Origin of the sequence: Citrobacter sp. Cpo089, assembly GCF_030332695.1 — a bacterium.
GTDB lineage: Bacteria > Pseudomonadota > Gammaproteobacteria > Enterobacterales > Enterobacteriaceae > Citrobacter > Citrobacter portucalensis.
Genome location: NZ_JAOWHJ010000067.1, coordinates 230,078 through 287,748, shown reverse-complemented (window position 1 = coordinate 287,748; position 57,671 = coordinate 230,078). Strand labels below are relative to the sequence as shown.

General features: G+C 51.7%; 52 protein-coding genes and 3 pseudogenes (2 of these 55 running past the window's edge). 17 read left to right on the top strand and 38 right to left on the bottom strand.

Annotated features, from left to right (window positions below; all coding sequences use genetic code 11):
* Positions 1-560 carry the final stretch of a long-chain-fatty-acid--CoA ligase FadD gene (gene fadD / locus OGX92_RS17135; RefSeq protein WP_286586867.1) on the top strand. The gene continues 1,126 nt to the left of window position 1, outside the view, so only the last 560 of its 1,686 coding nucleotides appear in the window; the start codon falls outside the window, past its left edge; the stop codon is at positions 558-560.
* 84 nt (positions 561-644) lie between these two features.
* On the top strand, positions 645-1,760 hold the full coding sequence (gene rnd / locus OGX92_RS17130; protein ID WP_003833751.1) for a ribonuclease D: 1,116 nt from the start codon (positions 645-647) through the stop codon (positions 1,758-1,760).
* 49 nt (positions 1,761-1,809) lie between these two features.
* Here the strand turns inward: rnd and OGX92_RS17125 are convergent.
* The 4 genes and pseudogenes from OGX92_RS17125 to OGX92_RS17110 all read right to left on the bottom strand — a co-directional run bounded on the left by OGX92_RS17125 (position 1,810) and on the right by OGX92_RS17110 (position 6,950).
* Positions 1,810-2,774: pseudogene (locus OGX92_RS17125) on the bottom strand (PDR/VanB family oxidoreductase).
* 71 nt (positions 2,775-2,845) lie between these two features.
* A complete protein-coding gene (gene yeaW / locus OGX92_RS17120; RefSeq protein WP_003833746.1) occupies positions 2,846-3,970 on the bottom strand; it encodes a carnitine monooxygenase, oxygenase subunit YeaW in 1,125 nt (374 codons plus the stop codon).
* A gap of 44 nt (positions 3,971-4,014) precedes the next feature.
* Positions 4,015-5,616: a BCCT family transporter gene (locus OGX92_RS17115; protein ID WP_003833745.1), complete on the bottom strand. Its 1,602-nt coding sequence runs from the start codon at positions 5,614-5,616 to the stop codon at positions 4,015-4,017.
* Between the two features lie 251 nt (positions 5,617-5,867).
* Positions 5,868-6,950, bottom strand: coding sequence for a tartrate dehydrogenase (locus OGX92_RS17110; RefSeq protein ID WP_286586865.1), 1,083 nt, complete (start codon positions 6,948-6,950; stop codon positions 5,868-5,870).
* Positions 6,951-7,053: 103 nt separating this feature from the next.
* Here OGX92_RS17110 and OGX92_RS17105 point away from each other — a divergent pair, with 103 nt between their 5' ends.
* Positions 7,054-7,971 carry a LysR family transcriptional regulator gene (locus OGX92_RS17105; protein WP_003833741.1) on the top strand — a complete coding sequence of 306 codons (918 nt, stop codon included), beginning with the start codon at positions 7,054-7,056 and terminating at the stop codon, positions 7,969-7,971.
* A gap of 86 nt (positions 7,972-8,057) precedes the next feature.
* On the opposite strand, the gene minE is transcribed toward OGX92_RS17105, so the two are convergent.
* The 3 genes from minE to minC are packed head-to-tail and all read right to left on the bottom strand — an operon-like array spanning position 8,058 to position 9,871.
* Positions 8,058-8,324 (bottom strand): cell division topological specificity factor MinE, encoded by a 267-nt coding sequence (gene minE, locus OGX92_RS17100; protein ID WP_003833739.1) that lies wholly within the window; start codon positions 8,322-8,324, stop codon positions 8,058-8,060.
* Between the two features lie 3 nt (positions 8,325-8,327).
* Positions 8,328-9,140, bottom strand: a complete 813-nt coding sequence (minD, locus tag OGX92_RS17095) for a septum site-determining protein MinD (protein WP_003020956.1) — start codon at positions 9,138-9,140, stop codon at positions 8,328-8,330.
* 23 nt (positions 9,141-9,163) lie between these two features.
* Entirely contained in the window at positions 9,164-9,871 is a 708-nt protein-coding gene (gene minC / locus OGX92_RS17090) for a septum site-determining protein MinC (RefSeq protein WP_003833736.1), read from the bottom strand.
* Between the two features lie 126 nt (positions 9,872-9,997).
* On the opposite strand from minC, the gene OGX92_RS17085 reads away from it, so the two are divergent.
* From OGX92_RS17085 to ycgN, 3 genes are all read left to right on the top strand, one after another.
* The gene (locus tag OGX92_RS17085) at positions 9,998-10,291 is read left to right on the top strand and encodes a YcgL domain-containing protein (RefSeq protein ID WP_003833735.1); all 294 of its coding nucleotides are present in this window, start codon (positions 9,998-10,000) and stop codon (positions 10,289-10,291) included.
* A gap of 69 nt (positions 10,292-10,360) precedes the next feature.
* Positions 10,361-11,020 carry a fumarylacetoacetate hydrolase family protein gene (locus tag OGX92_RS17080; protein WP_003833734.1) on the top strand — a complete coding sequence of 220 codons (660 nt, stop codon included), beginning with the start codon at positions 10,361-10,363 and terminating at the stop codon, positions 11,018-11,020.
* A 92-nt stretch (positions 11,021-11,112) separates the two neighbouring features.
* Positions 11,113-11,559, top strand: a complete 447-nt coding sequence (gene ycgN, locus OGX92_RS17075; protein ID WP_003020944.1) for a cysteine cluster protein YcgN — start codon at positions 11,113-11,115, stop codon at positions 11,557-11,559.
* A 29-nt stretch (positions 11,560-11,588) separates the two neighbouring features.
* On the opposite strand, the gene OGX92_RS17070 is transcribed toward ycgN, so the two are convergent.
* From OGX92_RS17070 to nhaB, 3 genes are all read right to left on the bottom strand, one after another.
* Positions 11,589-11,930 carry a TehB family protein gene (locus OGX92_RS17070; protein ID WP_003020940.1) on the bottom strand — a complete coding sequence of 114 codons (342 nt, stop codon included), beginning with the start codon at positions 11,928-11,930 and terminating at the stop codon, positions 11,589-11,591.
* A gap of 110 nt (positions 11,931-12,040) precedes the next feature.
* A complete protein-coding gene (gene dsbB, locus OGX92_RS17065; protein ID WP_003844060.1) occupies positions 12,041-12,571 on the bottom strand; it encodes a disulfide bond formation protein DsbB in 531 nt (176 codons plus the stop codon).
* A 141-nt stretch (positions 12,572-12,712) separates the two neighbouring features.
* Positions 12,713-14,257 (bottom strand): Na(+)/H(+) antiporter NhaB, encoded by a 1,545-nt coding sequence (nhaB, locus tag OGX92_RS17060; RefSeq protein ID WP_003833561.1) that lies wholly within the window; start codon positions 14,255-14,257, stop codon positions 12,713-12,715.
* Positions 14,258-14,493: 236 nt separating this feature from the next.
* On the opposite strand from nhaB, the gene fadR reads away from it, so the two are divergent.
* Positions 14,494-15,213 (top strand): fatty acid metabolism transcriptional regulator FadR, encoded by a 720-nt coding sequence (gene fadR / locus OGX92_RS17055; protein ID WP_003833559.1) that lies wholly within the window; start codon positions 14,494-14,496, stop codon positions 15,211-15,213.
* Positions 15,214-15,315: 102 nt separating this feature from the next.
* Here fadR and OGX92_RS17050 read toward each other — a convergent pair whose 3' ends face one another.
* A complete protein-coding gene (locus OGX92_RS17050) occupies positions 15,316-16,848 on the bottom strand; it encodes a SpoVR family protein (RefSeq protein ID WP_126957293.1) in 1,533 nt (510 codons plus the stop codon).
* 322 nt (positions 16,849-17,170) lie between these two features.
* Between OGX92_RS17050 and OGX92_RS17045 the strand changes: the two genes are divergently transcribed.
* The 3 genes and pseudogenes from OGX92_RS17045 to OGX92_RS23615 form a co-directional block, all read left to right on the top strand.
* The gene (locus OGX92_RS17045; protein ID WP_003833553.1) at positions 17,171-18,469 is read left to right on the top strand and encodes a D-amino acid dehydrogenase; all 1,299 of its coding nucleotides are present in this window, start codon (positions 17,171-17,173) and stop codon (positions 18,467-18,469) included.
* 12 nt (positions 18,470-18,481) lie between these two features.
* The gene (gene dadX / locus OGX92_RS17040; RefSeq protein WP_240389410.1) at positions 18,482-19,552 is read left to right on the top strand and encodes a catabolic alanine racemase DadX; all 1,071 of its coding nucleotides are present in this window, start codon (positions 18,482-18,484) and stop codon (positions 19,550-19,552) included.
* Between the two features lie 9 nt (positions 19,553-19,561).
* Positions 19,562-19,675 (top strand): annotated as a pseudogene (locus OGX92_RS23615) (hypothetical protein); the annotation flags it as partial.
* On the opposite strand, the pseudogene OGX92_RS17035 reads toward OGX92_RS23615, so the two are convergent.
* Together OGX92_RS17035 and ldcA are read right to left on the bottom strand one after the other, a co-directional pair.
* Positions 19,634-21,349, bottom strand: a pseudogene (locus OGX92_RS17035) (potassium/proton antiporter); the annotation flags it as partial. The pseudogenes OGX92_RS23615 and OGX92_RS17035 overlap by 42 nt on opposite strands.
* 97 nt (positions 21,350-21,446) lie before the next feature.
* Positions 21,447-22,361, bottom strand: coding sequence for a muramoyltetrapeptide carboxypeptidase (ldcA, locus tag OGX92_RS17030; protein WP_240389411.1), 915 nt, complete (start codon positions 22,359-22,361; stop codon positions 21,447-21,449).
* Positions 22,362-22,459: 98 nt separating this feature from the next.
* Between ldcA and emtA the strand changes: the two genes are divergently transcribed.
* A complete protein-coding gene (gene emtA / locus OGX92_RS17025; protein WP_003020914.1) occupies positions 22,460-23,071 on the top strand; it encodes a membrane-bound lytic murein transglycosylase EmtA in 612 nt (203 codons plus the stop codon).
* Positions 23,072-23,082: 11 nt separating this feature from the next.
* Here emtA and ycgR read toward each other — a convergent pair whose 3' ends face one another.
* Complete coding sequence (gene ycgR / locus OGX92_RS17020; protein WP_286586862.1) at positions 23,083-23,817, bottom strand: flagellar brake protein YcgR; 735 nt, start codon at positions 23,815-23,817, stop codon at positions 23,083-23,085.
* 201 nt (positions 23,818-24,018) lie between these two features.
* Here ycgR and OGX92_RS17015 point away from each other — a divergent pair, with 201 nt between their 5' ends.
* Entirely contained in the window at positions 24,019-24,273 is a 255-nt protein-coding gene (locus OGX92_RS17015; protein ID WP_003020908.1) for a GlsB/YeaQ/YmgE family stress response membrane protein, read from the top strand.
* Positions 24,274-24,314: 41 nt separating this feature from the next.
* On the opposite strand, the gene OGX92_RS17010 is transcribed toward OGX92_RS17015, so the two are convergent.
* The 19 genes from OGX92_RS17010 to OGX92_RS16920 form a co-directional block, all read right to left on the bottom strand.
* Positions 24,315-26,285, bottom strand: a complete 1,971-nt coding sequence (locus OGX92_RS17010; protein ID WP_286586860.1) for a TonB-dependent receptor plug domain-containing protein — start codon at positions 26,283-26,285, stop codon at positions 24,315-24,317.
* A 23-nt stretch (positions 26,286-26,308) separates the two neighbouring features.
* The gene (gene modD, locus OGX92_RS17005; RefSeq protein ID WP_149335206.1) at positions 26,309-27,166 is read right to left on the bottom strand and encodes a ModD protein; all 858 of its coding nucleotides are present in this window, start codon (positions 27,164-27,166) and stop codon (positions 26,309-26,311) included.
* Complete coding sequence (locus OGX92_RS17000) at positions 27,163-27,975, bottom strand: class I SAM-dependent methyltransferase (protein WP_164562680.1); 813 nt, start codon at positions 27,973-27,975, stop codon at positions 27,163-27,165. Before OGX92_RS17000 ends, modD begins: the two co-directional genes overlap by 4 nt.
* A 9-nt stretch (positions 27,976-27,984) precedes the next feature.
* Positions 27,985-28,746 (bottom strand): ABC transporter ATP-binding protein, encoded by a 762-nt coding sequence (locus tag OGX92_RS16995; protein WP_003833537.1) that lies wholly within the window; start codon positions 28,744-28,746, stop codon positions 27,985-27,987.
* Positions 28,743-29,702 (bottom strand): FecCD family ABC transporter permease, encoded by a 960-nt coding sequence (locus tag OGX92_RS16990; RefSeq protein ID WP_373370766.1) that lies wholly within the window; start codon positions 29,700-29,702, stop codon positions 28,743-28,745. Before OGX92_RS16990 ends, OGX92_RS16995 begins: the two co-directional genes overlap by 4 nt.
* Positions 29,703-29,728: 26 nt before the next feature.
* Positions 29,729-30,751 (bottom strand): ABC transporter substrate-binding protein, encoded by a 1,023-nt coding sequence (locus OGX92_RS16985; RefSeq protein ID WP_200921514.1) that lies wholly within the window; start codon positions 30,749-30,751, stop codon positions 29,729-29,731.
* 207 nt (positions 30,752-30,958) lie between these two features.
* Positions 30,959-32,671 carry an alpha,alpha-trehalase gene (locus tag OGX92_RS16980; protein ID WP_200921515.1) on the bottom strand — a complete coding sequence of 571 codons (1,713 nt, stop codon included), beginning with the start codon at positions 32,669-32,671 and terminating at the stop codon, positions 30,959-30,961.
* A gap of 170 nt (positions 32,672-32,841) precedes the next feature.
* The gene (gene dhaM / locus OGX92_RS16975) at positions 32,842-34,272 is read right to left on the bottom strand and encodes a dihydroxyacetone kinase phosphoryl donor subunit DhaM (RefSeq protein ID WP_003833528.1); all 1,431 of its coding nucleotides are present in this window, start codon (positions 34,270-34,272) and stop codon (positions 32,842-32,844) included.
* A gap of 10 nt (positions 34,273-34,282) precedes the next feature.
* The gene (gene dhaL, locus OGX92_RS16970; protein WP_020996617.1) at positions 34,283-34,915 is read right to left on the bottom strand and encodes a dihydroxyacetone kinase subunit DhaL; all 633 of its coding nucleotides are present in this window, start codon (positions 34,913-34,915) and stop codon (positions 34,283-34,285) included.
* An 11-nt stretch (positions 34,916-34,926) separates the two neighbouring features.
* Positions 34,927-35,997: a dihydroxyacetone kinase subunit DhaK gene (gene dhaK, locus OGX92_RS16965; RefSeq protein ID WP_149335210.1), complete on the bottom strand. Its 1,071-nt coding sequence runs from the start codon at positions 35,995-35,997 to the stop codon at positions 34,927-34,929.
* Positions 35,998-36,272: 275 nt separating this feature from the next.
* Positions 36,273-38,384, bottom strand: coding sequence for a hypothetical protein (locus OGX92_RS16960; RefSeq protein ID WP_063940849.1), 2,112 nt, complete (start codon positions 38,382-38,384; stop codon positions 36,273-36,275).
* 38 nt (positions 38,385-38,422) lie between these two features.
* Positions 38,423-40,282, bottom strand: coding sequence for an STY4199 family HEPN domain-containing protein (locus OGX92_RS16955; RefSeq protein WP_126317872.1), 1,860 nt, complete (start codon positions 40,280-40,282; stop codon positions 38,423-38,425).
* Between the two features lie 395 nt (positions 40,283-40,677).
* Positions 40,678-41,952 (bottom strand): Glu/Leu/Phe/Val family dehydrogenase, encoded by a 1,275-nt coding sequence (locus OGX92_RS16950; protein WP_003833513.1) that lies wholly within the window; start codon positions 41,950-41,952, stop codon positions 40,678-40,680.
* Between the two features lie 323 nt (positions 41,953-42,275).
* Positions 42,276-43,244: a Csu type fimbrial protein gene (locus OGX92_RS16945; protein WP_191222518.1), complete on the bottom strand. Its 969-nt coding sequence runs from the start codon at positions 43,242-43,244 to the stop codon at positions 42,276-42,278.
* A 13-nt stretch (positions 43,245-43,257) separates the two neighbouring features.
* Positions 43,258-45,543, bottom strand: coding sequence for a fimbria/pilus outer membrane usher protein (locus tag OGX92_RS16940; protein ID WP_286586858.1), 2,286 nt, complete (start codon positions 45,541-45,543; stop codon positions 43,258-43,260).
* A 55-nt stretch (positions 45,544-45,598) separates the two neighbouring features.
* A complete protein-coding gene (locus tag OGX92_RS16935) occupies positions 45,599-46,321 on the bottom strand; it encodes a fimbrial biogenesis chaperone (RefSeq protein WP_003833508.1) in 723 nt (240 codons plus the stop codon).
* Positions 46,322-46,335: 14 nt separating this feature from the next.
* Positions 46,336-46,866 (bottom strand): Csu type fimbrial protein, encoded by a 531-nt coding sequence (locus OGX92_RS16930; protein ID WP_126957271.1) that lies wholly within the window; start codon positions 46,864-46,866, stop codon positions 46,336-46,338.
* A 309-nt stretch (positions 46,867-47,175) separates the two neighbouring features.
* Positions 47,176-47,907, bottom strand: coding sequence for a MerR family transcriptional regulator (locus OGX92_RS16925; RefSeq protein ID WP_008784993.1), 732 nt, complete (start codon positions 47,905-47,907; stop codon positions 47,176-47,178).
* Positions 47,908-48,110: 203 nt separating this feature from the next.
* The gene (locus tag OGX92_RS16920; protein ID WP_048224091.1) at positions 48,111-49,340 is read right to left on the bottom strand and encodes a diguanylate phosphodiesterase; all 1,230 of its coding nucleotides are present in this window, start codon (positions 49,338-49,340) and stop codon (positions 48,111-48,113) included.
* A 318-nt stretch (positions 49,341-49,658) separates the two neighbouring features.
* Here OGX92_RS16920 and ycgZ point away from each other — a divergent pair, with 318 nt between their 5' ends.
* The 4 genes from ycgZ to OGX92_RS16900 all read left to right on the top strand — a co-directional run bounded on the left by ycgZ (position 49,659) and on the right by OGX92_RS16900 (position 51,193).
* Complete coding sequence (gene ycgZ, locus OGX92_RS16915; protein WP_003833500.1) at positions 49,659-49,895, top strand: regulatory protein YcgZ; 237 nt, start codon at positions 49,659-49,661, stop codon at positions 49,893-49,895.
* Between the two features lie 40 nt (positions 49,896-49,935).
* Positions 49,936-50,208, top strand: a complete 273-nt coding sequence (locus tag OGX92_RS16910) for a hypothetical protein (protein WP_003833498.1) — start codon at positions 49,936-49,938, stop codon at positions 50,206-50,208.
* Between the two features lie 34 nt (positions 50,209-50,242).
* Entirely contained in the window at positions 50,243-50,509 is a 267-nt protein-coding gene (locus OGX92_RS16905; RefSeq protein ID WP_003833495.1) for a biofilm/acid-resistance regulator YmgB/AriR, read from the top strand.
* A gap of 132 nt (positions 50,510-50,641) precedes the next feature.
* Positions 50,642-51,193, top strand: a complete 552-nt coding sequence (locus OGX92_RS16900) for a LuxR C-terminal-related transcriptional regulator (RefSeq protein WP_003833493.1) — start codon at positions 50,642-50,644, stop codon at positions 51,191-51,193.
* 76 nt (positions 51,194-51,269) lie between these two features.
* Here the strand turns inward: OGX92_RS16900 and OGX92_RS16895 are convergent, their stop codons facing one another.
* From OGX92_RS16895 to OGX92_RS16885, 3 genes are all read right to left on the bottom strand, one after another.
* Entirely contained in the window at positions 51,270-52,529 is a 1,260-nt protein-coding gene (locus OGX92_RS16895) for an MFS transporter (protein WP_286586857.1), read from the bottom strand.
* Positions 52,530-52,594: 65 nt separating this feature from the next.
* Complete coding sequence (locus OGX92_RS16890; RefSeq protein WP_197385819.1) at positions 52,595-53,542, bottom strand: PfkB family carbohydrate kinase; 948 nt, start codon at positions 53,540-53,542, stop codon at positions 52,595-52,597.
* Positions 53,543-53,572: 30 nt separating this feature from the next.
* Positions 53,573-55,009, bottom strand: a complete 1,437-nt coding sequence (locus tag OGX92_RS16885) for a glycoside hydrolase family 32 protein (RefSeq protein ID WP_286586855.1) — start codon at positions 55,007-55,009, stop codon at positions 53,573-53,575.
* A 174-nt stretch (positions 55,010-55,183) separates the two neighbouring features.
* On the opposite strand from OGX92_RS16885, the gene OGX92_RS16880 reads away from it, so the two are divergent.
* On the top strand, positions 55,184-56,179 hold the full coding sequence (locus tag OGX92_RS16880) for a LacI family DNA-binding transcriptional regulator (RefSeq protein ID WP_126957265.1): 996 nt from the start codon (positions 55,184-55,186) through the stop codon (positions 56,177-56,179).
* 200 nt (positions 56,180-56,379) lie between these two features.
* Here OGX92_RS16880 and ychF read toward each other — a convergent pair whose 3' ends face one another.
* The gene (gene ychF / locus OGX92_RS16875; RefSeq protein ID WP_003020818.1) at positions 56,380-57,474 is read right to left on the bottom strand and encodes a redox-regulated ATPase YchF; all 1,095 of its coding nucleotides are present in this window, start codon (positions 57,472-57,474) and stop codon (positions 56,380-56,382) included.
* Between the two features lie 115 nt (positions 57,475-57,589).
* Positions 57,590-57,671 carry the end of an aminoacyl-tRNA hydrolase gene (pth, locus tag OGX92_RS16870; RefSeq protein ID WP_003020814.1) on the bottom strand. Its footprint extends 503 nt past the window's final position, so only the last 82 of its 585 coding nucleotides appear in the window; its start codon lies off the right edge, out of view — the gene reads right to left on this strand; the stop codon is at positions 57,590-57,592.

The window sequence follows — 57,671 nt, the reverse complement described above, 5'->3', positions numbered from 1 at the left end:
ACAGCGGAAGTATCGGTTTACCGGTTCCCTCCACTGAGGTCAAGCTGGTGGACGACAACGACAACGAAGTGCCACCGGGAGAACCGGGTGAGCTGTGTGTGAAAGGTCCACAGGTGATGCTGGGCTACTGGCAGCGACCAGACGCCACTGACGAAATCATCAAAGACGGCTGGTTGCACACTGGCGATATTGCGGTGATGGATGACGAAGGCTTTCTGCGTATTGTCGATCGTAAGAAAGATATGATCCTGGTGTCCGGCTTTAACGTCTACCCTAATGAAATTGAAGACGTGGTTATGCAACACCCTGGCGTGCAGGAAGTGGCTGCGGTTGGGGTTCCGTCCGGCAGCAGCGGTGAAGCGGTGAAAATTTTCGTGGTGAAGAAAGATGCCTCGTTAACCGATGAAGCGCTGGTCACTTTCTGTCGTCGTCACCTGACGGGCTATAAAGTACCGAAGCTGGTGGAGTTTCGCGATGAGTTGCCGAAATCTAACGTTGGTAAAATTTTGCGACGAGAATTACGTGACGAAGCGCGTGCCAAAGTGGACAATAAAGGCTGAGCGTTAAGTCAGCCAGTAGAAAACGCCGGGTAATCCGGCGTTTTTTTTGGCGCAAACCTAAGAGAGCACGATTTGAATTATCAAATGATCACCACGGACGACGCGTTGGCCACGCTGTGCGAAGCCGTCCGTGAATTTCCGGCGATAGCCCTGGATACAGAATTTGTTCGCACGCGTACCTATTATCCGCAGTTGGGGCTGATCCAGCTGTTTGATGGCAAACACGTTGCTCTGATTGATCCGCAGGGGATCACCGACTGGTCGCCGCTGCGCGATATTCTGCGTGATACTGCCATCACCAAATTCCTGCATGCGGGTAGCGAAGATCTGGAAGTGTTTCTCAACGCTTTTGGCGAACTGCCGCAGCCGTTGATTGATACACAAATTCTGGCTGCTTTTTGCGGTCGTCCGCTGTCGTGGGGGTTTGCCGCGATGGTGGAAGAGTTTACGGGGGTGGCGCTGGACAAAAGCGAATCCCGCACCGACTGGCTGGCCAGACCGCTGACCGAGCGTCAGTGTGAGTACGCGGCGGCTGATGTCTGGTATCTATTACCGATCACCACAAAACTGATGGTCGAAACTGAAGCCAGCGGCTGGCTGCCAGCCGCACTGGACGAGTGCCGCTTAATGCAGCAGCGTCGCCAGGAGGTTCTGGCGCCTGAAGACGCATGGCGCGATATCACTAACGCCTGGCAGCTGCGTACCCGTCAGTTGGCCTGCTTGCAACTGCTTGCCGACTGGCGACTGCGTAAAGCACGTGAGCGCGATCTGGCAGTGAACTTTGTGGTGCGTGAAGAACACCTGTGGTCGGTCGCTCGTTATATGCCGGGGAGTCTGGGTGAACTGGACAGCCTCGGCCTTTCCGGTAGTGAAATTCGCTTCCATGGCAAAACGCTGATTTCGCTGGTAGAAAAAGCGCAGGCTTTACCGGAAGAATCATTGCCACAGCCGCTGCTGAATTTGATGGATATGCCAGGATACCGCAAAGCGTTCAAAGCCATCAAGGCGCTGGTTGCCGAGGTGAGTACTGAGCATAATCTTAGCGTCGAACTGCTGGCTTCACGCCGTCAAATCAACCAGCTACTCAACTGGCACTGGAAATTAAAGCCGCAGCAGACCCTGCCGGAGTTGGTTTCCGGTTGGCGTGGCGAACTGATGTCCGATCGTCTCAACGCGCTGCTGCAGGAATATCCGCAGTAAGACACCAGGCTCGCCGGGTTGCGCCATTGCTAACCCGGCCTGCGCAACGCTACAAATCAAGCACCAGGCGCTTACCTTTGGCGCGAGAGCAACAAATGAGCATGCTCTGCTGGCTGGCTTTTTCGTCGTCGCTGAAATACTGATCGCGGTGATCCGCTTCCCCTTCAAGAATCGTTGTTTCGCAGGTGCCGCACACGCCTTCCCGGCACAGGCACTCAACGCGCGCGGCTTTGTTATTTTCGATAACCTGCAAAATGGTCATCTCTTCCGGGACCACAAACTCGCGTCCTGAACGCGCCAGCACCAGGGTAAAGGCATCACCGCTTTTATCTTCCAGCGCAAATTGTTCGAAATGTAGCGTATTGCTGTCAGTCTATGGAGGGAAGCCGCTTCTCTGACGGCATCGTTGAGCACTGCTGGCCCGCAGGTGTAAATATGTGTGCCGGGTTCGACATCGGCCAGCAGGCGAGATAAATCAAGGCGTGTCCCTGAGCTTGACAGATGCAGATGAATACGATCGACGCTGGGGTGTTGCAGGAGTTCGTCATAAAACGCGCAGTTGTCCTGACTGGGAGAGCAATAATGCAGTTGCCATTCTGCCTGAGAGTGTTCCAGCTCCGGGATCTGCGATAAAAACGGTGTGATGCCGATACCTCCGGCAATCAACAGATGTTGTTGTGCCTGAGGGGCGAGGGCGAACAGATTGTTTGGTGTGGAGATCGTGAGCGTGTCGCCGGGTTTCACCTTTTGATGCAGATAACGTGAGCCGCCTTGGGACGCCTCTTCCAGTCGTACGGCGATTTGCCAGGCGCTGGTATCGAAGGGTGAACTCATCAGCGAGTACGCATTGCTGTATAGATTCTCGCCATCGCGCATCTGCACGATGATATGGCTGCCACCCTGAAACGCAGGCAACGGCTGGCCTGAGGTCGCCATTAGGGTGAAGCGTTTTACCTGCGCGGTAATGGTCTCAATCCGACTGACCCGGACTTCTTGCATTTGATAATCAGACATTGCGGCACTCCCTAAAAAATCTGTCCGGCGCGGTTCAACGACGCGCCGGTGTCTGTCGTTACAGCCCCTGGTTATTCCTGAAACACCTGCGCGACCAGATTATGGAAATGGGCAATGCCATGTTCGGAGATGCCGCTGCCGCTGGTGTCCGCCATAATGCGGCCCTGACCGCGATACCCGCGCGATTTCAGCCCCTTTTGCACGCTTTCAACCAGACGTAAATCTTCAGGACGAAAGACGTTGCGATACCATTCGATCAGTTGTTTCTGCTCTTCGGTCAGCTCTTCGTTGGTGAAGTAAATGTCATAGTTTTGCAGCGTAGTTTCTGCATCCACTGGAAATTCATAGATAACGGTCATCATGCCTTTGATTGGCGTAACGTTGAGCATGGTGCACGGCCACAGCCAGAAACCGTGGAAGGCGGCATCAACACCTTCTTCGAACTTAAATGACTGCTCTGACGGTTTGGCGAAACCGTATTGTAGCGTCCAGTTGCCGTGCATAGTATGCCAGTAACGATCAACCTGAACCGAGTCGGAAAAACCAGGGTGAGCCGGGCCGCAGTGGTAGCACTCCAGATAGTTATCGACAATATTCTTCCAGTTGGCTGGAGTTCGGGTCGTAAAGCGCGCCGCCAGCTTCAGGTCATGCACATCAGGGCAGGCTTCGATAACTTTGTCTGCAAGACCTGGGAGTTGTTCTTCCACGCTGCCCGCGTTCGGATCCATGTTGATAAACACGAATCCGGCATACTCTTCCAGACGTACAGGAGTAAGGTGCGCTTTTTCGCTGTCGAAGTTGGCGACATTTTCGCAGTTACGCGCATGTGCCAGATTGCCGTCAAGTTTGAACGCCCATGCGTGGTAAGGGCAGGTAATTACATTTTTCGCTTTCCCTTCGCCGCTCAACAGCTGATGACCACGATGCGGGCAAACGTTGTAGAACGCGCGCAGCACGTTATCGCGACCCCGTACCAGCACGATGTTCTCGCCAATCACTTCCCGGGTAACATAATCATTGGGCTTTGCCAGCTCGCTACTGTGGGCGACGCAAATCCAGCTTTTAGCAAACACTTTCTCTTGTTCGTGCTCGAAGGCCTGATGGTCGGTATAGAACCGGGCAGGGATAGTCCAGGCGTCCTGCGGGTTGGCACAGAAATTTTGCGGCAGAATAAACTCAGGGCTCAGATTGCTCATTGGAATACCTTTAATTTGTGAGTAAGAGGATTTTTTACTGGCGCTTAATTGTCGCCTTTGAGTAATGTCCCGGCCGGTGGCGCAACGGGGGCGTTAACTGGCGTTTCGGGAAGATGACTTTCAATTTGATGCGCAGGAACGTGGGCATAGTCCTGCCGTACCCAACGAAGAAAACCGCCAACCTTCACCAACAGAATGGCGAGGAAGGGAAGTGCGGTCAGAACCACCGTGGTCTTCATGGTTTCCAGGGACGCGCCGGTGAATAAAATCGATAAGGGGATCAGGGTGATGACCACGCACCAGAACAGACGTAAGCTACGCTGCGGATCTTCCCCTTCCTGCAGGTTACGCGTGCTGGTGGCCGCCATGGTGTAGGCGACGGCATCCATATGCGAGGCGAGAAAAATAATCATGATCGCCAGATACGCCACCAGGAACAGTTTCCCGGCAGGCAACGACATCAACACTTGCTGTACGGCTGTTTCGCCGCCTAACGTGGCCATAACCTGCGGTACGTCGATCACACCGTTCACAAACTGGTGAATGGAGTAGCTTTCCATCACGCCAAAGAAGAACCAGCAGCCAACGGTACTACCTAAGATTAACGCCCAGATAACCTCTTTGATTTTGCGACCACGGGATACGCGAGTGACAAACATTGCCACGCCAGGGGTGTAGGAGATCCACCACAGCCAGTAGAACACCGTCCAGTTGCGGGTGAACTCACCGTTGCCAAGTGGATCGGTGAACAGGCTCATCTGCAAAAAGTTTTGCGTCGTCAGACCAATGGCGTTGATGATGTTATTGGTGATGAATTCGGTCGGGCCGACAATCAGCACCAGCAGCGGCAGTAAAAACGCCCCCCAGCCGACCATTTTGCTCAGACGTTGCAAGCCGTTGTTGATGCCAATCCAGGAGCTCAGACAGAAAATGCCGCCAGAGAACAGGATAACAAACGCCTGTACGGTGAAGTTATCCGGTAAACCCGTGAGAGCAGATAAACCACGGGTAAAGGTGGCGGCGGTGACAACCAGAGAGATGGTTAACGCGCCAACTGTTGCGATCAGGAACATCAAATCAACCAGCCGGCCCCACACCCCCTGCGGATGCACGCCGGTGATAGCGGCGATTATTCCGGACAGGCTCAGCCCTTTGTTTTTCCGCACATGAAAGTGGTAGGCCATGGTTAATGAAGCCAGCGTATAGGTCGCCCAGGCGCTGATTCCCCAATGGAAAAAAGAGTAGGGTAAGCTGTATTCCAGCGCTTTTTGCGAGTGCGGAGCGATATTCAGACCCGGGGTCTGGTAATAATAGGCCCACTCAGCAACGCCCCAGTAGAGCGTGGAGGAACCTAGTCCGGCACAAATAAACATAAACAGCCAGGACAGCGTGCTGTATTCCGCTTTTCCTTCTCCCAGACGAATGTTGCCGTATTTGCTGGTGGCCAGCCAGACGACCAGACCCATCGCCATCAGAACGAGGATCTGCACGGCGGAACCCAGCATCCGGGTAACGCCGTTAAAAAGGGTATTTGCAACTTGTGCAGACTGCTGAGGGAAGAGACTAAGTGTGGCGGCGATGAAAAGAATAGCCACCAGGCTGATGGCTATCAGCGGCATGTCTTTTTTCTTTACGTTGCTCAACATGGGATCTCCTGGGCACAGTTGCCCGCGTATGGCATTAGCCTGTCGTTGTTATCATGCTGTAGGGAATTAGTGATTTTGTATTTAACAATTTTATTATTTGTTCTTTACATGAATTAAACAATTGCCCGATACGTGAAGCAATAAAACACGGAACGGAAATAATAAAAGGTGAATTGGCGCAGGTTTTTGGCGACATAAAACGCATAAAAAAGCCGCGTCAGTGACGCGGCTCATATTTTGTGGTTTGACCTCTAACGCAGTGCCTGAGCGATGGCTTCACCTACCTGTTGGGTGGTGGCGTTGCCTTTCATATCTGGCGTTTTCGGGCCGCTGGCAATAACTTGCTCAATTGCTGCCAGAATACCGTCGTGGGCGGCTTTATAGTTGGCATCACCGTTGCCAAGGAAGTCGAGCATCATGGCGCCAGCCCAGATAGTCGCTATAGGGTTGGCGATGTTCTTGCCGTAGATATCGGGGGCCGAACCGTGTACTGGCTCGAACAGGGACGGGAAGGTGCGTTCCGGGTTTAAGTTGGCTGAAGGCGCAATGCCAATCGTTCCGGTACAGGCTGGACCCAGATCGGAAAGGATGTCGCCAAACAGGTTGGAGGCAACCACCACGTCAAAACGCTCCGGCTGCATCACAAAGCGGGCGCAGAGTATATCAATATGCTGTTTATCCCAACGGATCTCGGGATAGTGAGCCGCCATTGCTTCCACGCGCTCGTCCCAGTACGGCATGCTGATGGCCAGTCCATTGGATTTAGTCGCCGAGGTCAGGGTTTTGCGCGGGCGGTTTTGCGCCAGCTCGAAAGCGTAACGCAATATACGATCCACGCCGCGACGGGTGAAGACCGACTCCTGGATAACCACTTCGTGTTCTGTACCTTCGCTTACGCGTCCGCCGAGTGAAGAGTATTCTCCCTCGGTGTTCTCGCGCACCACATAGAAATCAATGTCGCCAGGCTGCTTGCCTGCCAGCGGGCAAGGTACGCCTGGAAACAGGCATACCGGGCGCAGGTTGACATACTGGTCGAATTCGCGGCGAAACTTAAGCAGTGAACCCCATAATGAGATGTGGTCCGGTACGGTTTCCGGCCAGCCAACGGCACCAAAATAGATAGCATCGAAGGATTGTAACTGCTCATGCCAGTCATCCGGCATCATCTTCCCGTGATGGGCGTAGTACTCGCAGCTGGCCCATTCCATTTGCTCAAAGCTGAGTGACAACCCCCAACGCTCGGCGGCTGCCTGCAACACCTGAATGCCTTCAGGCAGGACTTCTTTACCAATGCCATCTCCGGGGATAGCGGCAATACGACAGGTTTTCTTCATAGCAGCTCTCACTTGTACGCCATCAAAATTGACTTTCCCCGTATCCTATAATTGACTGATTAATAGTTAATCCCCCTAACTGGTGAAACATAAAACACAGATCATGAATAATCTGCCGCTGTTAAATGATTTACGCGTCTTTATGCTGGTTGCCCGTCGTGCGGGATTTGCCGCCGTTGCCGAAGAGCTGGGCGTATCTCCGGCTTTTATCAGTAAGCGCGTTGCCCTGTTGGAACAAACGCTGAACGTGGTGCTGTTGCACCGAACAACGCGGCGCGTAACCATCACGGAAGAGGGGGAGCGGATCTACGAATGGGCACAGCGGATCCTGCAGGATGTCGATCAGATGATGGACGAGCTGTCCGATGCCAGGCAGATCCCGCAGGGGATGCTACGAATTATCAGTAGCTTTGGTTTTGGCCGCCGGGTGGTCGCTCCGGCGCTGTCTGCGCTGGCAAAAGAGTACCCGCAGTTAGAACTGAGGTTCGATGTTGAAGACCGTCTGGTAGATATGGTCAATGAGGGCGTCGATCTTGATATTCGTATCGGGGATGATATCGCGCCGAACCTGATTGCCCGCAAGCTGGCGACTAACTACCGTATTCTGTGCGCCTCGCCGGAATTTGTGGCGCAGCATGGAGTGCCGAAACAACTGAACGATCTTTCTACTTTTCCCTGCCTGGTTATTAAAGAACGCGACCATCCGTTTGGTATCTGGCAAATGCGTAATAAAGAGGGCGCACACTCAATAAAGGTTACGGGGCCGCTGTCGTCTAACCATGGCGAAGTGGTACATCAATGGTGTCTGGATGGGCAGGGAATTGCTTTGCGTTCGTGGTGGGACGTTTGCGACAACATTGCCAGCGGACATCTGGTGCATATATTGCCTGAGTATTATCAACCCGCCAATATATGGGCGGTTTATGTCTCCCGGCTGGCGACGTCGGCAAAAATCCGTATTACGGTTGAGTATTTGCGCCGCTATTTTGCCGAAAACTACCCAAAGTTTACTTTGGAATAAATGCTCGATAGGTTAGTCAGAGATAGAAAATAAAAAAGGCAGAATAATCTGCCTTTTTCGTAACCATGATTTAGCGACAGAAGAGCTTATTTAGACTCTTCCGCTTCAGGTAATGTCACGTTAAGTTCGAGGATCGAAATATCGCCGTCTTTTTGTTCAAGTTGTACCGTGACCATTTCGGGATCAATTTGTACATACTTGCAGATAACGTCGAGAATATCCTTGCGCAGCTGCGGTAAATAATGTGGCTCGGCGTCACTACGACGACGTTCCGCAACAATAATCTGCAGTCGCTCTTTAGCGATGTTCGCTGTGCTCTTTTTCCGCGAGAGAAAAAAATCCAGTAATGCCATAACTTATCCTCCGAACAGGCGTTTGAGGAAACCTTTCTTCTCTTCTTCAATGAAGCGGAAAGGACGTTCTTCTCCCAACAGACGGTCTACGGTATCAGCATAGGCTTTACCGGCATCAGCATTGATGTCGAGAATAACCGGCTCACCCTGGTTAGACGCGCGCAGGACTGACTGATCTTCAGGAATCACGCCAACCAGCTTGATTCGCAGAATTTCCAGTACGTCTTCCATGCTCAGCATGTCACCTTTATTTACGCGGCCAGGGTTGTAGCGCGTAAGCAGCAGATGCTCTTTAATTGGATCTTCACCGTTTTCCGCGCGACGAGATTTCGACGCCAGAATACCCAGAATACGGTCAGAGTCACGTACAGAGGAGACTTCCGGGTTGGTGGTAATAATCGCTTCATCGGCAAAATAGAGGGCCATCAGCGCACCGGTTTCAATACCCGCCGGAGAGTCGCAGACGATGAAGTCGAATTCCATCGTTTTCAGATCGTCCAGAACTTTCGCGACGCCTTCACGCGTCAACGCGTCTTTATCGCGAGTTTGTGAGGCCGGAAGAATAAAGAGATTTTCGGTACGCTTATCTTTGATTAGCGCCTGATTTAACGACGCATCGCCCTGAATAACGTTGACGAAGTCGTAAACGACGCGGCGTTCACAACCCATAATCAGATCAAGATTACGCAGGCCGATATCAAAATCAATAACGACAGTTTTCTTTCCCTTCTGGGCCAAACCTGTAGCGATGGCCGCGCTGGAGGTGGTTTTGCCAACGCCCCCTTTACCCGAAGTAACAACAATAATGCGTGCCATAGAAATTCCTTGTTAAAAAGGGATCAATTCAACGGTTGAACTGTCAAAGCGTTTTCTGCTAATTGCAGACGTGCCGCTTTGCCATAAAATTCTGCTGGGATTTTATCACTCAGCCAATAAACACCTGCGATAGACACCAGTTCTGCCGTCAGATGGGTACAAAAAATTTGCGCTTCCCGGTCACCGCTTGCGCCTGCCAACGCACGGCCTCTCATCATTCCATAAACATGAATATTGCCATCAGCGATAAGCTCTGCGCCTGCACTGACGTGGCTTGTAACAATCAGATCACATTGTGGTGCATAAATGCGCTGACCGGAACGAACCGGCACATTTATTAATCGTGTTTTTGTGATGGGAGTAACGTTTTGTGGCGGAGCGACGGGAGCCGGGGCCTCAACGGGCGCAGGACGAATAGCTTTTTCTTTACCTTCAGTCAGTAAAGGAAGACCCATTTCGTCGATTTCAGCCTTGAGTCTGGCGTCTTTGCATCCGCTAACGCCGATAATGCGCAATCCGGTAGACGCGACAACCTTCTGCAGCGCTGACCAGTTTACCGGGCTTTCAAGACCACTCACGTTAACCACTACGGGAGCATGTTTTAAAAAAGCAGGTGCCTGCGCGATTTTGTCTTCCAACGCCTGACGAATAACCTCGGGTTCTGCTTCATGTAAATGAACCACGGATAAGGTGAAGCTACTGCCTTTAAGCTCGATTGGCGTGTTTGACATCCTGGCCTTACTCAATTTGCTATTTATCATCCCCAGCGCGGGGTGATATTCCGAAGACTATAAGGCATGTTATAGTCAGTATTATATTGAGGCAAGCCACCATTCCGTGAATTCAGAGTAAAAGATATGTTTTGTGTGATCTACCGAAGCAGTAAACGTGACCAGACCTATTTATATGTCGAAAAAAAAGACGATTTCTCGCGAGTTCCTGAAGAACTGATGAAAGGATTTGGTCAGCCGACGCTGGCAATGATGTTGCCGCTTGATGGCCGTAAAAAGCTGGTTAATGCCGATCTGGAAAAAGTAAAACAGGCACTCACCGAGCAGGGCTATTATTTACAAATACCACCGCCGCCAGAAGATTTACTTAAACAGCATCTGGCCGCGACGAAACAAAATACACCAGACGATAAACGTTAAACTGCATCCGGCAGCAGCACGCCCCATCGATGCAGTACCTGAAATTGATAACTACGTTAGGGGAAAGTAATGTATCAACATCATAACTGGCATGGTGCTCTGCTGGATTATCCGGTGAGTAAGGTGGTTTGCGTAGGGAGTAACTATGCCAACCATATTAAAGAGATGGGTGGAACGCCTCCGGAAGAGCCGGTGCTGTTTATTAAACCGGAAACCGCGCTGTGCGATTTGCGTCAGCCGCTGGTTATCCCATCTGATATGGGTTCGGTTCACCATGAAGTTGAGCTGGCTGTTTTGATTGGCGCGACCTTACGTCAGGCGACGGAAGAACATGTGCGCAAAGCCATCGCGGGCTATGGCGTCGCGTTGGATCTGACCCTGCGTGATATTCAGGGCAAAATGAAGAAGGCGGGGCAGCCATGGGAAAAAGCGAAGGGTTTTGATAACTCTTGCCCGCTGTCAGGGTTTATTCCGGTGGCGGAGTTTAACGGCGATCCACAGGATACGATGCTCGGATTAACGGTCAACGGTGAACAGCGTCAGCACGGCACCACGGCGGATATGATCCATCAAATCGTTCCTTTGATTGCCTACATGAGTCGTTTCTTTACCCTCAAAGCGGGCGATGTTGTGTTGACGGGGACGCCAGCGGGCGTTGGGCCGTTAAACAGCGGTGATGAACTGGCTATCAGTTTTCATGGTCAAACGCTGACGACACGCGTGCTGTAATCTCTTCTTGCCGCCTTTTCGGGCGGCAAAACTTGCATCAGCGTGCCAGACTGGTTATAAGGTGCAGCTTTATTGCAATAGCGGATACCCTGATGAGCGACATACCTTTCTGGCAAAGTAAAACCCTGGATGAAATGACCGATGCCGAGTGGGAGTCATTATGTGACGGGTGTGGTCAATGCTGCCTGCATAAGCTGATGGATGAAGACACCGACGAAATCTATTTTACTAACGTCGCGTGTAAGCAGCTCAATATCAAAACCTGTCAGTGCCGTAATTACGAACGTCGATTCGAGTACGAGCCTGACTGTATCAAACTGACGCGCGATAATCTGCCTACCTTTGAATGGCTGCCGATGACCTGTGCGTATCGTCTGCTAGCGGAAGGTAAAGGGCTGCCGGAGTGGCATCCACTGCTGACGGGATCAAAAGCGGCGATGCACGGTGAACGTATTTCAGTACGTCATATTGCGGTGAAAGAATCGGAAGTGCGTGACTGGCAGGATCATATTCTGAACAAACCTTCATGGGCGGACTAAGCCGCCCATCGATTAGCAGGCGTTAAGGCTTAGGACTTTTTCGCCTGATACATCTCATCTCCATGGTTGTCATCTTCAACCCAGAAATTGATGTTGAATTGAGCGTCGTCGCTTAATTCAACGCGATGCCAATACTGCGGTGGACTGGTCGCAAACTGACCGGCATTAATCACCACTTTTACTTCAGGCTCTTTTGCGTCTTCATTGGCAAAGCCGTAATACGTTACCGTACCTTCCATCACACAAAGCTGGCCAAAAACGCCTGCTGCAGTGTTATGGTGAGAAAGCAGTGCTGCAGGGACGTTGTCTTTGGTAAAGAAGGGAGTAGAGCGTTTAACTTTCCAGTTTGCCGGGATGCGTAAATGGGACATAAGACATCTCCTTGGTGTGGCATCTATAAGATGTATTTAATATACATCTTATAGATGCCAGCAGGCAATGAATTTAAGGCAAAAAAAACGCTCCCGAAGGAGCGTCTCTATTAGCGACCGAAGAGGTCACGTTTTTTCGGTTTGAACGGCTGTGCTATCACCACCAGCACGGCGACCACCAGGTAGGCGGCGAAGATCCCCAACAGCCACTGCGGCATTTCCAGGGTTAAAAAAGACCACTGGCGCTCAGCACAGTCACCGGACGCTAAAAACACCTGCGGCAGCCATTTGTCCAGTGGCAGCCAGCTTGGGAAGCGTGCGGCAAAATCACAGGTCATAAACGGTGATGGGTGCAGCTGAATCATGGTGTGCTCATACGCTAACTGAAGTCCGCGCCAGGCACTGTAAATCCAGATTATCATCGCCACATAGCGCAGCGGTGTTTTTGGTGCGATAGCACCAACCAGCCCTGCACCCATCACGCCGAATAATGCGCTACGTTCGTAAATACACAACACGCAAGGTTTTAGCAGCATGACGTGCTGGAACCACAGCGCGACGAGCTCCAGCGCAAAGGCGGTTAACGCCAACAATAACCATGCTCCACGACCTCGGGAGCACTGGTTTAAAAATCGCAACATAATCATTTCCCTGCAACATGCGTAGAGACCGCAGTTTAAACCAATTCACTTTATGCGCCACTAGCGGGAATTGAAAATTTGCGTAATCGGATATTTATCATGCAAAAAGTCAAACCGGGCAGTGATTTGCCCGGTTAATTGTTATGAAAGTGTAGCTAACCAGCCCGTTTGAGTCATCCACTCGGTCACCGGTACCAGCGTGAACTCGACGCAAAGCAGACCAACGAGCGTCAGGACGAGAGTATACGGCAGGGCCATCCACACCATGCGGCCATAAGAGAGGCGAATCAATGGTGCCAGCGCGGAGGTCAGCAGGAACAGGAACGCCGCCTGACCGTTTGGTGTGGCCACGGAAGGCAGGTTGGTCCCGGTATTAATCGCTACCGCTAACAGTTCGTACTGGTTGAGGCTGATGGTCCCTTGTTCCAGTGCGGCTTTGGCTTCGTTAATGTAAATAGTGCCGACAAAAACGTTATCAGAGATCGAAGACAGCAGGCCGTTGAAGAGATAAAACAGCGTCAGTTGAGCATGCTCAGAAGACTGCAAAACAAACTGAATTATCGGCGAAAAGAGCTGTTGATCGATAATCACCGCGACAATAGAGAAGAACACGGTCAGCAGCGCGGTGAAGGGTAGCGACTCGGTAAAGGCTTTACCTATCGCATGTTCGTCGGTGACGCCGGTCAACGAGGTTGCCAGAATGATGACCGACAAACCGATCAATCCGACTTCTGCCAGGTGCAGGGCCAAAGCAACGACCAGCCAGACGCCAATAATCGCCTGGACAATCAGTTTGATTTTGTCCTGACGGGTACGTTGTTGGCGGCTCTGATCGTCAAACTGTTGCAGGACATCACGGACGGTCTCCGGCAGCGTTTCGCCATAGCCAAACCAGCGTAATTTCTCGACCAGCACACAGGTTAACAGGCCGCAAATCAGTACCGGGACGGTAACCGGCGACATGCGCAGGAAGAAGTCACCAAAATGCCAGCCAGCTGCTTTGGCGATAATCAGGTTTTGTGGTTCGCCCACCATGGTCATCACGCCGCCTAACGCCGTACCGACACCCGCGTGCATCATCAGGCTACGCAGAAAACCGCGGAACTGCTCAAGTACGACTTTATTGTGCTGATCGATATGGCTGTCATCGAGCATGTTGTTGTCTTCCGCGCGAGAAGAAGCAACGCGATGGTAGATACCATAAAAACCGACCGCAACGCTGATCACCACGGCCACGACGGTCAACGCATCGAGGAACGCCGAGAGGAAAGCGGCTGCAACACAAAAAGACAGCGACAGCAGCGTCTTGGAGCGAATAGTGAGCAGCAGACGCGTGAAAATAAACAGTAATAACTGCTTCATAAAGTAGATGCCTGCCACCATAAACATCAGCAGCAATAACACCTCAAGGTTTGCGGCAACCTCTTCACGCACATGCGTGGCGCTGGTCATGCCAATAATGACAGCTTCGATAGCCAACAGCCCGCCTGGCAGCAGTGGGTAGCATTTTAACGCCATCGCCAGCGTGAAAATGAACTCGGCCACCAGCAACCAGCCGGCGATAAAAGGGTTGATGAAAAAAATAATCGGGTTGACGACTAAGAAGACAAGCAGTGCAAGTTTGTACCAGTCTGGTGATTGACCTAAAAAATTGCGCCACATCGCGCGGCCCCATGATAGCTCCATGGTGATTTCCCTACCTTTAAAAATGAAATCATGTTTTTATGTTTGACCGCAAAGCTTAGCGGGAGGAGGGAGTACAGGCAAGCTATTCACGAGACTGACAAGGTTGGCTGTACTGTAGCGTTATTTGGAAAATGAAGCCTTGATCCACTTTTTCTTCATTGCGTCAGCTATCAGCTAAGATACCCATCTGGTATGATGTGTGTAACTATGTTTTGCTGTGTAATGGAATTTTTACTATGGTCATTAAGGCGCAAAGCCCGGCTGGGTTCGCGGAAGAATACATCATTGAAAGTATCTGGAATAACCGCTTCCCACCTGGCACTATTTTGCCCGCTGAACGTGAACTCTCCGAACTTATTGGGGTGACACGTACCACGCTACGCGAAGTATTGCAGCGGTTGGCGCGAGATGGCTGGTTGACCATTCAACACGGCAAACCGACGAAGGTGAATAACTTCTGGGAAACCTCCGGGCTGAATATTCTTGAAACGCTGGCGCGTCTCGATCACGAGAGTGTCCCGCAGTTGATTGATAATCTGCTGTCTGTGCGTACCAATATTTCAACGATCTTTGTTCGTACTGCGTTTCGCCAGCATCCTGATAAAGCGCAGGAGGTTCTGGCGACGGCAAATCAGGTGGCCGACCACGCTGACGCATTTGCCGATCTGGATTATAACATTTTCCGCGGTCTGGCATTTGCCTCCGGCAATCCGATTTACGGTTTGATCCTCAACGGTATGAAAGGATTATATACCCGCATTGGCCGTCATTATTTTGCCAATCCGGAAGCGCGCGCGCTGGCGCTGAGCTTCTACCGTAAACTGTCAGAACTCTGCGAGCAGGGCGCTCATGAGCAGGTGTATGAAACGGTGCGCCGCTATGGTCACGACAGCGGCGAAATTTGGCATCGTATGCAGAAGAGCCTGCCGGGCGACTTAGCTATTCAGGGCCGTTAATCGCTCCATGCCGGATGGCGACGCCAAAGCGTCTTATCCGGCCTACAATACGTGCACTTCGTAGGCCGGATATGGTGTTTACACCGCCTCCGGTAATAAGATTTACAGACCGTTCATCCTTGGCGGGCAACGCTCCAACAGCTCCACGCTGCCATCTTCATTCTGTTGCTCCAGCATCACGTCAAAACCCCAAAGCCGGTGTACGTGCTTGAGCACTTCTTTGCGTCCTTTATCCAGCGGCGCGCGGTTATGCGGAATGTAGCGTAAGGTGAGCGAACGGTCGCCACGCAGATCGACGTTCCAGATTTGAATATTCGGCTCCAGGTTGCTGAGGTTGTATTGCGACGACAACCTGTTGCGGATCTCACGATATCCTTCCTCATTATGAATCGCAGATATCTCCAGGTAGTTGTGACGATCGTCATCCAGCACGGTGAACAGACGGAAATCACGCATCACCTTTGGTGACAGGAACTGGCTGATAAAGCTCTCATCTTTGAAATCGCGCATCGCGAAATGCAGGGTTTCCAGCCAGTCAGAACCCGCTATGTCCGGGAACCAGTATTTGTCCTCCTCGGTCGGCGACTGACAAATACGTTTGATATCCTGGAACATGGCAAACCCCAGGGCATAAGGGTTTATCCCGCTATACCACGGGCTGTTGTAGGGCGGCTGAAATACCACATTGGTATGGCTATGCAGAAACTCCAGCATAAACCGCTCGGTGACTTTACCCTCATCATAAAGGTGGTTCAGGATGGTGTAATGCCAGAAAGTGGCCCAGCCTTCGTTCATCACCTGCGTCTGTTTCTGCGGATAAAAATACTGGCTGACCTTGCGTACAATGCGCAGCACTTCGCGTTGCCAGGACTCCAGCAGCGGGGCGTTCTTCTCCATGAAGTACAGCAGGTTTTCCTGTGGCTCAGAGGGATAACGCCGGGCTTCCGCCACAGTTTTCTCTTCCTCTTTCTTCGGCAGCGTGCGCCACAACATATTCACCTGGCTTTGCAGATACTCTTCACGGCTTTTCTGACGGGCTTTCTCTTCCTGTAGGGAGATTTTTTGCGGGCGTTTGTAACGGTCAACGCCGTAGTTCATCAGCGCATGGCAGGAGTCGAGCAGCTTTTCGACTTCATCCACGCCGTAACGCTCTTCACACTGGGTTATATAGTTTCGCGCGAAGATCAGGTAATCGACAATGGAACTGGCATCCGTCCAGCTTCGGAACAGGTAGTTGTTTTTGAAGAAGGAGTTGTGTCCGTAGCAGGCATGCGCCATCACCAGCGCCTGCATGGTGATGGTGTTCTCCTCCATCAGATACGCGATACACGGATTGGAGTTGATAACAATCTCATAGGCCAGTCCCTGCTGACCATGCTTATACAAGCGCTCGGTTTCAATAAACTTTTTACCAAACGACCAGTGAGGATAGTTGATCGGCATCCCGACGCTGGAGTAAGCGTCCATCATCTGTTCGGAGGTGATCACCTCGATTTGGTGCGGGTAGGTGTCCAGTTTGTAGAGTTTCGCCACGCGGTCTATCTCTGCCAGATAGACATCCAGCAGATCAAACGTCCAGTCGGGTCCATCGCTTAACCGTGTGCTGTCCTTGTTCATGGAATCAATCGTAGCCATTCGCGCACCCTCATTGTTGGCGGCACTCTCTGTCTGGAGTACCTCATGTCAAGCATAGATCATGGTGTTAAAAAACGTGCTGCGGCAGAAATTTTTTCTTTGCGATTTCACGTTAGCTTGGCGTCGAAAAATGGCATGGCCGCAAAATTTTATGCTGGATAAAAATAACGCACAGCAGGAGATGCCAAAGCGGAGAGTCCCCAGCCATCACCGCTATATGTGAGGTAAGTCACCATAAAAAAGCCATATGTTGAATAATATTTTCAACTGAGTTATCAAGATGTAATTAGATGATTGTTCTTTTACTGTTAACGGAGTGGCTATGCGAGTTGTCATACTGGGAAGTGGTGTCGTTGGCGTGACTAGCGCCTGGTACTTAAGTCAGGCTGGACACGATGTCACCGTCATTGATCGTGAGCCCGGTCCGGCACTGGAAACCAGTGCGGCGAACGCGGGGCAAATCTCTCCAGGTTATGCAGCACCATGGGCGGCACCAGGCGTACCGCTAAAAGCAATTAAGTGGATGTTTCAGCGCCACGCTCCGCTGGCCGTCCGTCTTGACGGAACCCAGTTCCAGTTGAAATGGATGTGGCAGATGCTGCGCAACTGCGACACCAGCCACTATATGGAAAATAAAGGACGCATGGTGCGGCTGGCGGAATACAGCCGTGATTGCCTGAAAGCGCTGCGCGCCTCTACCGGTATCGAGTACGAAGGACGTCAGGGCGGAACCCTGCAACTTTTCCGTACTGCCCAACAGTATGAGAATGCCACTCGCGACATCGCCGTGCTCGAAGACGCTGGCGTGCCATATCAACTGCTGGAAGCAAACCGTCTGGCGGAAGTCGAACCCGCACTGGCAGAAGTGGCGCACAAACTGACCGGTGGTCTGCGCTTACCGAATGATGAAACCGGCGACTGCCAGCTGTTTACCCAGCGTCTGGCGCAGATGGCGGAGCAGGCAGGCGTTAAGTTTCGCTTTAATACCCCGGTCGATAAGCTGCTGAGCGATGGTGAGCAGATTTATGGCGTCCAGTGCGGCGAAGAGATAGTTAAAGCCGATGCCTATGTGATGGCGTTTGGTTCGTACTCCACGGCAATGCTGAAAGGGATCGTTGATATCCCGGTCTATCCGCTCAAAGGCTATTCGTTGACCATTCCGGTGGCGCAAGACGACGGTGCGCCGGTTTCTACTATCCTTGATGAAACCTACAAAATCGCTATTACCCGCTTTGACAATCGTATTCGCGTAGGCGGTATGGCGGAGATTGTCGGCTTTAATACAGAACTGCTACAACCTCGTCGTGAAACGCTGGAAATGGTCGTACGCGATCTCTTCCCGCGCGGCGGTCATGTGGAACAGGCAACCTTCTGGACCGGACTGCGTCCGATGACGCCGGACGGAACGCCGGTGGTGGGGCGCACCCGCTTTAAGAATCTGCTGCTCAATACCGGCCACGGCACGCTGGGTTGGACCATGGCCTGCGGCTCCGGTCAGCTGCTGAGCGATATCCTTTCTGGCCGCACGCCAGCCATTCCTTATGACGATCTGAGCGTGGCGCGTTACAGTCCGGGGTTTACCCCCTCTCGTCCACGGCATTTACATGGCGCACATAACTGATAAGGACGTGAGATGACCCGCCCGATACTGGCCAGCATTGACCTGCAGGCGTTGAAACAAAATCTGACCATTACCCGCCAGGCCGCGCCGGACGCCCGCGTCTGGTCGGTGGTAAAAGCCAATGCGTATGGACACGGTATTGAACGCGTCTGGAATGCGTTGGGCACAACCGATGGTTTTGCCATGCTCAATCTTGAAGAGGCGATAACCCTACGCGAGCGTGGATGGAAAGGCCCGATACTCATGCTGGAGGGTTTTTTCCACGCTGAAGACCTGACTGTATATGACAATTATCGACTAACCACCTGTGTACACAGTAACTGGCAGCTAAAAGCATTGCAGAATGCGCGCCTGAAGGCGCCGCTCGATGTTTACCTGAAGGTGAACAGTGGTATGAACCGGCTTGGGTTTTTACCGGAAAGAGTTCCCACGGTCTGGCAACAGCTGCGGTCGATGCCCAACGTCGGTGAAATGACGCTGATGTCGCATTTTGCCGATGCAGAGCACCCGGAAGGTATTCAGGAAGCTATGGCGCGTATTGCGCAGGCAACTGAAGGGCTGGAGTGCAGACGATCGCTGTCGAATTCGGCCGCCACGCTGTGGCACCCTGAAGCGCATTATGACTGGGTTCGTCCGGGCATTATTTTGTATGGCGCATCGCCTTCGGGACAATGGCGAGACATCGCTAACACCGGCCTGAAGCCAGTGATGACTTTGAGCAGCGAGATAATCGGAATACAAACGCTGAAAGCTGGCGATCGGGTGGGCTACGGTGGACGTTACACTGCCAGCGGCGAGCAGCGCATTGGCATTGTAGCGACCGGCTATGCAGACGGTTATCCACGCCATGCGCCAAGCGGAACGCCTGTGCTGGTGGATGGTGTACGTACCGGGACGGTGGGGACAGTCTCAATGGATATGTTGGCGGTAGATCTGACACCGTGCCCGCAGGCAGGGATCGGGACGCCGGTAGAGCTGTGGGGCAAAGAGATTAAAATTGACGATGTGGCCACCGCCGCAGGTACGGTAGGCTACGAGTTAATGTGTTCTCTGGCGCTGCGCGTGCCAGTTGTGACGGTGTAACTTTATTTAGTGCATTTTGTAGGCCGGGTAAGGCGCAGCCGCCACCCGGCAAAAACATCCGCTTTACTCATCCTCATCTTCAGCAACGCGAACACCAACCTTCAGCACTGCATTATCTTCTTTCTCGGCCACAGTCCAGATCATACCAGCGAATTCCACCTGGTCACCGACGACCGGCGCGGCACCAAGCAGATGCTGGACAATTTCACCCAGCGTTTGTTGCTTATCACGATATTCGGTGCCATCATCCAGGCCATAAATCAGCGCCACATCGGCATATTTTGCGCTGGCTTCAAGAATAAAATCACCGAAGAAGCGCTGGTCTAACGACACAGGTGGCGACTGGCTGAACAGCTTGCCAAGAGCCGGGAGATCGCGCTCGCGGCCAATAACACACAATACATCGCCTTCGCGAAGACGCGTACTGCCGGAGGGGTGAAACAGCACGTTGTCACGAAACAGGGCGGCTATTCGCGTTTCTTCCGGCATATGCAGGTCGCGCAGTGCGGCGCCCACACACCACTTATCCGCGCTGAGCTGATAAACAAACTGCTCCCACGGGTTATCCGGATGAATATCCAGACCAATGCGCGACACGGGCCAGCCGACGGGAGGGACCACCACTTTGGCTTTTTTAGCAGCCCATGAAAGCGACGTTCCCTGAAACAGCAACGAGATAAGTACCACGAAGAAGGCGACGTTAAAGAACAGGCGCGCGTTCTCCAGACCCGCCATCATTGGGAAGACGGCGAGGATGATGGGTACCGCACCGCGCAGACCCACCCAACTGATGAAAATGCGCTCGCGCAAATTAAAGCCACGAAACGGCAGCAGTCCCGCGAAGACCGAAAGCGGGCGGGCAATGAATATCATCCACGCAGACAAAATCAGTGCCGGGATTGCGATAGGCAGCAGGTCGGATGGCGTAACCAGCAGTCCGAGCACCAGGAACATGGCGATTTGCGCCAGCCAGGCCAGACCGTCGAAGTTTTGCAGAATGCCAAACCGGTTGCGAATAGGGCGATTACCCAGCAGGAAACCACACAGATAAACCGCCAGAATACCGCTGCCTTCCAGCGCAGTGGTCAGGGCAAAAATCAGGATCCCACCGCTTAACGCCAATAGCGGATATAGTCCGGCAGGCAGCGAAATGCGGTTAATCATCTGCTGGAGCATATATCCACCGCCAAGACCGATAATGATGCCTAAGCCAAACTGCTGGATAATGTGCACCGCGAACATCCAGCTTAAACCGGTCTCGTGGTTTTGGATCATGGCGATGAGCGTGATGGTCAAAAACACGGCCATCGGGTCATTACTGCCGGATTCAATTTCCAGCGTAGAGCCAACGCGTTCGTTAAGCCCCTTACCGCCAAGCAGGGAAAAGACCGCCGCGGCGTCGGTTGAACCAACAATCGCGCCAATCAGGAGTCCTTCGATAAGATCCAGATGAAACAGCCACGCGGCCATCATGCCGGTGAGTCCGGAAGTAATCAGCACACCGACCGTCGCCAACGATAGCGCCGGGCCTAACGCAACGCGAAAAGAGCTGGCCTGGGTGCGCATCCCGCCGTCGAGCAGGATAACCGCCAGTGCCAGGTTACTCACCATGTAGGCGAATGGATAGTTATCGAAAGGTATGCCGCCTATACCATCCACGCCCGCTAACATACCGATAGCGAGAAATATCACCAGAATTGGGATACCGAGACGTGATGAGAATGAACTGAGTAAGATACTGCAGGTGACGAGAACGGAACCCAAAATAAAAAGGCTAATAATTGCTGCGGCATCCAACGTTCGGTTACTCCTGAATTACGCTGTTTCGTATTAATAAACCCTACCATAATAATGACAGAAACAGCGTTTTACTTAGCCCTATTAGCCGCTTTTTTTACGATTTTAGTACCGGATGCCCACTTAAGGTGAGCTGAGTGCCGTTTTTATCATTTTTCAGCACCGCATTGGCTCCCAAAGGCAAGGTGACAGTGCGTTGTTCATGGCCAAAATCGAGGCCGCAGATCAACGGTACTGATAATCTGGCGCGCAGAAAATCACAAACTGAATCAAGATTGTAACCGGCATCGTAATCATTGGGTGCGCTACCGCTAAAACTGCCAAGAATAATGGCGTTTTGCTGGGCCAGTATTCCGGCGTGGTATAGCTGCAGCAGCATACGCTCGACACGGAATGGATGCTCGTTAATGTCTTCCAGCACCAAAATGCCGTTTTTGATAGCCGGCATCCACGGTGTACCCATCAGCGAAATGATCATCGCCAGATTTCCGCCCCACAGTGTACCTTCAGTTGCGCACTGCGGACCCTCACCCTGCCATTCGAGAGTAAATTGGGCATTACGCAAAGCCTGCCAGAAATGGTACTCGGTGAATGCGTTCATTTCTTCGGCGCCGAAGTTCGCCGCCAGCATCGGGCCGCTGAAGCTAATCACATTCCCCTGTGCCAGCAGACCACACTGGATCGCCGTAAAATCGCTGTGTCCGCACAGCAGCAACGGATCTTGTTGCTGGCGGGCTGCCAGCCCCTGCCAGTCAATTTCTGCCAGTAAACGGCTCGCGCCATAGCCGCCGCGTACCGCCATCACAATAGTATCGGGGGTTTTCAGATTAACGAGCGAGTTAACATCAGCAAGCCTTTCTGCCTCTGTACCTGCAAAACGCTGGCAGCGGCGCGCAATGACTGCTGAATTGTCGACCTGATGACCGGCCTCAATAAGACGCGCAAGCCCACGTAAGGCAGCCTGCTGATTGATACAGTAGCCCGACGGGGCAATTAAGTGAAACCGGGACATGGCATTTCCTTGCTACAACTAAAACCAAATGTATATCATGCCGCGTAGGTATGTCGTTGTCACCTCAGCGACAGGTTCCGGCTATAAGGATAGATGACGTGAAATTGAGATGGTTTGCTTTTTTGGTTGTATTACTTGCGGGCTGTAGTTCAAAACATGATTACAAAAACCCGCCGTGGAATGCTGAAGTTCCGGTTAAACGCGCAATGCAATGGATGCCGATCAGTGAAAAAGCCGGTGCGGCCTGGGGTGTCAGTCCACAATTGATTACCGCTATTATTGCCATTGAATCAGGCGGAAATCCGAATGCGGTCAGTAAGTCCAATGCGATTGGTCTGATGCAGTTGAAAGCCTCAACTTCAGGACGCGATGTTTATCGCCGCATGGGTTGGAGCGGAGAGCCGTCGACCAGCGAGTTGAAAAACCCCGAACGCAATATCTCCATGGGGGCCGCATACCTGAGTATTCTCGAAACCGGGCCGCTGGCCGGGATTGAAGATCCGCAGGTGATGCAGTATGCGCTGGTAGTATCGTACGCCAACGGCGCGGGCGCATTGCTGCGAACGTTCTCTTCCGACAGGAAGAAAGCCATCAATAAGATCAACGATCTCAGCCCGGATGAATTTATTGAACATGTTGCGGACAATCATCCGGCGCCGCAGGCCCCGCGCTATATCTGGAAGCTTCAACAAGCGCTGGATGTGATGTAGTTCGTGTGAGTTTACTCGCGCACCTTATTCGATTTTTCCCGGGCCTCGCGTTCAAGGGAAAAAATAATCCGCTGTAAGTTCCGCTCCACCGCCGAGCCGACGTTGAGAAAACGAAAGCTCAGGCGGGGAGTGGTAATGGTTTCGTTTTTGCTGTCGATAACTTTGCGCTCGCTAATGGAAATGAGCTGGGCGTCAACGTGATACACCCCCCATTGCTCCATATTCAGTTCAACCTGCGCGAAGCGTATACCTTCTACCAGTCCTTCTGGTTTTGCCGTTTCTAACAGCCCGCCCATACCGCCAAGCGATAAATCGAATAAGCGAAAGCACAGCGTGCTGTTGTCCGGCATTTTTGCCGTGCAGCGATAGGGAGGATGCAGCGGAGCGCCGATGCGGAAATATTCGCGACGCTGCACAAACCACAGAGAAGGCGGCAAGGATGAAATAAACGCCGGCAGTTGCTGATACTCGCCTTTTTTCAGCTGTGGCAGGGTGAATTCTACTTTGGCTCCCTGCGTTTCGGCGATAATCGAGATCTGGCTGGCCCGCTGTACGGCCTGGTTTTCATATTCCTGGCTGCCAAAATCCATGACCAGCTCGTCCGGGCTGACGGCCAGAACTTTGCTGATGAACTGGCCGCCCGACCAGGAGATACGCAGTGGAACCTGCTGCGACTTTAAGTCCCGAAGTACACCTAACACCGCTAACGGATTTTGCTTCAGGAACTGCTCATTGTAGTTACTCACACCTAATGACTCCTGGATGCCTGGTTTGTCGTTGGGTTATCGGCATCAATCGACGGAACTTAATACAAATGGATGAAATTTTTTACCAAACCCAATGAATTAAGTCTGCGTGATAAAAGCATGTCGCGACGGCTTGCCTATACTTTAAGTGCTGGCGCAGGAATGTCTTGCGCGTGCGTTCACTGGAAAGAGGGCCTGAAAATGGGAATTATTGCCTGGATTATTTTTGGTCTGATTGCGGGGGTTATCGCCAAACTGATTATGCCGGGGCGCGATGGCGGGGGATTTATCCTGACCTGTATTCTGGGTGTCGTCGGTGCTGTGGTCGGTGGATGGCTGGCAACGATGTTTGGTATTGGCGGCGATGTCAGCGGGTTTAATCTCCACAGCTTCCTGGTGGCCGTGGTCGGCGCGATTGTTGTGCTGGGTGTCTTCCGGCTTGTACGACGAGATTAATCGAACGGCCCCTGTGGGGGCCGTTTCTCTATATGGCTAAGTCAGAACTGGTACTCAATCCCAGCCCAGTAATTACGGCCTTCTTCGATAAATCCTTCGCTGTACACGTATTGTGTATCGAACAGGTTATTGACCGAAGCGTTGACGCTAAACCCGTGACCGATGGCGTAGTCGGCGCGTAAATGGGTAATGGCGAAACCTGCGGCTTTCTGCGAGCCGTCGCTATTGCTATAGCTCGATGAGCGGGCCTCTTCAGACAGCGTAATGCTCAGCGGATCCCACGGTTTCAGCGTCATCCATGCGGTGAGGGTTTGCGTCGGCAAATCGGTTATTTTGCCGATGTCGCTGCGTTTGACATCCGCATGAATCAGGCCATAGCTCAGCCCAACATCCAGCATATCAAAGACTTTACCTTTAACGCCTGCATCCAGACCGGTGTAATCCACCCGGCCGCTGTTCTGATTCTGGATGGTATCGGCATCAATATTGTGCGAAAGAATGGCATCGCTGATGCGGTTGTAATAGACGCTGGCTTCGAATCCCCAGTCTTTGCCAAGTGAACCATTCCAGGTCAGATCCACGCTGCGGGCGCGTTCCGGTTTAAGCTGCGGATTGACCAGCGCCACCTGGTTATAGGCCGGTTTCGAGGTTATGTAGCGCTCTTTCAACGTCGGGAAACGCGTTCTGTCAGAGTAGGACAGCGCTAATGTGTCTGAATTTTCAAAGTGATATTTGGTCATCATCTGCCAGTTGAAGGCCGACTGATTGTTGTCATCATAGTGGGTGACGCTGCCATTTTTCTCGTGCTTCATGCCTTCCAGACTGTCGCGCCAGTCATAGCTTATTCCCGCCACTACATCGACATTATCCGCCGCTGCCCACTGGTATTCGCTGGCAACGGACCAGGTGCGGTCTTCGTAACGGTCGTAAGACGCATTAGGTGCGCCTTTCTCGCGGTGAACATCATCCTTCCAGTTCACCGCGAAAGAGAGCTGGTCGTTTTCACGCATATCCGCAGCGAGCTGCAGACCAGCCCCATCGCTATAGTCTGAATAATGACTGTAGCTGCCTTTTTTGTTTTTCAGATCGGCAAGCGAGTTGTACATCATCAACGTATTTTCAAATGTGTCGCGATACAGACGGCTTTTCAGGGTAAAACGGTCGCCCAGATGGGTCGTTCCCTGATAGTAATAGCTCTCTTTATCGTACTGTGGCCATTGCCAGTAGCGTGATTTCTGACTGCTGGTTCCAGCGTACGGAGGGTTATCTTTTTCACCGTCCTGATTAATATAGGTCAGCACATATTCGTCATCACCACGTGGGGTAAAGCCCAGCTTCACGATGCCGCGTTTATCATCGGCGGAGGAGTTGGCAATCTTGCCGTTGCTGCCCGCAATAGGGTTGTCCACGCCATGCGGTAGGCCAAGGAAATCCTGCTTCAACTGACTGCCGCTGAGCTGGATGTAACCGAGATCGTTGCTGGCGCCAAATGAAGCATGCATATCGTGGGCGTTGTCTTTGCTACGACTCCAGCCCTGGCGATAGCCAATGCTGCCTTCAACCGGTTTGGTAGGTCTTTTGGTGGTGATATTGATGGCGCCGCCCATCTGGTTCGGCCCTTGTAGCAGAGACGAGTAGCCTTTGGAGACTTCAACCGAAGCGATATCGGAGGTCAGAAAACGGCCTAAATCGAGGTTGCCGTCATAGGGGATGTATACCGGCACGCCGTCAAAATAGACGGGAACCTGACGGCTGTCAAAACCGCGGACTTTCACCTGCTGCTCATTGCGGTTGCCTGACTTTTGCAGCACGACGCCGGGGACAACGCTCAGCGCCTGCGCCACGTTTTGCTTATCCAGTTGCTGCATCGTTTCCTGGCCGAGAACCGTAGTGGTTGCCGCGGAGGCCGGGCTTGACCAGACGGTCATGGTTTCGCTTTCCTGCCCAGCCAAAGCACTGTGCGCGAAAGCAAACGACAGGGCTGTGTAAAGACAACTTTTGTTGAAATTCATTATTTTTAGTCCATTTATTAATGTTATATGCCACGTGCGTCCGGGCTCAGGCTAACTTTGATATCCGCAGGCGGAGCGTAGTAAGGCGCGGAAGTGATGAAAAGTCTGATGCCACAGTCGAGATAACTCGCCAGCGAGGCGAGGGTAATGCCGCCAGTCAGCGCCAGCGTGCAATGGGGGGCCAGAAAAGGTGCCTGGCGGACAATTTCTGTTGCTTGCTCAGGGGTAAATTTGTCGAGTTGCAGGACATCAGGCGCGGCGCGAAGCGCGGCTAATGCCTCATCTGGTGTATCTGCTTCAACCACGATCTTTTTTTCTGGCGCATGGCTGCGTAAGCGCGCAATCGCGCCGGCCCAGTCGTTTGGGTTGGTAAGAAAATGACGGTGATTAGCAAACAGCAGTACCGTTTCGGCGCATCCTCCGCGATGGATAATGCCTCCCGCGGCGAGTATTGCCTGAGTCGCCAACAAACGCGTGCCGGGAATGGCTTTGCGGGTACAGGCAATCTGCCCATCAGGATAGCGTTGGCGCAGTTGGCTCAACATGCACTCAAGATAGCCCGAAACCCCGCAGCTCCATTCCAGGACATTTTGTACCGCTTTCCAGCCCTGATGCAGCGCCGCCGCATTCCCATGTGCGCAAATCAATCGCTGTCCTGCACTTACCTGTTCACCATCGGCAACCATGTCGCTGATGGTCAGCCCTAATGAGGCGAGCATTTGCCTGGCAACGGCGGTGCCGCTAACGCACCCGCCCTGGCGATGGTAAAATTCCATAACGCCCGGCTGTGCGCCAATACCCAACGCGCGGGTAGTCAGGTCGCCGCCCTGAATATCTTCCAGCAGCAGCGCGTCGGTTTGCGCCTGCGAAAAGTAGATCATTGCAGTGCCTCCCGCGGAACGCTGTCCCACCAGATAAGCGCCCAGTCACGGCTGGCGGGGGCAATCGTGCGTGGATCCTGCTGTTGATACCAGGTTTCCAGACGTTCGACCTCGTCGGCGCTCAGTTCACCCATACTCCAGCGCACGTTTTCCAGAAAACGCGTCCAGGTACTGTTGTCCTGCTGGCAGTTGGGTCCGCGGATAAAATCAACATGCGCGTGGATCCCCATCTGATACAGGACATTAAGCGCATAGATATAGTTGGGAAGCTCAATCACTTCGCGGCCCAGTGCACGCTGAATGGTGGGGGAAACGAAAGATGAACTGACGAGATGAGTGGTGTAAACCCGCAGTCGGGCCTGATTATTCAGTTTGGTCATCGCCTGGCGCATATCGGCAACCAGCGTAGAGCGCGAAGCGACGGCGATATCGCACTGGGGTAAATCATCCCAGTGTTCCTCCCAGGCCCGCTGCACCCACTGCACGTGACGGGCGTTCATTTGCGCAGCGCGGCGGGCAGCTACGCCAAGCATTCCCTGGCTGTAATCTACTCCGTAAACTATTGGCATCTTTTTAGCCAACGCAAGCGAAACCGTACCGGGACCGCAGCCCATATCAAACAGCGACTCCGCCCCTTTCAGGTCGATTTTTCCCAACAGCTGTAGCAGATAGCTGTCGGTTAATGAGGCGCAATTCTCTGCCATTTTTTCCGCACGCTTATCCCAGTGCTCCGGTTTTTTCTCTGTTCTTTTCGCCAGCTGTAACTGTTTACGGTAAAGATCGGCAAAATCAATGTCGTCAATGAGCATTCTTATTCCTTAATTGTGTGAGCCAAAGAGGTGATGGGCGATTTGTGACGGTGTAACGCGATACAGCGCAGCCAGACGATCGGTGGCGAGCTGCTGTTCAGGAAGCCCCTGCGACACTGCACCGTTCGGTTCAACGCGTACCACGCTGTCGGCGATTGCCCGGGCGTGCAACGGATGATGGGTCGACATCAGCAGGGCCATACCCGAGTTTTTCAGCGTCACTAGCGTGTCGAGCAGACGGATTTGATGCCCAAAATCCAGGCTGGAAGCGGGTTCATCCAGCAACAAAAGACGCGGACGCTGCGCCAGCGCGCGGGCAATTAACACCAGTTGCCGCTCTCCGCCGCTCAGCGTGTTCCAGCGTCGGGGCGCCAGGTGAGAGATTCCCAGCATCGTCATCTGCTGGTGCGCATTTTCACGCTCTTTAGCGCCGGGAACCGCAAATGCCGCCAATTGCGGGGCCAGCCCCATCATCACCATGTCCAGCGCAGTGAAGGCAAACGCGCCGTCATGTGCCTGAGGAACCCAGGCGATAGCGGCGGCGCGTTGCCGATCGCTGAGATGATTTATGGCGACGCCATCAAGCAGAATGTCACCGTGAAGCGGCGAAAGAACGCCGAGAATGGTGCGCATCAGGGTGGTTTTTCCACTGCCGTTGGCCCCAATCAGACAACAGACGGAGCCGGGCGAAACCTGAAATGAGACATCGCGTAACACGGGCTGGTGACTGTGGTATCCCAACGACGCATGGCGGAGGGTCAGAAGCGTCATGGGCGATTTCCCCGTAGCAAAAGCAGCAAAAAGAACGGTGCGCCAATAAATGCCGTCAGGATCCCCAGCGGGATTTCTGTGCTGCTCAGCGTGCGGGCAAGAGTATCGGTGAGCAGTAGCAAAATGGCACCGACCCCCATGGAAACCGGCAGCAACTGCTGGTGGTTATTGCCACTGAGGAGTCTGCCGATGTGCGGTACAACCAGCCCAATCCAGCCGATAATGCCCGCGATGGCAACGGTACAGGCGGTGATTAACGTAGCGCAGACGATCAGTCCCAGCCGCAATCGCGAGACGTTGATCCCAAGCGATCGTGCTTCATCATCCGACAGGGTGAGCAGGTTCATGCGCCAGCGCAGCAGCAATAGCGGGACGAGTCCTGCGAAGATCAGCGGTGCCGAGAACCACAGGTCGTGCAGCGTGATCGTCGATAAACCGCCAAGCAGCCAGAAAGTGATAGAGGGGAGTTGGGTATACGGGTCGGCCAGCGTTTTGATGAGTGAAATTCCCGCACCGCATACCGTACCCAGCGCAATCCCGACCAGCACCAGTGTTAACACCGGGTCGTGTCGCTTGACTCGCCGGGTAATTAACCAGACACCGGCGACCACGAATAAACCGCCCATGAACGCATACAGCTGAATGAACAGGATCGGTAAACCTAACAGGATTGCTAAACAGGCACCTAAACCCGCACCCGCCGCCACGCCGAGAATATCCGGTGAGACCAGCGGGTTGCGGAACATACCCTGATAGGTGGTTCCTGCGCCCGCCAGCGCCGCGCCGAGCAGCAATGCAGCCAGTATGCGCGGCAGGCGGATTTGCCAGAAGACGATTTTGTCCTGCATTGGAACGCCATCTGTACCGGCCACGAGATTCAGAACCTGCTGTGCATCCAGGTGATACGCGCCTGATACCGCGGCGACGCTCGCGCAAAGCACCACCGCAGCAATCATCAGAAAACCGAGGGTTGATGTTTTCATCAGACTGCCACCAACCTTTGATACTGTGCGTCGCTTAGCGTGGTGTGCCAGAACAACTCACTGTAGCGCTGCATATCAGCTTTAAAGCTCGCGTTAACCTGAGGATCAAGCCAGGCGTGCAGGCGGCGTAACCCCAGTAAACGGTTGATGCCGGGAGGTGCATCCAGCCAGCCAAACGGCAGACCGCTGAGAAACAGAATGCGCCGGTCAGCAACCGCTTTGACTCCTTGCCAGACCGGATCTTCTCGTAGGAACTGCGCTGTCACCGCATCCTGTACCAGGATAATATCCGGCTGCCAGCTGAGCAGATTTTCCATTGAGACCTGTGTGAGCCCCTGTCGTCCGGGGATGTGCGCCACATTGTGCAACCCCAGCAGTTCTGCCGCTTCGGTATGCAGAGAACCTTGTAAACCTGTCTCCAGTCCTCTGGCACCGCGCGCGGCATAAAAACGCAGATTCGCCGCGGGGGTATGCGAGAAAGCTATTGCATCATCGATAAATCGACGGGCCAGTGCGGCCTGCATTGCGGTACGCGAGACGACGCCCAATGCTTCACCGGCTGCGCGCAACTGTTCTGGGGTATGGCGCAGTTCGCCGTTAATCAGCAGCCAGGGAATGTGTGTTTGTGCGCTCACTTGTCTGGCCTGAGAAAGCCAGGTTTCATCGGCATTACCACAGTCAATAACCAGGTCGGGTTTAAGCGTCAGGAGTGCTTCAAGCGAGAGCGTGCTGGAGCGGCCCGCCAGCCTGCCGAGTTTCGGCAAGGTCCGAATATCGTCGTGAAACGGAATGGCGGTCTGGCGAGAGAAATCAAAGGAGGAAAAACCCACCACTTTTTCCGGTGCGACGGCCAGCAGCAGCATGTCAGCGGGCGCGCCAGCACTGACCACGCGTTGGGTTTTCTCTGGCTTCGGAGAGTCTCCAATGGCCACGGTCAGCGGCGTTTGAGCAAACGCGGGAAGATGGCGTAGCAGCAGTGCAGATGCCACGAGTTGGGCAAACATCCGTCTTGTCAGTGGCATTATCGGTATCCTGAAGGTTACAAAATCGCTATATATTTACATATACAGCGAATAAAAACATGTTCAGAATCAAATTCTCACGGATGAAAACACCGGATACCCCATAAGGGCTAGAGGGGATAGAGACAGCTTAAATGGCGAAAAATATGACAGAAAAATCCGCGACGAAGCGCGGATTCAGGGTGTAAAACGACTCATGTAATGACGTTAAGGCGTCGGTTGAGTCTGTTTTTTAGGCTCGACTGGCGTTGTACTTGCCGGGGTCGGTCGTGATGCGGGGACGTTGTCACAGGGTTTTTCTTTGGCACAAATCAGGTCGAGCATTTTCAGCGTTACGCCGTTGGTCCAGCCGAAACCATCCTGCAACGGATACTCACCGCCGCCACCGCCGGTTCCAGTGGTGCTCACGTCATACTTCTCAACCAGCTTTTTCTCGCGATCGTAGGTGTGTTGAACATTGGTGAGGAATCGCCAGGTTACGTCCATGGCGACGTTATCCTGACCGTAATTCTGTAACCCGGATGCGGCGACCCACTGGAGCGGAGCCCAGCCGTTGGGGGCATCCCACTGCTGGCCGCTTTTCACTGATGTGGTAGCAAGGCCGCCCGGTTGCAGCAGATGTGCCTGGGTGGCCGTGGCGACTTTACTGGCGCGATCTTTTGCCGCCGCATTGACATACAGCGGGAACAGAGCGGCGGCCGTGAGCTGGTTGCGTACTTTGTGGCTTTTCAGATCGTAGTCGGCATACCAGCCTTCTTTGTCGTTCCACAGATATTTTTCGATCCCTTTTTGTCGGGCATTAGCGAAGCCATCGTACTGCGCCGCTTTGGCATCATCACCGGCGGCTTTACTGGCGAGGGCGATCATTTTTTCCATTTTGTACATCAACGCATTGAGATCGACCGGAACGATGCTGGTGGTGCGCAGAGTGCCCAGCTGATTAGGATTGTCCATCCAGCGGGAACTAAAATCCCAACCGGACGCGGCAGCTGAACGCAGGTCGCGGTAGATTTCTGTGGCCGGGCGGTTTGGGTTGCTTTTAGCGGTGGCAATATCCTCTACCCACGACTCTGGCCGAGGCGAATCGCGCTCATCCCAGTAGCGGTTCAAAATGGTGCCGTCATCCAGTTTAACCACGCGCTTATTTTGCTGACCGGGCTGGAGTGTTTCGATGCCCTCCATCCAGTAGCTGTACTCTTTTTGCATCTGCGGGAGGTATTTTTTCAGCGCGTCATTTCCGTCGTGTTGCGCCAGCAGTTCAACCATAAAGGCAAAGAACGGCGGTTGCGAACGGCTCAGGTAGTAGGTGCGGTTGCCGTTAGGAATGTGTCCCCAGGAATCAATCTCGTAGGCGAAGTTTGCCACCATGTCCGAGACCTTATCCCAGTGATTGCTCTCGGCAAGCCCCAGCATGGTGAAATAGCTGTCCCAATAATATATTTCGCGAAAACGCCCGCCAGGTACCACATACGGCTCCGGGAGCGGCAGCAGCGAATCCCATTTTTCTGCGGTGGTGGTCGAACGAGTGAGTACTGGCCACAGTCCGTCAATATGTTCGCGCAGTGATTGCCCGGCCGGGGGCACGTATTTCTCGCCGTCTTTCGGCAAGGTGAAATTCACTTGCACAAAATGGCGTAAGTCGAATCCGGACTGGTTTTTCTGCATCCGGTAATCGGCAAGGATCATTAATGGATCGCTGTTTGGCACCGCGTCGGCAAAGGTTTTCTGGTCAGGAAACAGTTTTGCTGTTTGTACATCGTTAAACAGGGGACCAAGCAGAATATCAGGCGGCGCAGGCGTAGCGGCTGGTGCGTCCTCGGCGTTGACGGTAAAAGAGGAAAGGGCAAAAAAGGTGCTTGCGAGCGTCAGTTTTATTGCAACAGAGAGCAGGCCAGGATGGCGAGTTGCTGGCGTTATCATCGGTTAATCTCCTTAGCGGCGTGCCGAAGTAGCGGCATTTACCATGAGAAAACCTTAGTTCAGGAATGACCGTTGCGCGTGATCGGCTCCCCATTTTGCGAATAAACAGACATTTCCCGACGTGAATAGAGAAGAAGCACACCCTTTGTTGGAAAGGGTGTGCTTCGGAATCAGTTTGCGCGGGTTATCCGCTGTGTGACACAGTCAATGGTCAGAGTATCGCCCATCTTGATGCTATCGAGAGCCGCGCCTTGCTGACACATCCAGCACAGACCCATTTCACGAGCGATAATCGCCGGATGCGAGGCTTCGCTGCCGTCCCGCAGGCAGATACCTTTGATGGTCTTCGGATCGAGTTGCAGTACCGTAGACGGATAAATGATATCAGCGACCAGGATAGTGGGGCGCAAAAATGCGGGAATTTGTGCGCTCTCTCCCGTCAAATGCTGCAGTGAACGAGACAGCAAATCTTCAATATCAATGTATCGCGCCTGCAGATAAGGATCATCGAGCTGTAAATACTGCTGGCTGAGATCGCTCAGCACCTGATGCCAGGCCCAGGCGGCGCTGCACTGCTTTTCGCGCATTACATCGCAGGCCATTTCAAAAAGTTCAGGATCGTCCAACAGCGTGTGGTGACCGGAGAAGATGGCAGCGATATCTGCGGAATATCGTTCTTCAGCAAGTGCGGTGAGTTCGCTCAGATCGTTCAGCGTACTTTGGATGGCGGTCTGTAATCGCTGCTGCTCAGCCTGGAGCGATGCGGCTAACTGCGGGTTTACCTCGGGCGAGAATGGCGTGTAACAGAATGCCGTCCCCGTGACTTTTGAGGGAGCCTGAGCTGCCTTGTTATCAGCATTAGCGGACTCGAGCGATTCACCAAAATTCTCTGCTGCCAGCTGTTTAAATGCGGCTAGCGCATCCTCTGCCTGTTCGCCTTTGGCAATCAGGCGCAGCGTGTCATTACAGCGAACCTGCAGCAGAGCTATCTGATTCAGGCTATCAGGAACCACACACTTGCCGTTTTTCTCCAGCCACATGTCGGCGTTAAAACCAGACAACGCGGAAACCAGCCGCGAAGCCGGGCGAACGTGGATGCCGTTAGGGTTTTTCACCACAATGGCAACAGAACGGGCATCTGCATCGGGAGACTGTACAGCAGATGCGGGTTTCGCTGCGGATGGCGAAGGTAAACCCAGTTGCTCACATTTGGCGTCGAGGGCGTTCATGGCATCACGGATGACCCGATCGATATCAGCACCCGCGGCGGCGCTAACCGTCGCGGCCAGTGTGCCTTCAACCAGTGGTGCTGCGCACAAACGCACTTTGGCGGCAATACCAGGGTCGAGCAGTTCCAGCGCGGTTTCCGCACTCAGTAATGCACTACCGATATCCATCATCACCAGCACGTGGTCCGTATCGGCCACGGACTCGATGGCTTCCATCACCTTGATCGGATCGGTGCCAATCGGATTCTCAGGATCATCAATGCCTGCGGCAATGGCGATTTTGCAATCACCGCCCATTAACATCTGCCGGGCCAGCGCACCGACGCCTTCGCCCAGTTGGGCGCTGTGAGAAACAATAACCAGGTTTACCATCGCTTTATCCTTACTCTCTGGACGCCTGAGCCAGCATTTGCATCATAAACATCACCGACGTTGCGCCGGGATCCTGATGCCCAATACTGCGCTCACCAAGATAGCTGGCACGGCCTTTGCGAGCCTGCATGGTGATGGTGCTTTGTGCTGCGGCTTCCGCTTGCTGGCTTGCCGCTTCCAGCGCTGCCTGTACACTCAGTTTCTGCTCGCAGGACTGGCGTAAGGACTCGACTACTGGCAGCCAGACGTCGCACATGGTTTTGTCGCCAGGTTCAGCCTTACCGCGGCTAATCACACCTTCTGCGCCATCACGCATCATTTGATAAAGCTCTTCAAGCGTCAGGCTTTGATGAGCCTGAGTCACCTGAGCGGCGCGAATAAAAAAGGTGCCAAACAGCGGTCCACTGGCCCCGCCGACGCTTGAGAGCAGCACCATACCGGTGTTTTTCAAAATAAAACCGATGTCTTTGTCTGCGATGGACGGCAGCTTTTCAACGACTTTGCTGAAACCACGATGCATGTTCAGACCGTGGTCGGCATCGCCGATCTCCCGGTCAAGTCCGGTGAGAAAATCACTTTCTGTGGTGAAGATCTCGCCGCAACGATAGAGCCAGTTAACAATTTGCGTTCTGTTGAGGGACATCATAAATCTCCTTATTTACCCCAGTTGAGAGCAGGGGTGTGAACCGGTGCATCCCATAAGCTCAGCGTTTCGTCATCTACCTGTAACAGGGTGATCGAGAAACCGGTCATATCCAGAGAGGTACAGTAAGAGCCGATCAGGTTGCGCTCAATGACAATGCCTGCATCCTGACAACGGCTTTCGAGGCGGTTATATACGCCGAAGAGTTCAGACAACGGCGTCGCGCCGAGATTATTGACCAGCACAATAACGCGATCGCCACTCTGTAACGCCCGCTTGCTTTCTTTACCTTCCTGCCACGCGCCCTGGACGTTGTCCCAGTGGCGGAGTGTACGGCTGTAGTTACCGTTTTCCAGCAGGGTATCGAACATTTCATCAACGGTCTGATCGAGAGAGGTGAAGGGGCGACGGTCTATGCCCGGTTCCCCGTGGATACCTACGCCAAATTCCATTTCGTTATCCTGCAGCGTGAAAGACGGTTGTCCGGCGGCTGGAACGGTACAGGCACCAATGGCTATGCCAATGGAGTGGCCCTGGTTATTCAGCTTACGGCCCAACGCCGCACAGGCTTCCAGCGAATCACCACGTTCGGCGGCCGCGCCGACCAGTTTTTCGATCAATACGGTATTCGCCACGCCACGTCGACCGGCGGTATACAAACTGTCTTTCACCGCCACGTCGTCATCCACCACCATGGTGGTGACTTTGACACCGCTTTCGTGCAGCAGCTCGGTAGCGGTTTCGAAATTAAGAATGTCGCCGGTGTAATTTTTGATTATCAGCAGCACGCCTTCGCCACCGTCAATTTGCATGGCGCATTCGAACATTTTATCCGGCGTGGGTGAGGTAAAAATCTCACCCGGGCAGGCGCCAGAGAGCATGCCCTGACCAATGTAGCCGCAGTGCATAGGTTCGTGTCCGCTGCCGCCACCGGAAAGCAGTGCCACTTTGCCCATCACCGGCGCATCTGCGCGGGTGACATATACCGGATCCTGATGCAATGCCAGGGAAGGATACGCTTTCGCCAGTCCGGCGAGTTGTTCATTCAGTACGTCTTCAACACGGTTGATCAATTTTTTCATTATTTATGCTCCGCAGACAGTCCTGGATGGCTGCCAAATTCGGGCAGGCATCTGATGTAGGGTATCGGTTGGTTCAACGTCACGGCGACCGCTCGCTGCCGATAAGGTAATTTTGCACACGGGTACGCAAAAGAAAATTGCTGTGAAGGGCGTTTCAATACGGAACATTAGCATCTTTTAATGTTCCATATTGAAACGTGGTGGTGCATAAAACAGCGGAAGTGAGAGATGCGGCAAAGTTTATGCTGACGGCATCATGAGTAAAACGTTATTCCTTACTCTTCTTTGCCATTAAAATCGAAAAACCAGAACAAGATAAAACCAATAAAACCAAAAATTAGCAGAATAGCCAGGGTATAGACTTCATATCGCGCGGCATCTGCAGCAATCGCCTGTAACTTGTCCATTGCTGGGGCTGGCTGCTCTTTGAATAGCATGAGTTGCCATTCATAAAGGTTTGTTGTTTTTATCTCTTTAATCGGTTCCCAAATATGGTTAGCCGCCGCGCCGAGTGCTAAAGCAGAAAACAGTGCGCCGTAAATACGTTGGCGTTTTTCCTGACGCTGACTAATAGCCTGGCGCATGAGCTGATCCAATTGCTCTATCTGCGTCATGAGCTCCTGACGTTGCTCAGACAATCCCCACTGCCGAGAGAGATCTTCACTCAGCTGGTTATGTAGGGCATCGTTGCCGACTAAAGCACCTTTATTCATGGCTTTTAGCGCCTGGGCTTTGGTTTCCAGCATCATTTCGGACCAGTCAGATAGACGACGAATTTTTCCCTTTCGGTTGTGTTTTTGCTGCGACTCGAGCAGATCCTTGAGCCACTGTTCAATCTGTTGGGCAGAGTTCGCCAGAAAATTTTCATACTCATGGCTTACATCCGCTACAGAAATGGCCGCTTTAATCAGTATCGCCAGATGTTTATCCTCTTCTTCGCGACAGAAGATTGTGACGCCATGACGGTGAGCGACAACCAGAATATTGCTGTACCATTGGCAGTGGTACTCGCTGGTGGGGGGGAGATCCGCAGGACTCCTAACGACGCGCGTGCTATCGCTCTGTGCTGCCAGCCAGGCATGAAAGGTGGGGGTATCGATCATTCGCATCAGCGGGACGATCGTAATATCACCACCCTCCGGGATGCGATGCTGATAGACACGAATGCATTTACCTTTTGTGCGGCAATCAAGTTCGGGTAAAGCTATTGGCACAATGGCGTTATCAAGATAACGGGTAAAATAATTTTCCCAGATTGCGGGCAAAACGTCTTTTTGCCAGGTCAGTTTCGAGCCGGGCTCTCCGGGCGCAAGCTGCTTCGGTGCCGCAATTAGCGTCATTCTGCCTTGATCGTCGTACCAGGGTTGGTTCGGTGCGCCTGGGATCAATTTATCGCTTCCGGCCAGGCGATAGCTTTCGAGAAAACGCGGAGTATCGTGCGGGCGTAGTCCTTGCCAGGCCACATCTTCACGTTGTTCCAGAGCGGACCACAGGGCATCAAGGCGTGTCCCCTGAATCGGGTTGAGCGAAATAACGATATCATTTCCCGTACCCACTTCTCGCGGTCGATAAATGGCCAGCAACCCAAATCCATTGTGCGTCCAACTGCGTTCTTTATCGCAGCGCGCGAGAATTTTCAACATCCCAGAAGGGAGCGTTTCGGTAATAAACAATGCATCAACCACCGTTTGCCGCCGGCCTGTGCCGAGATCCAGCAGGAGTTGGCAGGTAACCGAACGCTTGATCACGTGTTGGTAAATCTGTTGCTCATACGCCAGACTTGCGACCGCACTTGCATAACATTGCGTGTGCATGGGCATAATGCCTGCGGTGGGGTCTGGGTTGGCTATCATCATATCGCTCAACAGGCGAAGGCAGGCCAGCATGTTGTGGCGAACAACGACAGTATCATCCATGGATTGCTCGCACAGGCTGCTATGCGCGAGTGCGGATAACAAGCAAGCGGCAGAACGAGTTGTATCATCACCGTCCAGATAAATACCGCTTTCCCATGCGGTGACGTATTCCAGCCACGGATGTGTTGATAGCGACAGCGAACCAGCGGCATCGAGATGGTTCAAAAACAGCAACAGCGTAAAACAGGTATCCAGAGAGAAATCTTCGATAACGATTCGTTGTATTCCCTGGACACTTGAGAGTTTACTGCGCCATATAGACCATTGACGATCGTCGGCATTTGCCACCAGTTCACTCACCGAATTGTAGTGACCTGCACGGTATCCTTTGTTATTGAGCGCGACACCCTTATGGCTTTCCGTATCATTGCCGTCGCCCAATCCGATCAGTAGGCTGCCTGCCGGTGCATCACGCTGCGACGGATTGAACTCGAAAGTAAACAGCGGCCATGCATTATTGAATGCGAACATATAATTCTCTTTCGATGAATGTGTTGTTGGATCGCTCATTATTTGACTACGTTATAAATGACCCGTTGTGAGCGACTCCAGTTATCGCCAATCGCAATATTGGGTTCATGGTTTTCTTGTTTTACGCAGTAGTTCTTAACCAGGCTTTTTAACTCTGCCTCGTTGAGTGTGCCGAACATCAGACGCGTATTCAGTTCTTTCAATAACACATCATGGAGTGAATAAGTGGTCGGTCTTTGCAGTGAAAATTGCGCCGCGTCAGCCAGTAACTCACGCGCATTATCGGCCATCAGACGGCGCTCACAGCGACCTGCAGGTTCATTTTTGGCCATTTCTTCATCGTAAGCTTTCTTCTGGGCTTTCTCAAAATTAAGCGCTCTGTCGAGTTCCGCTTTAATACCCTGAACATCCTTGGCAGAAGAACAGAATGTTTTTAAATAACGAATCTGTATGGGGGTCAGCGTGCCATTGTGGTCCGCTTGCTGACGTAATTTACCGGCCATTCTGAGGCAGCCGTTTTTTTCATCCATCAACGATGCTGATTGTAATAGGGCATTCAACGTTTCCTGACGATCTTCCAGTAATGCGGCTTCGGCATAATACAGTTTCCAGCGCATGCCTCCGGCAAGAAACAGATTGACAACCTGGGTATCACCGCGATCGATAGCGGCGCGAAGATTTTTTTCATCCCAGGCAATGCCGATATTCGCCAGTTCTTTACGCGGATCGTTACTGGTTTCTTTTTTCGCCCCAGCAACCGTTTTACCCACTTCCCCGAGATCGCTACGGATGGACTCCGTATTCACCAGCGTCTTGGTTGAGGTTCCGAAAGTCAGTACTGAGCCAACAATAATGACGACGATACCGCCCAGCACCCAGGCTACTCGATTGCGAATGATGCGCGTATCAATTTTGATTTTTCCAATATCCTGAGCCTGAGCCACCAGATCATCCTTTATTTCCTGAACGTCACCGCCGAGATCTTCAATTTTTTGGGCTGTCTGTTCGAAATAGTGAGCAACCTCAGCATTGCTGTCATCAAAAAAGCGATCAGGGTTAACTTTTACCCGGCCTTCGTCGAAGGCCTCCTGTACCGGCTCAGTAATTTCTTGGTAATAGTAATTCACCAATGTTGTTTGGACGGAGGTTACCCGCTTATGATGCGCCAGACGGTTGCGAATTACGCGAATATCGTCAAGAAAGGTATTCAGTGTTCTACGTTTATCGTTAACAAAGCTGAGCAAAGGGGTATATTGATAAAGTGGAGAGTAGTGGATGGGATATTCGTCTTTATCAATAAATAGTGAGGCGAGTTCACTGAAAAGGGTACCGCTCAATACGTCATCACGATCGGCAACGTTGAGCCATTTTTTTACACGTTCCTGACCAAATAGTTTGTTTAGGTGCTCAAGTAGGGCTTGTTGGTTATTGTACGCTTCATTAATTAAACTACGAATGGTCAGCTCTAATGCTCGTACCTGCTGCAAACTACGTAACTGCTTTTCTTCGCCTTCGTTATGCAGCGTCGTTGAATAAGTTAATTGAGGCTGTTTTTCTCGCAAATATTCGAGCTGCCACAAAAAACGCAACGCGGCAATGGTCAGATTTCTGTCGGCAGGCTGGCCATCTGTATTTCTGCCGAGCCATTTGTTCAAGGTGCGTAATGCCGCAAGAAAGCTCGCCATTTCCTGCTCATTATAGTTAAACCGGGCCGCTACACTGCTCCAGTTGCCCAATCTCTCTCGGGCTTTATCAAGTGAATAATAAAACGTATCAGGCGAAAGTTGCGTGGGGGCTGGCATACCCAGCAGGGATAAGATTTGTGGAAATGCGCTGTCGAAAAGAGACAGGCAACGAGTAAAATCGTTGTGCTCAGAAGCAGATGAATGATCGACCATTATATTCTCACGTGGTTATTCGCTGAGTTTTCCCGGCCCGATCTAATCGCACTGTGTCAGGCAACTTTCCCTGCAGCCAGAATGCCATAATTCGACAATTATTCGGGATTTTTAATCAGTTCGTCAATATATATGGGGGCGTAATATTGGTAGTAGACATTGCAACCAATAATGCGTTGCTATGGGTTCTTAACGCAAATTATGGTTGCAGCGATGGAATTTAATGTTTATTGGCTAACAAAATGCGCAGATATTGGGTAAGTAAAATGCAGAAAGCGGGGCAGATGAATCAGGCTACTACACGCCAATAATGCCACAAATAATGCAGCATTATTGGCGTAACTCACGACTGGCGTTTATCGTCGGTCAAAAACGTTGGCGTATCTGACGTCGTATTAGCCCGGATAAATTCCGCGATCTTTACGTGCCAGCAGAATGCGTTCGCAGGCAACAATGTAGGCTGCGGTACGCAGGGAGCAGGATTTCTCAGCTGCTTTTTCCCATACGTGCACCATCGCATCAGTCATGATTTTGTCCATGCGATTGTTGATCTCTTCTTCACTCCAGAAGAAGCTTGCCATGTCCTGGACCCATTCGAAGTAGCTGACGGTTACGCCGCCTGCGTTACATACGACGTCAGGTACCACGATGATACCGCGGCTTGCCAGCATATCATCGGCATCCGGGAAAGTCGGGCCGTTAGCGCCCTCAAGTACCAGTTTGCAGGTCAGTATTTCTGCACGCTGACGGGTAATCTGTCCTTCCAGCGCGGCAGGGATCAGGATATCCATCTCCACGCTCCAGAAGGCTTCGCTGGCGATGGTTTCAGCGCCTGGGAAACCGGCAATTTGTTTGTGCTCTAACTGCCAAGCAGACAGCGCGGTCATGTCGATACCCGTGGAGTTAAACAGCGTTGCGGTGTGATCCTGAATAGCGACGACACGCGCACCCGCTGCGGCGAACAGGCGGGCGGCTTCGCTGCCGACGTTACCGAAACCTTGTACCGCTACGCGAGCGCCTTCAACTTCAATGTTCGCACGACGCGCGACTTCCAGACCGCTGACGAAAACGCCGCGACCGGTGGCTTTATCACGGCCTAACGAGCCGCCGAGGTGAATAGGTTTACCGGTGACCACACTGGTCACGGTGGTGCCGTGGTTCATGGAGTAGGTATCCATCATCCAGGCCATGACTTTTCCGTTCGTACCTACATCCGGCGCAGGAATGTCTTTCTGCGGCCCAATGATAATGCCGATTTCGCTGGTATAACGGCGGGTTAAACGCTCCAGTTCACCTTCAGAAAGTGAGAACGGATCGACGCGCACACCGCCTTTGGCTCCGCCGTACGGCAGATTCAACGCTGCGCATTTGATGGTCATCCATGCAGACAGGGCCATCACTTCATTAAGATCAACATCAGGATGATAACGCACACCGCCTTTGCCCGGACCGCGGGAAAGGTTATGTTGCACGCGATACCCTTCAAAATGACGGATAGTGCCGTCATCCATCTGCACCGGGATATCGACAATCAGCGCGCGTTTTGGGTGGCGCAGGGTGTCCACCCAATGGGAAAGTTCGCCCAGGTAAGGGGCCACACGCTCGATTTGTTGCAGGTAGGTATTCCAGGCAGATGTGCTGCTATCTGAAGCGTAAGATAACTTATCCATGATAAACCTTAGTTATAAAAGTAATATGTTCTTAATTTGGCCGTGGTATACAGTGAATCTCACCATATAAACCTAAATTTAACATTTTTTTCATAGAACAGCCTGCCTGGCTAACACGGATTATCGGTATGAGTAGTGTGGGTTTTGGCTTGGTGGTGAATAGTTATTCCTTATTTTGGCTGTCATCGCGTTTTTTTTTGCGGTTTATGTAGTTTAATATGCATAACTTGTAAAAATCGCAATTTGTCAGATTTATGACGCACCTCTAAAAGTAAATAATATGATAATAAAATGTGTTTGCTTTATTGCTGTTAAGCTGGGCGTCAGTAGGTCACGGCGATGGTGACAGTATCGGCATAGTTGTCTGGCGTGTAGTTCGCGCTGGGAACGGTGGCGTAAACCGGGTAGGTAGTCGTTGTCCCCGTGCCACTGCCCGCAACGGTATTAAGCGCAGTATTGCCCCAGATCGTACCGGAAGGACCTGGCGTCGAACTAAGCTGGTAGGGGACTTTATCCGTATTTGACCCCGTGCCTGCCATCACGCCGCTGCCTGCCGTATTGCCGTTGGAGGGTTGAAGTCCGATGGTGTAAGGCGTGTTATTAGAGCAGGCTACGCCTACGTTATTTGACGCCGTGAGATTACGACCCGTTCCGCTGGTGGGAGCAAAGCTGATGTTAGTCGCGGAGGTGATATTACACTGTTTGCTGACAGCAGCTGTGACGGTGAAAGGAAACCTGGCGGCAACGGTATCACCACAGGTGGTCGGCGGGAAAAGCAATCCAGGATTAAGGGTGACAAGGGCTGTCGCCGCCGTATAGCTATCCTGATAGTTTCCGGGGACGGCGGCGATTTGTGGCGTGACGATCTGCGCCGATACCGTGAGTGAACCTGTCACTGGCGTCAGATTCAGCAGGTTAAGCTGTACCATGGGAAAAGTGGTTCCCGACTGATACTGGCTGCCCCAGACTTTGGTGCGCCCGCTATCCTGGTAAAGCTGGTATGCCAGCGTTCTGGCAGGCGTGCCGATTAATGACATATTTCGCGGTGTCACCTGGCCACTGACGGCCGAGGCGCCAATATTAAAACAGAGATTGATCCCTGCCAGCGCGTCACCAAGCTCTTTGGTGCAAGTGTAACTGAACGTCATTGATGACGTTGCGCCTGTCGCAGACAGTGGATTGACCGAACCGAAATTTATGGGTTGCACATTGCTCACCGAACAGGTTACCGCATGGCTAATTGCCGGACAAAAAAGTACGGCAGCGATGAGTAGCAGATGTCTTAACCTCATGAGCGCACTCCTGTTAGTGTGGGCGACAAACCAGTGGGCCTATTTGCGTAATCCCCTTTGCTGACGCGGGATAGTCAAATTGCACGCGACAACTACCGGTGTCCGTCTCAACGCGCAGCGTGTTGTGCTGCTCCAGGGTGTCGAACCATGTCATTCCATCAAAGCCAACGACAGACGATTGTCCTTTTCCGTTGATGGCGTAAGCCATGCTGCCTTCAGGAATTGGCTTACCCTGATTATCGACGAGGATAATCTGCGCAGCGCGGACGGGGGTGATGCCAAAGCTAACCAAAGTACCGGAACGATCGGCTGGCGTGGCATTCGTCTCAACGCGTGCGATCCGCACATTGGTGGGGAGATCCATCGGGTCAATACTGATCAGGTTTTTTTGATAACTGTTGAGCGGCGTGACCAACAGTAGTCCCTGGTCATCGCTGCGACCAATCAGGTTATTTTGCAATTTGACCGGAACATCAGGCACGCCGTCAGTTGAAACCACGGCAAAACCATTATTGATTTCTCTTGCTGCAAACAGGCCGCCTCCCATGGTCACCAGCGATCCGGTTGCGCCGGCATAACCGTAATGGTTATCCGGTAAACGGCTGAATCCCGCGTACGCTTTACCATAACGTCCCAGATATCCCACTTCTCCCTGGCCACTTTGCCGGGAAGCCTGCTGACTGGCGGCCAGATTCCAGCCCCAGCCGCCGTCGGCAGGGGGCGTCAGGCTGGCATTGAGCTGGTAGCCGGTTTCGTCGTTGGTACGTTGTAGGGTGCTGCTGGCGCTCAGATTGTTGTCGGTCGTGATCGTCACCATCAAATAGAAACTGCGATCTCGGTTATCGTCAATGTTCTGATTGAATCCGGCATTCAGTGAGATGTTGTCTGTAACAGACTTAAACCAGCTGGCGTTGGCGTAGCGCACCGCATTTTCGTGTGGATAACGAAACTGCAAATAGCTCAGGCTGACATTACCGGCTGCTTCCAACGAATAGCCAATGACTGTGTTGCTGTTAAGCGTGGGAGGCGGCTCGCCGTAATGGGTGGCGACATCGCGATAATCGCCGGAAGTTGCCGTGGTACTGGTACTGAAATTAAACCGTTCACCGGACCAACGGTAACCAAAACTGTACAAATAACCGTTCTTTCCTGAGTCGGTACTTGCGGCAAGTGAGGTCGAAAACGAGCCGCTGCGGGGTCCCGGGATCCAGTCGTTACTGAAGCCCGCGTTAATCAGTCCATCGCTGGTTTCCGCATGAGTCCCGGCGGTGAACGTATTGCTAAACCCGCGACGCCACGTAGCGCTCAATACTGGTGCGCTGGCATAATCAAAAGAGGAGTAACCATAATTTTCGCGTACCGTGCCTAATTCTGCCGACCAGGCGGTTAATCCTTCCCGCAGGAGTTGCTGATCGTTGTAGAACGAGAAATTTTGTACGCTCGTTCTGCCCAACGCATCTGTCATCATCACCTGACCCGTTCCCGCGCCGCTGATGTTAGGCATTGTGTTGATCTGAAAGCTACCTGCGGGGACTTCTCCGTTGTAGTACCTGACGCCGTCGACGTACAGCTCAACGTTTGACGGTAACGTCGCGGATCCCAGATATGCTGGAAGCGGGGTGGTTGGCATATAGGGCTGCAACCCAAAATCGGTGCCTATCTGAATGCCGCCGATTCGCGTCGGTCGGGACCAGATGAGTGAACTTGTCAGGGTATCGCCAACGGTTAACGCCAACATCGAATCAGGAAATGACGTACGCCAGCTGGTATCAATGCGCTCAACGCTGTTATCGGCATATTCCTCGGTAGAGTACTGCGTCAACTGGGTGGTGCTGAGCACGCCGGCCGCATTGAAGGCGCGAATTTCGCTGAAGGTATTGATTGCGCTTTCATCCCCCTGTTGCGTATAGATATCATAATTGAGCAGCGCCCCGCGTGATGTTGTTGCCGTTGGCACGGTTTCGGTGGGCGAGTTAAGCTGCGTGGTCGCAAGATCGAGTGAACTGAGTGGCGCAGTAAGCGAGAGCGTTTGCAACTGAACGTTGTAGTCAATGGTTAGCTGGGGGATATCGTTCAGGCCGACGGCGTTAGTGGCGTCTGGAGCAAAGCGAAAGCCCATTTTACGCAGAGTATCTGCTCCTGCATAAAGCTTTCCATTATCGTAGCCAAAATGTACCAGCCCAACGGGATTTCCATTTAAGGTGACGTCGAGATACAAATCGACACCCGTAATCTGCGAGGCGCTATTAATAACACCACTTTCATTCTGGTTATTATTCAGCGTTTGTGCGCAAACCATTCCCGATATTAATACTCCATTGAGAAAGCAATATTTCACCAGAAGCCAGGATCTGTTACAGATCTTGTACTGTTTTTTGGCCATTGATTGTGACTTCAACTTTCCCGCCATAATGATTATTCCTGGCTGACGGGGAGACTATCCAGCGCATTGTTGAGCCGGGTAAAACGTAGCCTAATAGTCCGGGTGTAATGACTTTTTTAGTACCATCAGGGCTTATAAATGTTGCAGCAGATAACTGTGCATGCCCATTTCCCTGATTACTGACTTCAATAAATTTTTTGCCATCCAGTTGTTGTAATTTCCATTGTAGTTTTGCCTGCGTTTGTGCCGCTGATGTTGGTTGAATGAAAACAGGAACAGAATAATGCAGCACAAACTGAAGCTTGTTTTTTTCGACTTTTGCAGGCGGTAACTCATCTATCGATAAACGATAAGCGTCTTCGGCATGTGCCGAGGGAGGGCTTGTGCGAATAACTCGAATCAACTGACGTTCTCCTGGGGCTAATGCCAACATCGGCGGGCTAATCACCAGCCCCTGAGAGGGGGAAAGTTTGTCGTCATAAGCGCTTTGACTCCAGCGAAAAACCCGAACCTGGGCATTGAGCACATTTTCACCCGCGTTACTCAGCCAGATACCATCGGCATTTTGCGTCGCTTGCAACGTTAACGTGACCGGGGCTATTTGCAGTCCGCTGGCGGTGGCTAGATTGACGCTCGCAACCATCCCTAGCAGGCATGCGCAGGCACACTGCTTTACAGGCAGTTTTACTCTCATATGGCTTCCAGAAGTTAGTAGTTAACGTTAACCGTTACCGTATCGGCATAGTCGTCAGGAGTGAAGTTGGCGCTCGGTGCGGTGGCATAAACAGTATACGTTTGCGCCAGACCTGTACCCGTCGCCGCTACCCCATTCCCTGGTGCGGTGTCGGTGGCGGTATTCCCCCACACCGGACCTGTTGCTGACGTACGATTTAGCTGATAGGGCACTTTATCGGTATTGGTGGCAGCGTTAGCTACGGAGGACATGGCGCCCGAACCCGTTGTCGTCCCTCCATTGGCAGCCGACGGTGCCAGACCGATAAAATAGGGTGTGGTTTTTGAGCAATTAATTGAAATAGTGTTGCTTGCACTGGTATTTGTCGCCGTGGTATTCACCGGACCAAGTGTAATATTTGAAGCCGATCCGGCAGTCACGGTACAGGCCTTTTGAATCGTCATCAGCACCTGAAATGTTCCGTTAACGGTTGCTGCATTTGCCACAGAATTAATGGAAAAGGCGCAGCAACAAAGAATTAAGCGTTTGTCTAAGACTAGAGCCATATCCTTTACCTTTTTCAAATAACCACATTTATTACTTTAGAAAAACAATAATGTGGCACAAGAAGACATAATTTAACCCTAGAATAAGTATTAGACGTACGCCAGTTGATCTAATGAATTTTACTTAGGAAAAAGGTGATATCGTCTGCAAAAAAATAATACCAATGGGTTAGTATATTGTTTTGTTTTTATGCTATGGCCGAGGTTAAGTCAGGAGGATAGAGGGCAACATATTCCTTGGATGGTACTCAAAATAACCACCCACAAAATGAGAGTTGTATGATTTATCTTACACGTATTACGTGTAGGTTATGGGCTGTGGAAAATGACCTTATAACCTTGTTCATTCCAGTGTTGGAGCAGTTCATTTTGTCTGCGGGTTGGCGTAATACCGGTCCAGACAAAAAGGGTTTGCCCAGGGAAAAGTTCGGGTCTTGGCGATTCAATGGGTTCAGCCAGAACGGCAATGTGCCAACCAGATTGCGATAAGCGCCAGGCTTCGAGCCACAGACGGGTTCTGTCTTCAACATCCCAGGCCATCAGGAGGGCATCCTTTCCTGACTTGCGCCGTGTTTCAGACAGCAGTGTGGCAACATATTCAATCAATGCGCCATCAAGCATGCTGTTCATTATGCGGGATGTATTATGGTCAAGTATCAGCCGTTGACGTACGGGGAGATAAACGTGATCAATCAGCGCATCTACAGGGTGAACACGACCGAGTGCGGTAATTTTGGCTCGCAGCTTCGGTGGATGCGCCATGCGAAGAATGCTCATCATCTCTTCTTGTAATTGATTCCAGTCGTCGTCAGCTTGACGGGTACTGGTTTCCAGCAATGCCTTAACTTTCCCAACAGGTATGCCATTGCTAATCCAACGTTTTATTTCTTCAATACGCTGAATATCTTCTTCATCAAAGAGTCGGTGGCCACCTTCACTGCGTTGAGGTTTGAGTAAACCGTAACGTCGTTGCCATGCCCGAAGGGTGACAGGATTTATCCCGCAACGTTCTGCGACATCCCCAATGCTGTAATAAGCCATAGTTCCCCCGGACACTCCTGATTCTCCGTCACCGATATGCGGTTCCTGTTACTTTGTACAACATGCATCAAATTGTACAAAACATACAGAGGATTCTAGCAAAAATAAGATTTACTTTACTATCACGCAGGGAGTAAATGCTGAATTTTTATGTTCAGCATGAGGGCGGTTGTGGTGATTGTTTATTTATAACAATGCGTTAGTTATTTTGACGCTGAGAAATCATTTTTCTCTGGCCATGCAACAGACGGAATACCATTCAGGCAGGCTTGTGCAAAAAGGTTACCCTGGAAGATTTCAATACCTGCGGACTCAAGCCACATCCACTCTTCAGGTTTTTCAACGCCGACAGCGGAAATCATGATTTCCAGTGAAGTGCAGCATTTGATAATTGCCTGAATGATGGCCTGTCTTGGTCCACTTTTATGCACATCCGTGATCAGCTCGCGGCTTATCTTAATTCGGTCGGGTTGAAAACGAGACAGAAGCTGAAGCCCGGCAAAACCTGCCCCAAAATGATCTATCGCCACACAGATCCCCGCAGCCTTGAGTGACTTTACGGCCTGCGCGAACGTATCAAAGCGCGATATAACTTCGCTTTCGGTAAACTCTACAATGATTTGTTCAGGCACCAGTCCGTGCGCCGCGATTTCGTTTATCAGAAAGCTGACTGCATCGGGTTTGTTTACCAGGGTCATGGGGAGCAGATTGACTGACAGCATTTTGTCGTTAAGTCCCAGCGCGCTTGCCATTGCAAAAGCAGTCTTTTTGCTTTGCAGATCCGCGGTATACAGTTCTTCAGGATTTAAGTTGCCAAAATAAGTTGCGGGCGTTTCACCGTCTCTACCACGAATAAGTGCTTCCAGAGCAATGACGCGCTGCGACATAGGATCGATAATGGGTTGAAAAGCAAAGCTGAAATCGATATTGGACGGGAGTGTGCTTTCATCCAGGAGAGTACAAGAGTTGTCGGCAATAAAACTCCAGTAATCAGGAGCAGGTATTTCAAAATAACTCGATTTTTCCGTCGCAAGGACAAATGTGCGGAAAAACTGTAATGCCCGGTCATCATAGGTGAGCTGAAATTTTGATGTTCCCTTGTTAAGTACCGCTTGCAGGACGTCATTGCGTTCATGTTTTTGTAAATCAAATAACTCCATCCCCACCTTTCCGAATCTTCTCGCAGGCGCGTAATCACACATCAGCTCAACGATATTGTGGTGCCGTGGATCGTTACATATACAACGATAAATCTCTTTTACCTGCTCCTCAGGACCTTCAAGCAGTTGGAAAAAGTGGCGGCCATTAAAGAGTAAAATCCCCGTAACATCGGATCGCCGGTTTTTTAGATTTGCGGCTGTCACCATATCCTCAAGCGCTCTGAGGGGGGCGTCATCACGTAGATGGCTACGGTAAATAATGGTCGTGAGCATGGGCAGTCCGGGATCAAGGGAAGGGAAGAGGTATGTACAGTATCAAACAAACCAGCTTATGTCCTGATTCTAATACATTATTCTAACTTTATTTTTACAAACAAAGGTCCTTAAACAGATCGAATTCATTTGTTAAAAGAAGTGAATTGTACAAATGAATTTGATTTTATGTGGTTGTATATTAATACAAGTTGTTGATTGTATTGATTTAGCACTTTTTGATAAAAATTGATGGTTCGTGTTGTACATATTTTTGGTACAACTTTGCTACTGTTATAAAACTTAATATTCACCAGCATTTTGTTACAGGAGCATGACATGCAGCAGCATACCGTTCGCACTGATACTGCAAGCGCGATTTCTCGTTACTTTGCGAAGGCGCATCTGCCAACTCAACAGGAAACATTGGGAGAAATCGTCACTGAGATACTCAAGGATGGACGAAATCTGAACCGCAAATCACTTTGCACCAAGCTTCTGTGTCGTCTTGAAAAAGCATCCGGGGAGAAAGAACAGAAACATTACAATGCGTTAATTGGCCTGCTTTTTGAATAAAACAAACCCCTTACTTATAGGGGTAAGTAGTGAAGGAGTTATGAAGAAAACTGATAGTGAACGCCTGAAACATGAAATTACAGGTTTGGCTGTGCTAGAAATTTTGCGAATGCATACAGACGTTTCGTTAGCTGCAGTGATTAAGCAATTGCGACTTATGCAGGCCAGTGAAATAGATAGCACACGCAAGCAATTAATTGACAGCGTTATCAATGATTTTACAAACATTAATCCGGGGAAGATAAGTAGAAAACCGGATAAAACCAGAGATGAGAGTGCTTTCAGTGCCAGCAAAAACCCTAAATTACATTAAAGATAATCTTCCAGACTATACAAGCGAGGTTACCATGCTTAATGAAATTAATGTCCACAGTGTAATGACGGATAAAGCTTTATCAAGTTACTTCCATAATGCAGGTGAGCTATTAGCAGATGAGTCTGCGGTATTGGGGCAGGCGGTAACAAATGTAATTCTTGCAGGTGATAATGTTAATAATAAAAACATCATTTTAAGCCTGATTGGTTCTCTGGAGTCAACAGTTGACGTTGTTCAGGCCGATATTATCAGAAAGACCCTGGAAATAGTGTTACGCTACACAGCTGACGATGTCTAAAAAGTCTTCATATTAATATAATATGTACAGCACCTTTGTTATATGCTGAAAGCACTCATGCTGAGCATTTTTTGATTAAGACTATACATAGCACCTTCTCTAGAACAATTGTGATTTTTCATTGAGGCCATAATGATGAACATCGTTCAGGAATACACTGGAAACGCAGAGTTATGGATTGATGATATTTTTATCAGGCAAGGGTTAAAGAATATTCTTGCAGATATCGTTTTTGAAGATGATAAGGCGCGACTGGTGTTCTTTACCGCGAATCACTTTAACGCGGTAAAAAGACAAAATTACGATCTGAGTACGCATCGTCTGGTACTGCTGATTGATGGTCATCTGTACAGATATCTCAATGATTTATCACTTTACAGACTGCCAATAGATGTTAGCGTTGCCACATTCAAACAATTTATTATTGATATTACTCGTTCTGGCGGTATACACGACAATCAGTCGGAACTAAATATTTCTCTAACTGCGCGAGATAAATATATTTTAACGCAGTTAGGGGAGGGGCGAACTATTGTTGAGATATCCGCCTTGTTAAATCTACATTTAAAAACGATTTACCAGGCCAGACAGAATCTGATCAAGAAGCTTGGTTGTTCTGGGCTGATTGATTTTCAGGGAATACTGCGAGCGAAAATATTCCGTAACTGGCTGGAACATGCCTGAGTAAATCGACAGTTCGTACTTACTGTTGGGGGATACGACAGGGCCAATGGCCCTGTCCGGTATATTTTAAACTTCGCTACTCTGTCACCAGTTCATTTCCCATCTTCTGCTGATGATGCTTTTTGCTCAACGAGAAGTAGCCAAATATTAGCGTTATTACCACAATGCTGGCCATAATCAGGAAGATTTCCTGATAGCCCACTTTATCAAAAAACTTACCGACAGGCAGTGACAGCACGATGATTCCGATGGAACTGGCGATATTGAAGCCAATAAGGTATATCGTTGACGACAGGCGTTTATCAAAATTCGCTACGCTGAATTTAAACACTGAAATAACAAACAGTGGGACTTCCAGCGCATGGAGCATTTTAATCAAGGAGATAATATAGATATCGGTGAACAGTGCTGAACCCAGGATTCGACAGGTCATGATTGTGCCGCCCAGCAGCAATGCGGATTTAGGCCCGATGCGGTTAATCAGGAATGGAACCAGCGCCATACCGACGGCTTCCATAAAGACCTGTACCGAGTTGAGGTAGCCGTATACGCGTGGTGCCAGTTCGGGATCGTCAAATAAGCTGGCGTAAAACACCGGGAACATCTGCTGATCGTAGATGCTATAGAACGACCAGGTACCGACGACAAAGATGACGAAAAACCAGAACTGCGTATCTTTAAAGATAGTGAGAAAATCATTTCGGGTCAGCGCGTCGGGTTCAGGAGAGCGCGTTTTTACAGAAGATGGGGCGGATGAGTTGGTTTTGAACAACACGTTAATCAACAGGAATAATACCCCCATTACCGATACGCACCAGAAGTTAATGTGTGGGTTGATGCTGAAGAAGATACCGCCAACAAATGTCCCTGCGGCGTAGCCAAGCGATCCCCACAAGCGGGCGGTACCGAATTCAAAGTTGAATTTGCGGCTCACTTTTTCGACGAAGCTTTCTACCAGACCACAACCCGCGAGGTAGCCAAGGCCAAAGAAAATGGCTCCCAGCGCCATACCAAGCTTGAAGTTGGAGGTCAGCAGCGGTTCGTAAACATAAATCAGGAACGGGCCGCTGAGCGTGATGACTATCCCCATCAGCCAGATAAGGTGTTTGCGGGTGCCGAGCTTATCCTGCAGAAAACCGTAGACCAGCATAAACAGCATGCTAAAGAACTGGTTAACGGCATACAGCATTCCCAGCTCTGTTCCGGACAGGCCAAGTTTATTTTTTAGCCATATCGCGTAAAAAGACCACCACAACGACCAGGCGGCAAAGAAAAAAAGCAGGTACCCGGATGAGTACCGATATTTGTCATTACTGAACGGCATATTTATCTTCATGTTTTTTCCAATCCAGATCAGGTCATTGTAAGGTCTTTCTGATACGACGTAACGAGTTCGCTTTATTACGGGGTAATCGTTCTCCGTAACGATGGTTGTGACTGAATAAAGCTGCTCAGGTGTTGGCTGTCGGGAAACGCGCTTAGCGCGCCACGCCGGGTGGTCGCCAGAGCACCACAAGCGCTGGCCTGCTCGATAAGTGGAAGTAGCGTTGACGTCGATGTGGGCCAGCCTTCCTCGGCGAGTGCCGCCAGCAACCCGGCCATAAAGGCATCACCGGCGCCAGTGGTATCGATACTTTCGACGTTATAGCCGCTTAAAGTTAGCCTGCTGTTTTGCCAGAAAGCGATAGCGCCGTCGGCACCGCGGGTGACGATTTTCAGGCGTGCAGGAAAATCAACCAGACGTTCGCGGGCGCTACTGAGACAGTTGGTCTGTGTTAGCCACAGCAGCTCTTCTTCTGACATCTTCAGAATGTCGCTCTGCCGGGCAAACTCGTTGACAAGGTCAAACATCTGCATCTCGTTGCTCCACATCTGCGGACGCAGATTGATGTCAAAGCTCAGAGTACCGCCGGTCTGTCGCAATGCGGCCATTGCCTGGGCGAGGGTGGCGCGGCAGTCAGGGGCAACCAGCGCCAGCGAGCAGAAGTGCAGAATATCGGCACCAAAGTCGGGCAGACTCGCCGGGCTGAGAAATTGATCGGCAGACGGATTGACCAAAAACTCAAACTGCCGCTCGCCGTTGGGAGCCAGTGAAACCAGTACGGTACTGGTGTGCTGATGTGCATCAAACTCCAGACTTCCTGTATCCACCTGCGCTGTTTCCAGCGTCTGATGCAGAAAGCGACCAAAAGTGTCATTGCCCACACGGCCAATAAAACCGCTGGCGCGGCCAAGGCGAGCGACGCCGATTGCCACATTGAAGGGAGCGCCTCCCGCACAGGCTTCAAACTGCATATTGTCGCGCGGCAATAAATCCACCACGGCGTCTCCGAGCGTCCAGATAGTCATTATTTTTCCCCAAAGCAGTAAGACGGGTGTTTATTTGGCGCTGAGCGGCCAGGCCTGCCCTTGATTAAAAATGGCGTGTCCGTTCTGGCTGAATAAGGTCAGCTGGCGATCGTCCGGTTCAGGATAAATACGACTGCTAAGGGTATATTCACCGTGATTGACAAATACCTCTACCGAGGAGCTGTCGATAAATAAGCGCAGATCCAGCCGGTCACCAACTGGCAGCGGCACGCTGCGATAACCAGAGAGACCATGCTGCGGGTAGCGACGATCCAGCACCAGACGCTGTGCCTGGCTATCGACGTAGATGCGCATCCCGTCACCCAGCGCGATACCATATTCTTCAGCACTGCTGCGGGCGATATCGAGGCTCAGCTCGACTTCAATAGCGTGCGTCTGCTCCTCTACCATCAGGGTGCGATTGTGCAGTTCGCTAACTGGCCAGACATGGAGCGGACCGCGCAATGATTCCAGTTCTTTAATTGGGTTCATACGCAGCCGCTGATCGGTATCGAGCGTCACCTCGCGGGGGAGGGTAAGCATGCCCGCCCAGCCGTCGGCTTGTTCTGGCATTGGCGATTCCCACATCGACAGCCAGCCAATCACGATGCGGCGCCCATCCGGGGTGGTAAATGACTGGGGGGCGTAAAAATCATGTCCGTGATCCATCTCCTGGAAGGCGTGGGTGACGTGAAAATGGAGATTATCCTGCCATTCGCCGAGCATATAGCCGCTCTGGAACAGATTACGGCAATCGTATCCGTCTGCGGCGATGCCCTGCGGCGAGAACATGAAGACGAGCTTATCGTTGAGTGGGAAGAGGTCCGGGCACTCCCACATGTAGCCCATGCCGTCATCGGCCCTGCCGAGCGTGCTGGCAAACTGCCAGTGCTGTAGATCCTGCGAGCGATAGAGCTGCACTTCGCCCACGTCATCGACCCGGGCGCCCACCACCATGTACCAGCTGTCTCCCTCTTGCCAGACTTTCGGATCGCGAAAATGGTGTACGCCTCGCGGGGTATCCAGAATCATGCCCTGGCGTTCAAAGTGAATCCCGTCGGTGCTGGTGGCCAGGCACTGTACCTGATACAGGTTTTCCTCATTCGCCTCGCCGTCAAACTTGTGTCCGGTGTAGATCAGGGCCAGCTTATTGCCTTCAACCACCGCTGAACCGGAAAAACAGCCGTCTTTATCTTCCGGCCCTTCTGGTGCCAGTGCGATGGGCAAGTGCTCCCAGTTCACCATATCGAGGCTGCGCGCATGGCCCCAGTGCATTGGTCCCCAGACCGGCTGCCACGGATAGTGCTGATAGAACGCATGGTAGTAACCATCGAGCCAGGACAGACCGTTGGGATCATTCATCCAACCCGCCGGTGGCGCCAGGTGATAGCGTGGATACCAGCGCGGGTTTACAAGGTCTTTCTGCTGGCTTAAGGCTTCGTTGGCTTTGGAAAGTAGTGACGTCATTTGCTTGTCCCTGTAAGTGAATTGATCAAAAGATAACGTTAACATTCTCGGTTTTCTCGCAGATTTGATGGTAATATCGATGTTAATCACAAAAGTTAACGTTAACATTTTGCGGGCGTTATCGAGATCGCATTTTCAGACCCCGGCAAAGTGAACATCGGCGAAGGAGAGGGTATGGCATCTTTAAAGGATGTGGCGCAGCGGGCTAACGTCTCGTTAATGACCGTATCGCGGGCGATTAACGAGCCCGAACGACTACGGCCTGAAACCTATAAAAAGGTGATGGAAGCGGTAGATGCGCTGGGGTATGTCTCCGATCTCTCTGCTAAAAAAATTCGTGGTGCGAAAACCACGGCTAACACGATTGGGGTGCTGGCGCTGGACACCATGACTACGCCATTTTCCGTGGAGATAACGCTCTCTATCGAAGAGACCGCGCGGGCGCACGGTTGGAATAGCTTTGTGGTGAATATGTTCAGCAATGACAAGCCAGAGAAAATGGTTGATCTGCTGTTGGCACATCGCCCGGACGGTATTATCTACACCGCGATGGGACTGCGCCGGGTACCGGTACCGGAAAAGCTGCATAAGTATCGCTGCGTGCTGGCGAACTGCGAAAGCACAAGCGGCCCTTTTCCCACCTATATTCCCGATGATGAACAAGGGCAATATCTTGGCGTGAAAGCGCTGTTGGCCGCAGGCTATCGCCGACTGCTGTGCATCCACCTGCCGAAAGGAATTGTGGCGACCGATCGCCGTCGGGCGGGAATGGAGAGGGCTTGTCGTGAAGCGGGTGTCGACCCTGATGCAATGTTCCACCACTATCTTCCGCCGGGCGAGCGCCACCATATTGATGCGGCGGAGATTGCCGGGCATTACCTGAGAGGCGCGTGCCCGATGTTCGATGCGGTGGTGTGCGGTAACGACCGCGTGGCTTTTGTTATCTACCAGCTCTTGCTGGGGCGAGGGCTGCGCATTCCGCAGGACGTCGCTGTGCTGGGCTATGACAATATGGTGGGCACCGGCGAGCTATTTTTGCCGCCGCTATCAACGGTACAGCTGCCGCACTATGAAATCGGTCGTCTTAGCGCGCTGCATCTTATCCAGGGGCTCGATCACCGGGATACAGTGCGGGTAGACAGCCCCTGGCTTCCGCGCGCCTCAATATGAGTACGCTCACGTGGCTACTGCTGTTTTGCCAAAATAGCTCAGCCTTTTTGGTCATCGTGTTTGGTGCCAACTTTCAGATGCGCAGCAGCGGGAGCCTCTGAGATGCTATGAAATGAAAAATCCACGCAATTGCGTGGATTTTATAGAGTTTTACCGTTGTCATGAGATTCAGTGAAACCTCATGAGACAACAAAACTTATTTAGACGTTGAACAGGAAGTTCATGATATCGCCATCTTTGACGATATAGTCCTTACCTTCGGCACGCATTTTCCCAGCTTCTTTCGCACCTTGCTCACCTTTATAGGTGATGAAATCTTCAAACGCGATGGTTTGTGCGCGGATAAAGCCTTTCTCGAAGTCGGTATGGATTTTACCGGCTGCCTGCGGAGCCGTGGCACCGACAGGAATGGTCCATGCACGGACTTCTTTCACGCCAGCGGTGAAGTAGGTCTGCAGGTTCAGCAATTCGTAGCCAGCACGGATAACGCGGTTCAGGCCCGGCTCTTCCAGACCCATTTCAGCCATGAATTCTTCACGGTCAGCATCATCGAGTTCTGCGATATCAGCTTCAACGGCAGCGCAAACGGCAACGACAACAGAACCTTCAGCTGCCGCGATTTCACGCACTTTATCGAGGTACGGGTTATTTTCAAAACCGTCTTCGTTGACGTTGGCGATGTACATTGTTGGTTTCAGCGTCAGGAAGCTCAGGTATTTGATGGCCGCTTTGTCTTCGTCAGTCAGCGTTTTCAGTGCGCGCAGCATGCCAGCGTTTTCCAGCTGTGGCAGACATTTTTCCAGCGCAGCCAGTTCTGCTTTAGCGTCTTTGTCGCCGCCTTTAGCCTTCTTCTGCACGCGATGGATAGCTCGCTCACAGGTGTCGAGGTCGGACAACGCCAGCTCGGTATTGATAACTTCAATGTCGTCAGCCGGATCCACTTTGTTATTAACGTGGATGATGTTGTCGTTTTCAAAGCAACGCACCACGTGGCCGATAGCTTCGGTTTCACGAATGTTGGTCAGGAATTGGTTACCCAGACCTTCACCTTTGGACGCACCTTTTACCAGACCGGCAATGTCGACGAATTCCATCGTTGTTGGCAGGATACGCTGCGGTTTGACGATTTCAGCCAGCTGATCCAGACGCGGATCGGGCATCGGGACAACACCGGTGTTCGGCTCAATAGTACAGAACGGGAAGTTTGCCGCTTCAATACCCGCTTTTGTGAGCGCGTTGAACAGGGTGGATTTGCCTACGTTTGGCAAACCGACGATACCGCATTTGAATCCCATGTTTAAATCACCTTAATCTTTTGATATTCAACCTGTTATGGAAAACAGATTGTAGAAATGTAAATAACTTTGCCTATTATACACAGCACGCGAGAAAAATGCCGCACATCGCTGCTTATTGCGCTTTAAAGGTGTGTAACCGGCTCGTCGCTTTGGTCAGGCCATCTTTGAACAAAATCTCGGTACAACGTGCCGCT

Excerpts from the sequence above, each read along its gene's own strand:
- yeaW (WP_003833746.1), bottom strand. The coding sequence starts at position 3,970 with ATGAGCAATCTGAGCCCTGAGTTTATTCTGCCGCAAAATTTCTGTGCC.
- OGX92_RS17105 (WP_003833741.1), top strand. The coding sequence starts at position 7,054 with ATGAATAATCTGCCGCTGTTAAATGATTTACGCGTCTTTATGCTGGTT.
- OGX92_RS16950 (WP_003833513.1), bottom strand. The coding sequence starts at position 41,952 with ATGGATAAGTTATCTTACGCTTCAGATAGCAGCACATCTGCCTGGAAT.
- OGX92_RS17085 (WP_003833735.1), top strand. The coding sequence starts at position 9,998 with ATGTTTTGTGTGATCTACCGAAGCAGTAAACGTGACCAGACCTATTTA.
- dsbB (WP_003844060.1), bottom strand. The coding sequence starts at position 12,571 with ATGTTGCGATTTTTAAACCAGTGCTCCCGAGGTCGTGGAGCATGGTTA.
- OGX92_RS16990 (WP_373370766.1), bottom strand. The coding sequence starts at position 29,702 with ATGATTGCTGCGGTGGTGCTTTGCGCGAGCGTCGCCGCGGTATCAGGC.
- OGX92_RS16960 (WP_063940849.1), bottom strand. The coding sequence starts at position 38,384 with ATGTTCGCATTCAATAATGCATGGCCGCTGTTTACTTTCGAGTTCAAT.
- OGX92_RS16890 (WP_197385819.1), bottom strand. The coding sequence starts at position 53,542 with ATGACTATCTGGACGCTCGGAGACGCCGTGGTGGATTTATTGCCGCGC.
- OGX92_RS16905 (WP_003833495.1), top strand. The coding sequence starts at position 50,243 with ATGCTTAATGAAATTAATGTCCACAGTGTAATGACGGATAAAGCTTTA.
- dhaK (WP_149335210.1), bottom strand. The coding sequence starts at position 35,997 with ATGAAAAAATTGATCAACCGTGTTGAAGACGTACTGAATGAACAACTC.
- OGX92_RS16955 (WP_126317872.1), bottom strand. The coding sequence starts at position 40,282 with ATGGTCGATCATTCATCTGCTTCTGAGCACAACGATTTTACTCGTTGC.
- OGX92_RS16935 (WP_003833508.1), bottom strand. The coding sequence starts at position 46,321 with ATGAGAGTAAAACTGCCTGTAAAGCAGTGTGCCTGCGCATGCCTGCTA.
- OGX92_RS17045 (WP_003833553.1), top strand. The coding sequence starts at position 17,171 with ATGCGAGTTGTCATACTGGGAAGTGGTGTCGTTGGCGTGACTAGCGCC.
- OGX92_RS17070 (WP_003020940.1), bottom strand. The coding sequence starts at position 11,930 with ATGTCCCATTTACGCATCCCGGCAAACTGGAAAGTTAAACGCTCTACT.
- OGX92_RS17015 (WP_003020908.1), top strand. The coding sequence starts at position 24,019 with ATGGGAATTATTGCCTGGATTATTTTTGGTCTGATTGCGGGGGTTATC.
- OGX92_RS17110 (WP_286586865.1), bottom strand. The coding sequence starts at position 6,950 with ATGAAGAAAACCTGTCGTATTGCCGCTATCCCCGGAGATGGCATTGGT.
- OGX92_RS16900 (WP_003833493.1), top strand. The coding sequence starts at position 50,642 with ATGATGAACATCGTTCAGGAATACACTGGAAACGCAGAGTTATGGATT.
- OGX92_RS16880 (WP_126957265.1), top strand. The coding sequence starts at position 55,184 with ATGGCATCTTTAAAGGATGTGGCGCAGCGGGCTAACGTCTCGTTAATG.
- minC (WP_003833736.1), bottom strand. The coding sequence starts at position 9,871 with ATGTCAAACACGCCAATCGAGCTTAAAGGCAGTAGCTTCACCTTATCC.
- dhaM (WP_003833528.1), bottom strand. The coding sequence starts at position 34,272 with ATGGTAAACCTGGTTATTGTTTCTCACAGCGCCCAACTGGGCGAAGGC.
- OGX92_RS17000 (WP_164562680.1), bottom strand. The coding sequence starts at position 27,975 with ATGCTCATTGACGACATTGATTTTGCCGATCTTTACCGTAAACAGTTA.
- OGX92_RS16980 (WP_200921515.1), bottom strand. The coding sequence starts at position 32,671 with ATGATAACGCCAGCAACTCGCCATCCTGGCCTGCTCTCTGTTGCAATA.
- ychF (WP_003020818.1), bottom strand. The coding sequence starts at position 57,474 with ATGGGATTCAAATGCGGTATCGTCGGTTTGCCAAACGTAGGCAAATCC.
- dadX (WP_240389410.1), top strand. The coding sequence starts at position 18,482 with ATGACCCGCCCGATACTGGCCAGCATTGACCTGCAGGCGTTGAAACAA.
- dhaL (WP_020996617.1), bottom strand. The coding sequence starts at position 34,915 with ATGTCCCTCAACAGAACGCAAATTGTTAACTGGCTCTATCGTTGCGGC.
- OGX92_RS16940 (WP_286586858.1), bottom strand. The coding sequence starts at position 45,543 with ATGGTTTGCGCACAAACGCTGAATAATAACCAGAATGAAAGTGGTGTT.
- OGX92_RS17010 (WP_286586860.1), bottom strand. The coding sequence starts at position 26,285 with ATGAATTTCAACAAAAGTTGTCTTTACACAGCCCTGTCGTTTGCTTTC.
- OGX92_RS16985 (WP_200921514.1), bottom strand. The coding sequence starts at position 30,751 with ATGCCACTGACAAGACGGATGTTTGCCCAACTCGTGGCATCTGCACTG.
- ycgZ (WP_003833500.1), top strand. The coding sequence starts at position 49,659 with ATGCAGCAGCATACCGTTCGCACTGATACTGCAAGCGCGATTTCTCGT.
- OGX92_RS16995 (WP_003833537.1), bottom strand. The coding sequence starts at position 28,746 with ATGACGCTTCTGACCCTCCGCCATGCGTCGTTGGGATACCACAGTCAC.
- OGX92_RS16945 (WP_191222518.1), bottom strand. The coding sequence starts at position 43,244 with ATGAGGTTAAGACATCTGCTACTCATCGCTGCCGTACTTTTTTGTCCG.
- OGX92_RS16925 (WP_008784993.1), bottom strand. The coding sequence starts at position 47,907 with ATGGCTTATTACAGCATTGGGGATGTCGCAGAACGTTGCGGGATAAAT.
- OGX92_RS16910 (WP_003833498.1), top strand. The coding sequence starts at position 49,936 with ATGAAGAAAACTGATAGTGAACGCCTGAAACATGAAATTACAGGTTTG.
- rnd (WP_003833751.1), top strand. The coding sequence starts at position 645 with ATGATCACCACGGACGACGCGTTGGCCACGCTGTGCGAAGCCGTCCGT.
- ycgN (WP_003020944.1), top strand. The coding sequence starts at position 11,113 with ATGAGCGACATACCTTTCTGGCAAAGTAAAACCCTGGATGAAATGACC.
- OGX92_RS17115 (WP_003833745.1), bottom strand. The coding sequence starts at position 5,616 with ATGTTGAGCAACGTAAAGAAAAAAGACATGCCGCTGATAGCCATCAGC.
- minD (WP_003020956.1), bottom strand. The coding sequence starts at position 9,140 with ATGGCACGCATTATTGTTGTTACTTCGGGTAAAGGGGGCGTTGGCAAA.
- OGX92_RS16895 (WP_286586857.1), bottom strand. The coding sequence starts at position 52,529 with ATGAAGATAAATATGCCGTTCAGTAATGACAAATATCGGTACTCATCC.
- OGX92_RS16885 (WP_286586855.1), bottom strand. The coding sequence starts at position 55,009 with ATGACGTCACTACTTTCCAAAGCCAACGAAGCCTTAAGCCAGCAGAAA.
- modD (WP_149335206.1), bottom strand. The coding sequence starts at position 27,166 with ATGATCTACTTTTCGCAGGCGCAAACCGACGCGCTGCTGCTGGAAGAT.
- fadR (WP_003833559.1), top strand. The coding sequence starts at position 14,494 with ATGGTCATTAAGGCGCAAAGCCCGGCTGGGTTCGCGGAAGAATACATC.
- ldcA (WP_240389411.1), bottom strand. The coding sequence starts at position 22,361 with ATGTCCCGGTTTCACTTAATTGCCCCGTCGGGCTACTGTATCAATCAG.
- OGX92_RS17050 (WP_126957293.1), bottom strand. The coding sequence starts at position 16,848 with ATGGCTACGATTGATTCCATGAACAAGGACAGCACACGGTTAAGCGAT.
- OGX92_RS16930 (WP_126957271.1), bottom strand. The coding sequence starts at position 46,866 with ATGGCTCTAGTCTTAGACAAACGCTTAATTCTTTGTTGCTGCGCCTTT.
- minE (WP_003833739.1), bottom strand. The coding sequence starts at position 8,324 with ATGGCATTACTGGATTTTTTTCTCTCGCGGAAAAAGAGCACAGCGAAC.
- OGX92_RS17080 (WP_003833734.1), top strand. The coding sequence starts at position 10,361 with ATGTATCAACATCATAACTGGCATGGTGCTCTGCTGGATTATCCGGTG.
- OGX92_RS16920 (WP_048224091.1), bottom strand. The coding sequence starts at position 49,340 with ATGCTCACGACCATTATTTACCGTAGCCATCTACGTGATGACGCCCCC.
- nhaB (WP_003833561.1), bottom strand. The coding sequence starts at position 14,257 with ATGGAGCTATCATGGGGCCGCGCGATGTGGCGCAATTTTTTAGGTCAA.